The organism is Mycolicibacterium pallens (assembly GCF_019456675.1).
Taxonomy (GTDB): domain Bacteria; phylum Actinomycetota; class Actinomycetes; order Mycobacteriales; family Mycobacteriaceae; genus Mycobacterium; species Mycobacterium crocinum.
This window is the reverse complement of the sequence record NZ_CP080333.1, coordinates 3,703,451-3,760,169: the sequence shown is the minus strand read 5'-3', so window position 1 is coordinate 3,760,169 and position 56,719 is coordinate 3,703,451. Positions and strand designations below refer to the sequence as shown.

Here is a 56,719-nt window from a genome sequence, read left to right as displayed (position 1 = left end):
CTGCTGCGCGCTCATTTCGGAGCGGCGTTGCCGGTCAGCGTCTGCGACCTGCGCACCGACCCGTGGAACATCGAATCAGTGAAAGGCATGTCGTGAAAGCTGAACTGGCACAGCAGCGTTCGCTTCTGGAGCTGGCCGAGCTGGACGCCGAACAGGCCCGCCTCGCTCACCGGGCGGCCAACCTGCCCGAACAGCAGGAGTACGACACGGCCCACGGCGAGCAGCGGGCGTCCGCTGACCGGCTGGCCGCGCTGGCCATCGCGATCGAGGACATCGACGGTCAGGTGAAACGGCTCGAAGCCGAGATCGACGGCGTGCGCCAGCGCGAGGACCGGGACCGCAATCTCCTCGACTCCGGCACCGTCAACCCCAAGCAGCTAGAGGAACTGCAGCACGAACTGGACACACTGCAGCGCAGGCAGGCAAGCCTGGAGGACTCACTGCTCGAGGTGATGGAACGTCGCGAACAGTTGGCCGCCGACCAATCGGAGGAGCAGGCTAAAGCCGAAGGCTTGCAAGCGAATCTGACCACCGCGGGCCACAACCGCGATGAGGCGCTGGCCGAGATCGAGCGGGTACGCGGAGAGCGCGCGGCCCGCCGCGAGGAGATCGTGGCCGGGTTGGATCCCGGTTTGGCCCAACTTTACGAACGGCAGCGGGCCGCGTCGGGTGCCGGCGCTGCGCGACTGTTGGGCCGACGGTGTGGCGCCTGCCGCATCGAACTGGATCGCGGTGAGCTGGCGCGGATTTCGGCGGCGCCGGAGGACGAGGTGGTGCGCTGCCCCGAGTGTCAGGCAATCCTGCTGCGGATTGATGGGGCGTTCCGGTGAAGGTACTCATCGAGGCCGACGGCGGGTCACGGGGCAACCCCGGACCGGCGGGCTACGGTTGCGTGGTCTGGTCCGACGATCATCAGACCGTGCTGGCCGAGCGTGGACAGGCCATCGGCATCACCACCAACAACGTCGCCGAATACCGCGGGCTGATCGCGGGCCTCGAGGAGGCCCGTCGGCTCGGCGCCAATGAGGTTGCGGTGTCGATGGATTCGAAGCTCGTGGTTGAGCAGATGTGCGGGCGCTGGAAGGTCAAGCACGCCGCGATGGCCGAACTGCATCAGCAGGCTCGCGCCCTGGCGTCGACCTTCGATTCGGTGACCTATCAGTGGATTCCACGTGAGCAGAACTCCTATGCTGATCAGCTCGCCAACGAAGCCATGGATCGGCAGGCGCAGGGGACCGTCGCCGACCCGCCGCCCGCGGCGGTCGCCGTGCCGCCCGCGGCGTGGACCGGCAACCAGGGTGCCCCGACCCGCATGCTGCTGCTGCGGCACGGACAGACCGAATTCTCCCGGCAGCGGCGCTATTCCGGCCGCGGAAACCCCGAACTCACCGACGCCGGGCGGCGCCAGGCAGAGTCGGCGGCGCGCTATCTAGCCGAGCGCGGCGGTGTCGATGTGGTGCTCAGCTCGCCGTTGAAACGTGCCTACGACACCGCGTCGGCCGCCGCCACGGCGCTCGGCCTGGACGTGACGGTCGACGCGGATCTGATCGAGACCGACTTCGGGGCGTGGGAGGGTCTGACGTTCGGCGAGGCACGGGAGCGCGACCCCGACCTGCACGGCCGCTGGTTGCGCGACACCGGTCTGCGCCCACCCGACGGGGAGAGCTTCAACGACGTGGAGGAGCGCATCCGGCGGGTTCGCAAGCGGATCATCGCCGAGCATCCGGGCGCCACCGTGCTGGTGGTTTCGCACGTGACGCCGATCAAGACGCTGCTGCGCCTTGCGCTCGACGCCGGGCCCGGCATCATGCACCGGTTGCATCTGGACCTGGCATCGCTGAGCATCGCGGAGTTCTATCCCGACGGCGGTGCCTCGGTGCGGCTGGTGAACCAGACGTCATATCTGGCCTGAATAGCACCGGTCGGCGTGGGTATGCCCCCGTGCCATGACCGTTGAGTACGACTGCATCGTGGTCGGCGGCGGCGCCGCGGGCCTGAGCGCCGCCCTGGTGCTGGGCCGCGCCCGTCGGCGCACGCTGCTGGTCGATGCGGGCCAGCAGAGCAACCTGCCGGCCCACGGCATCGGCGGCCTGCTCGGCTTTGACGGCCGCTCGCCGGCGGAGCTCTATGCGATCGGTCGCCAGGAGCTGACGCAGTACCCGAGCGTCGAGTCGGTTGTCGATGAGGTGGTCGACGGCACCGACCGCGGCGGGAGCTTCCGGCTCGAACTGGCAGGCGGCAGCCACCGGACAACGCGGCGGGTGCTGCTGGCCACCGGAGTCGAGTACCGTCCGCCCTACCTGCCGGGCCTGCGTGAGCTGTGGGGGAGGAGCGTGTTCCACTGCCCGTTCTGCCACGGCTGGGAGGCGCGTGACCAGCCGCTGGGTGTGCTGGCCAACGGCGAAAAAGCGTTGCACGCGACGTTGTTGATCCGGAACTGGACCGAGGACCTGGTGTTGTTGACCGACGGGCCGGCCGATCTCGACGCCGAGGCGAGCGCGCTGTTGGACAAGGCAGGCGTGCGCGTCGACACCCGTCGGGTCCGGCGCCTCGCCACCGACAGCGGGCGCCTGTCGGCGGTCGTCTTCACCGACGGGTCGCGGCTGGAGCGCAGTGCACTGATGGTGGCGACCACCCTGCATCAACGCTCGAACCTGGCCGACCAGCTCGGGGCGGTGTCGCATGAGCACGGCCCGGTGATGACCGATCCCGTCGATGTCGACGGGTTGGGGCGCACCACCGTGCCGGGGCTCTTCGCCGCCGGCGACCTGTGCACGCAGGCACCGCACGTCGCCACGGCAATCGCGACCGGATCAGCGGCGGCCACCGCCGTCGTGCAGAGTCTGCTCACCGAGGACACCGGCCTGCCATTCCCACCGCGCACCGCCTGATCTCACTGGCGCAGATGCACCCGTTCGCCGTGCGGACCGAACAGGACGATGGCCTCCACCGGGCCGTCAACGGCACCGAACCAATGCGGGGTCCAGGTGCTGAATTCCACGGCCTCGCCGGGTTCGATGACGAAATCCTGCTCACCGAGGATGAGTTGCAGACGGCCGGACAGCACGTACAGCCATTCCTGACCCTCGTGGGTCGGCAGTTCGGCCGGCGGGTTCCGCCGCCGCGCACTGATCCGGATCTTGAAGGCCTGCGGCCCGCCCGCCCCGCCGTGACGGGTCAGCGGCCAATAGGTGACCAAGTGGCGGGTGTGCGACGGCGCCCGCACCCGCGGGTCGACTGTCGTTGGCGCACTCAGCAATTCGTCGGCAGTCACCGATAGCGCCGCGGCCAGCCGGGGTAGATGATCGAGCGCCAACCTGCGCTTACCCGATTCCAGCCTGCTCAACGTCGAGACGTCGATACCCGCCCTCGAGGCAACGTCCTCGAGCGTCAGGCCGAGCCGGCCGCGCAGTTCGCGCAGTCGCCTGCGCACCCGCAGATCGACATCGTCGTTTGCCTGCATGGCAAATGACATTGCCACTGTTGGCCGACGCGGGCAAGCTCGATGGCATGACTACCGATCACCACACCCACTGGGAGACGCGCTACGCGGAGAAGCCGCGGATCTGGAGCGGACGCCCGAACGCGCACCTCGCCGACATCGTCGGTCCGCTGACCGGTTCGCGCGCACTGGATCTGGGCTGCGGCGAGGGGGGTGACGCCATGTGGCTGGCCGAACACGGTTGGCACGTCGTGGCCGTCGACGTCTCCACCACCGCGCTGGCCCGCGCGGCCGAAGACGCCGCAGCGCGAGGAGTGGCCGACCGCATCGACTTTCAGCAACACGACCTGACCAAGACGCTGCCCGACGGCCCGTTCGATCTGGTGTCGGCGCACTTCTTCCACACCACACTCGAGATGGACCGGCCCGCGATCCTGCGGCGGGCCGCGGCGACCGTGGCGCCCGGGGGAGCGCTGTTGATCGTCGACCACGGCGGTGCGCCGGCGTGGGCGCCCGAGGAGATCCATCACCACGAGTTCCCGGGTCCTGAGGAAGTGCTGGCCGGCCTGGCGTTGGACGAGTCCCAGTGGGAGACGGTGCGGGTCGGGACGGAAGAGCGTGACGCGGTGGGGCCCGAGGGTCAGCACGCCACCCTGGTCGACAACATCATCCTGGTGCGCCGCAAATGAGCTACCGTGTTCAGGCGAACGAGTTGGCCGGGCGGCCGCGGCTCACCGTGGAAAGTGAGTCGAGGAAAGTCCGGACTTCACAGAGCAGGGTGATTGCTAACGGCAATCCGAGGTGACTCGCGGGACAGTGCCACAGAAAACAAACCGCCGTCCGTCAGGACGGTAAGGGTGAAACGGTGCGGTAAGAGCGCACCAGCATTCCGGGTGACCGGGATGGCTCGGTAAACCCCACCCGAAGCAAGGCCAAGAGGCCGCACCTGGTGCGGCTGCGCAGGCGATCGAGGGCTGCTCGCCCGAGCCTGCGGGTAGGCCGCTCGAGGCACCCGGCGACGGTGTGCCCAGATGGATGGTCGCCGCCGTCCCGCCGCGGTTACCCGCGGCAGGGCGGGACAGAATCCGGCTTATAGGCCAACTCGTTCGCATATAGCCGTTTAACAGGCAATATGCGGCCATTCGGCCCTGCCGCTACGCACCGGCTTCGCAGAGCAACGGTCGATCCCGGCCATGAGCGCTCCGACCTTGAAACGCTCCGTACGGGCAGGCGTTGCGGACCAGTGGCACCGAGCACCCCGTTAGGTGAGCCGGTGTTCTACCCGGCTGACAACGCAGAGGGGCCGACGTTCAAACAGCGTTGACAGCGTGACTGGCCGTTTAGTGTGCCGGGATGGATCGCATCTGGCAGTCGGCGTGGGAACGATACGGAGCGTGGTACTCATGGGTGATCTGGGTAGTGGTGTTCGCTGTGCTCCTGCCGAGTTGCCTCGTTTGGTCGTGGGTGGTGGTCGCTTTCGAGAAGTCCAGCCAATACGTCGAGGCGACCGTCATCACCGGCGTCGCGGTTGCGGTGTTCACGTTCTTCATGGTTCTTCCTGGTAGCCGGCGGCTTCGGGGTGTAGAAGAGTGGGCGGCGGGCCGAGAGGTCGATCGTGTACGGGCGCTAGAAGATACGTACACGTGGACTCGCTCGGCGGTCGTCCGATGGTTAGTGCTTGACGCGGTCGGGACGGCCCTCCTATTGATTCTTGTCGCGGCGGTCACTGGGGCGAGTGAATCGCGGCTGATCCAGTACGGGATTCTGGGCGCGGCGTTCGGTTTTGTCGCGACCGTGTTTGGCATGCACAGCCTCGTGGAACCGGCGTTGCGGCCGCCCAGGGCCGCCTTGGTCGGTGACACCCAGATTGGCGATTCGCTGCCGCGTACCCACCCGACTTTTGCCGCGTGGGTGAACCTGTCAATGCTCGCAGCTGCGTTCAACTTCGCCCTCAGCGCCGCAATGCTGGCGGTAGTTTTCGATCCGGTCCGTGACGTGCCGGTGCTCTGCGTGGTGATCGCCTTCGCGCTCGTGCTTTTCTACGCGGTGCCGTTCACGATATTCACCGGTTTCGCACCGTCTCTGCGTCCCGTTCGCGACCTGACCGAAGGCACCGAACGTGTTGCAGCCGGGATTTACACGCGACGCCTTCCGGTGGTTCAGGATGATGATCTGGGCGCATTGGCGGCGTCGTTCAACCGCATGCAGGCGGGGTTGGTTGAGCGGCAACGGCTTCAAGCCGCGTTCGGGACCTACGTTGACCCGGCCCTGGCTGCACGACTGCTCGAACAGGGTGATGACGTGTTCACCGGCGAGCGTCGCGAAGTGACCGTAATGTTCATCGATGTTCGCGATTTCACCCCCTTCGCCGAGGCGAACACGGCTGAGGACACTGTCGCTCGCCTCAACGCCCTGTTCGAGATAGTGGTCCCAGCAGTCATCGATGCCGGCGGGCATGTCAACAAATTTCTCGGCGACGGCGCATTAGCAGTCTTCGGCGCACCCAACGATCTCGCCGATCATGCCGACGCCGCAGTGAGAGCCGCAGTGTCCATCCAACGCATGGTTACCGAGCGGTTCAGCGGGGAGCTTCGGATCGGCATCGGGATCAACACAGGCGTGGTGATCGCCGGAACCATCGGAGCCGCTGGCCATCTCGAATTCACCCTGATCGGCGACACCACCAATATCGCCGCTCGCATTGAACAACTCACCAAGTCCACTGGCGACACAATCCTGGCCGCCGAACAGTCTGTCGACGCCCTGACTACTCGGCCACCGGGACTTGTCGACCGAGGATCGCACGCGCTGAAAGGCAAGTCCGCCCCCGTGCACGTCTTCGGACTGGACGCCGTCAGCGTCGGCTGATGTGAGCCGGAGGAGATTGTCGCCGACCGATCTATTCGGCCACGTCGGTGACGAATTCATTGCGCAATCTGACGCCGCTTACTTGCTCCTACAGTTGACGTACGAGCTGTCGGACCGCGAACTCGTTCGCCCCGCGCTCAGTGCGCCTTTTTGAACGTCTTCCGCAAGGCGCTCAGCGCGTCGTCGAGCTGCTCGCGGCAGCGATTCGCCAGGTCGTCCTCCTGCTGGTACAGCAGGCCGTAGGTGAACGTGTCCTCGCCGGCGGCGTGCGCGGCCAGCGACTGCTGCGCCAGGTGCGTGCGGCTGACCACGCTGTCCTGATGGTCCCCGAGCAGGGTCTGGATGGTCTTGGCCCGGTCGGACACCTTGGGCTCGCCGGTGGCCGCCGCAACATAGCGAAGTCGCTTGGCGCCCTTGCGAATTCGGTGCAGTGCTTCGTCGCGGTCCTCGGTGGCCTCCGCGGCGTTCTTGGCCGCCTTGCGCACCCGCTTGTAGGCCGAGTCGATGCTGACCGGCTTGGGCTCCTCGCCCGGTGCAGCCGCAGGCGGCTGCGCGGCGACCAATCCCTCCAGCGCGTCGAGCAGCCGGAAGTACCTGCTCGAGCGCATCGCGGCCAGCGAGCGCCGCAGACCGGCCTGATAGCTGCGCTTCGCGCCGGCGACCAGCCGCTCATACACCGGACCGCGGACCAGGTCCCCCGGTAGCGCCTCCAGCGCGGCCTCGTAGCGTTCGGCCAGCACCTCGGCATCGCGCGCAACGCCCAGCACGCCGGCCAGCTGGCGCAGCTCGTCGAGAATCCAGGCGTCGTCGGTGAGCCCGAAGGCGTCTTCGGAGGCCTGCAGCAGGCTGCGGATCTTGCGGGTGGTCACCCGCATCTGATGGACCGAGTCGTACGTGTCGGCCCGCACGGCGCGATCCCACACCAGCAGCTCGCTCACCTGCTCGGCGACCGCCTGGTGCACCGGATCGCTGGAGACCTCGTTGTCCTCGGGTGTTTCCGGCCCCGAGCCCGCGGTCTCCAGGACTTTGGTCAGCTTCGATCCGTGCCCGGCGGGCACGGCGCCTGCGTCGAGCAGCCGGTTGCTCAGTCGCTTGAGCACATCGCGGCCGCCGTCGAGGCTTCCGTCGACGAGTTCGAGCTCCCATTCGTGCCAGCGCTGCTCTTCGCCGTCACCTGACCCGAGCGCCCACGCGCTCACCTCGTCGTCGCAGAACTCGGCCAGCGCGGCGCCGTCGCCGCCGTAGAGCATCACCACATTGCGGGTCGTCGAGATCCGCGCCACCGGGTTCAGCGGACGGTCCCGCACGACCGCGAGCACGATGTCCAGCAGATCCGCGGGTACCGAGTCGCCGCCCTCGGCGGTGCTGTCCAGCGGCGCGTGCACCTCGGTCCGGGCGTCCGGGCCGGCGGGCAGCTTCAGGTGCCAGCCGGCATCGGAACCGCCGGTGCGGCGGCGCAGAGTGATCCGGTGGGCGTTGAGGTCGCGTGCGGGTGTGTCGAAGTACACCGCGTCGAGTGATTGCACCGGCTGCCGCTCGACGCGGCCGACTACCGAGAGACCGTCGAACGACGGGAACACCGTTCCCTCCGGGACGTCGAACTTGCGCTCCACCTCGACATGGCGGTTTTTGCCCGCGTTGCCCGAACCCATGCCGCCCAGGATTTCACATCTAGGTGAACAGCAGGTCAGCTGGCCAACTGTCCGGCGAACTCCCCGGCCTGATCCCAGGCCCGGCGCTCGGCGGTGAACGCCTCGGCCTGCTGGGCGCGGAACTCGGCGATGCCGTCGGCGTTCAGCGTGAGGAAGCGCTGGTACTCGGCCATCGCGAAAGTGCCGTCGGTGATGTCGACCGAACCCCGGCCCGCGGCCATGTCGGCGCGCAGGTCCAGCAGTTCCTCGGCGCTGACCGGATAGAAGCCGATCCGGTCGAAGTAGCGCAGCAGCCACGGAGTTCCGGGCTCGAAGGAGCGGGAGTCCTGTGGGTGCCGGTGGTTCCACACCTGGGTTGTGCGGCCGACGAATTGGTAACCCCCGGGCCCTTCCATGCCGTAGATGCACAGATACGCCCCGCCGATACCGACGGCGTTCTCCGGTGTCCACGTGCGTGCCGGGTTGTACTTGGTGGTCACCAGCCGGTGGCGCGGATCCAGGGGAGTGGCCACCGGTGCGCCGAGGTAGACGTCGCCGAGGCCGAGCACCAGGTACTGGGCGTCGAAGACGGTGTCGTGCACCTGCTGCAGGTCGGCCAAACCGTTGATGCGCCTGATGAATTCGATGTTCCACGGGCACCATGGCGCGTCGGCGCGCACGCCGTGGATGTAGCGCTGGATGGCCTCGTGGGTGGCCGGATCGTCCCACGACAGCGGCAGTCGCACGGTCCGGCTGGGCACGACCAGCTGGTCGGTCGCGGGCAGTGACTCCTCGGTGCGAGCCAGCAGGTCGACCAACTCGGAGGTGCTCAGCGCGGCCGGGTCGAACTGCACCTGCAGCGAACGCACGCCCGGGGTGAGCTCGGTGACCCCGGGAACCGCTGCGGCGGTGAGGGATTCGTAGAGCACGTGGACGCGGGCGCGCATCGCGAGGTCGAGCACCATCGGGCCGTACTCGACGAGCACACCGCCGTCGCCGTCGCGGCGCACGGTGACGGCGGTGCCCTCGGTGCCGACGAACCGGGTCAGCACACCGTCATCGGCGTCGCTGGAGGTCGAGATCACCAGCGGCATCGACGCCCGCCGGTCGGCGGCGATGCTGCCCAGTGAGGGAGCGCGGTCGGCGCGCACCGGTACGAACCGCACGGTGTCGCCGGGGGCCATCTGCCCGAGTTTCCAGCGGTCGCCGCGCACGACCGTAACCGGGCAGACGAACCCACCCAGGCTGGGTCCGTCCGGACCGAGCAGGATCGGTGTGTCGCCGGTGAAGTCCAAAGTGCCGACGCAGTAAGCATTGTCGTGGATGTTCGACGGGTGCAGGCCCGCCTCGCCACCGTCGGTGCGGGCCCACTGTGGCTTCGGGCCGATCAGACGCACCCCGGTGCGGTCGGAGTTGAAGTGCACGGTGTAATCCGTGCCGGTGATCGTCGCCATATCGGCGCGGGTGAAGAACTCGGGTGCGCCGTGCGGGCCCTCGGTGACGGCAACCTGCCAGCGGTGGCCGATCGCGGGTTGCTCGTCGATGGCGGTGCGGGCCGGTCGGGCCGAGGCGGGCCCGGGATCCTCACCGATGGTCAGCACATCCTCGACACGCAATGGGCGACCGTCGTGTCCGCCGAAGCACCCCAGCGTGAATGTCGCTGTGCTGCCCAGGTATTCGGGTTCAGAGAGACCGCCGGCGACCAGTACGTAGCAGCGCATGCCGGGGCCGTCGACCACCCCGATGTCCAGGACGCCGCCTGCCGGTACGGTGACCGACTGCCACTGGGGCGCCGGCTCACCGTTGACGGTGACCGGAGCGGCAGCCCCGGTGACACAGACGCGCGCACCATCGGGAAAGCGCAGCGCCGGACCGGCTTTGGTGCATTCCAGACCCGCGGCACCCTCGGGGTTGCCGAGCACCCGGTTGCCGAGCCGGAAGGATAGATCGTCCATCGGGCCGGACGGCGGCACTCCGACATGCCAGAAGCCGACGCGGCCAGGCCAGTCCTGGACGGTGGTCAGCAGGCCCGGCCGCTCCACCTCGAGTTTTCTCATGAGTCGGTGATCACCATCCGCACCGGCGTCGGGTCGAAGCCGTTGCAGGGGTTGTTGATCTGCGGGCAATTCGACACCAGCACCAGGGTGTCGGTGTCGGCGCGGACCGTGAGCGACTTGCCCGGCGCCGACAAGCCGTCGACGATGCCCAGCGTGCCGTCGGCCTCGACGGGCACGTTCATGAAGAAGTTGACGTTGGAGACGATGTCGCGCTTGCCCATTCCCCATTTGGCGGCCTCGGCGAGGAAGTTCTCCGCGCAGGCATGCTGATGCACGGTGTGGTGGCCGTACCGCAAGGTGTTGGACTCCTTGGAGCAGGCGCCCGCGATCGTGTCGTGATTGCCCACCTCGTCGGCGACGATCGTCACCAGCGGTCTGCCGTCGGCGGCCCGCAGCACCGAGCCGGTGGTCAGGAAGATGTTGCGCTGCGCGGCGATCGTGGCCTGCGCGCTGTAGCGCCCGGCCGGATCCACGGTGTCACCGGTGACGGCATAGAACAGAGTGTCCACCGCCTGATTGCCGTGCAGGTCGATGATCTGCAGGCTTTGACCCGCGCGCAGGATCTTCGACCACGGTGCGCGTGCCTCGACGATCTCGTCGGAAATCATTGTGCTGCCGCCCAAGTGGATTCGGTGTTGAACAGGGCTCGGAGGTATTCGGGATCGGTGTTGACCGGGGTGGTCAGCTCCTCGTCGGCGCGCCAGGCCACGATGTCGAGCCCGGTCACCGCGGGCTGCGGGTCCAGCGGGTGCGCGGTGTTCACCACCGCGACGACGACCGGCAGCTGGATCAGCAGCTCGACCGCCGCGGCGGGGCCGGCCGATCCGGTGTAAGTGAGCGCACCGGTGTCCTCGACGCGCACGCCTTTGAACAGCGTCGCCGACGGTGCGACGTCGCGGATGTCCATCCCGTGCTTGATCGCAGCCAGCAGCATCATGGATTGGCCCGAGGCGGGCAACCCGCATAACAGGTCGTGGTGTCCGGAGGTGTCGGCCACCACCGTCGCCAACAGACGGCCCTGGTCCGAGAGCAGCGGATGACCCACGCCGAGGTAGGCCTGCCACGGGACCTTCATGGTGTCGGCGACGTTCAGCCGCTCCCAGGAGGCATCGGCCCGGAACAGCAGCAGGTGAGCGCAGGCGCCGCCGTCGGGATCGGCCAGCCGCAGCCGGGTTCCGCGGCCCAGCACCCGGGTGGCGTAGGACTCGGCCGGCACGGACTCGGCCCACACCAGACGGGTGCCATCCACCCCGTCAGGCAGGGCGGGCACCCGCATGCTGGCTTCGCCCGCCTGGGAACGGGCGTGTGCGCGGGCCCCGTCGGTCGACGCGGTTGTCATCTGGGCGCTCCTGTGTCGGGCCGATTACCTGTCAACTGAAAGTTTTCTCAAGGGCCGTTCCCGGGGAATGTCGCCGATGTAACGAGTGGGTTGACTGGATTTCGATCAAGTGACAGGTATTGCGGACCGGGGCCGGGTGCCAGAATGACGTATGCGCAGCCAGGGCCATGACGGCCGCGGTCGGCCCCGGCTCGAACAATCTCGCCGGCCCGGCAACACCGCGCGCGAGGAGATCCTGGACGCGGCCGCCGAGCTGTTCACCAAGATCGGTTACGCCGGGACGTCAACCCGCCGAATCGCCGACGCTGTCGGCATCCGCCAGGCCTCGCTGTACCACCACTTTCCGACTAAAGACGACATCCTCGACGCGCTGCTGGCCGGGACCGTCGACGAGGCTTTACAGCTGGCTGGTGACCTGTTGGCCCAGCCGGGTCCGGCCAGTGAACGGCTGCGTGTCCTGGTGATCGCGGACTGCACGCAGCTGTGCGCCAGCCGCTGGAATCTCGGCGCGCTCTATCTGCTGCCGGAACTGCGAATCGAACGGTTCTCGCAGTTCCGCGCCAACCGCGAAGAACTGCGCCGCCGCTATCGCGCGCTCGCGGCTCAGGTGGTCGCCGAGTGCGACGGCATCCCGGAAGCCGACGACCTTCCGTTCCGTCTGGTGGAGTCGGTGATCAACCGGCGCTCCGACGACGAGGAATGCACGCCTGAGACGCCCGCGGTGATCGCCGCTGCCGCCCTGCGAATCCTGGGTTGCTAACGTTCGCCCCGTGAGCGACTACCAGACGTTGTCCTTCGAGCAGTCCGGCCCCATCGCGCGGATCGTGCTGAACCGGCCCGACGCCGCCAACGGCATGAACGATGTGATGACCGCCGAACTCGCCCAGGTCGCCGCCCGTTGTGACGTGGCGGAGACCAAGGCCGTCATCCTCACCGGAGCGGGCCGCTTCTTCTGCGCCGGGGGCGACCTCAAGGCGATGGCGGCGTCCCCGCTGGGGCCAGGCCGCTTCGTCAAGGGCATCGCCGACGACCTGCATCGCGCGATCTCCACGCTGGCGCGGATGGATGCCGTGGTGATCACCGCGGTCAACGGCGTCGCCGCGGGCGCCGGCTTCAGCCTGGCGGTGGCCGGGGATCTGGTGCTGGCCGCCGACAGCGCGTCGTTCACGATGGCCTACACCAAAGCTGGGCTCAGCCCGGACGGCAGCTCCTCCTACTTCCTGCCGAGGATTATCGGTGTGCGCCGGACTCAGGAACTCATGCTGACCAACCGCACGCTCAAAGCCGCCGAGGCCGCCGAGTGGGGTCTGGTCAACGAGGTCGTACCCGCGGCTGAACTAGAAGCGCGCGCTCAGGCGCTGGCGGAGCAGATCGCTTCTGCGGCAAAGGGTTCCAGCGGCGCTGTGAAGAAGCTCATGCTCACCACGTTCGGCAGTGGACTCGAGGAGCAGATGGAACTCGAAGGCCGGCTGATCGCGGCGTGTGCCGACAGTGCCGACGGCCGTGAAGGTATCGACGCGTTCCTGAACAAGCGGGCGCCGAAGTTCAGCTAGAAGCTGTGCTCCTCGGCCGGGAACGCACCGGTCGCCACCTCTTCGGCGTATTGCATTGCCGCGCGGCGTAATTCACCGCCGACATCACCGAATCGCTTGACGAACTTGGCGGTCTTGCCGCTGGTGAGTCCGGCCATGTCCTGCCAGACCAGCACCTGCGCATCGCAGTTCGGTCCGGCGCCGATGCCGATGGTCGGGATCGTCAGCTTGCCGGTGATCTGGGTGGCCAGCTCGGCGGGCACCATCTCCATCACCACGGCGATGGCACCGGCTTCCTGAACCGCGATCGCATCGTGGATGGTCTGCTCGGCGGCGTCACCGCGGCCCTGCACGCGGAAGCCACCCAGGCCGTTGACGCTCTGCGGGGTGAACCCGATGTGGGCGACCACCGGAATGCCTGCGGCGCTCAGCGTCGCGATCTGCTCGGCGACCCGCTCGCCGCCCTCGAGCTTGACCGCGTGGGCGCCGGTCTCCTTCATGAAGCGCGTGGCGGTTGCGAGTGCCTGGCGGGGGCTCTCTTCATAACTGCCGAACGGGAGGTCGGCGACGACGAGTGCATGCTCGGCGCCGCGGACAACACCGCGGACCAGGGGGATCAGCTCGTCGACCGAGATCGGAACGGTGGTGTCGTAGCCGTAGACGACGTTGGCGGCGGAATCGCCGACCAGCAGCACCGGGATGCCGGCCTCGTCGAAGGCGCGAGCGGTGGAGTAGTCGTAGACGGTGAGCATCGCCCACTTGTGTCCTTCGGACTTCCACTTCAGCAAGTGATGGGTGCGGACCTTGGAGCGCGAAACGGAAGGCGCAGACGAGCCGCCATAGACAGTCTGTTCAGACATCGGTGTCCCTAAAGATCGTCTTTGTCGATCCTCGAGGCCCATCCGGGTCCCCGGGTTCGTTTGACCCCTCAAGTGTGCCATCGGACACCGCAAAGCTGAACGGAGGAGTGAAGTGGACTTTCTCACACCCGTGCTCGGTCCACCGGCATACCATCGGCGGCATGGTGCAACACCTGCAGCGGCTCAGCGGTCTCGATGCCAGCTTCCTCTACCTCGAAACGCCCTCCCAGCCACTGCATGTGTGTTCGATCCTGGAGCTCGACGCCTCCACGATCCCCGGTGGCTACAGCTTCGAACGTCTCCGCGACGAATTGGCCTTGCGCGTCAAGGCAATTCCGAGTTTCCGCGAGCGGCTGGCCAACAGCTTCCTCAATCTCGACCATCCGGTGTGGGTGGAAGACGAGCACTTCGAGATCGACCGCCACCTGCACCGCATCGGGTTGCCCGCACCCGGTGGCCGGGTGGAGTTGGGGGAGATCTGCGGCCATCTGGCGTCGCTTCCGCTGGATCGTCGTCATCCGCTGTGGGAGACCTGGGTAATCGAGGGCGTCGGCGGTACCGATGCGCGCAACGGTGGACGGTTGGCCGTGCTGACCAAGGTCCACCACGCGGCGGTCGACGGGGTGACCGGCGCGAATCTGATGTCGCAGCTGTGCAGCACCGAACCCGACGCGCCGCCACCCGATCCCGTCGAGGGGCAGGGTGACACGAACCAGCTGCGCATTGCGTTGGGCGGCCTGGGCCGGTTCGCCACCCGGCCGCTGAACCTGGCCACCAAGGTGCTGCCGGCGACGCTCACCACCGTCGTCGACACCGTCCAGCGCGCGGTCGGAGGCCGGGCGATGGCCGCGCCGTTCGCAGCGCCGCAGACCAAGTTCAACGCCAGCGTGACCGCCCACCGCAACGTCGCGTTCGCCGAGCTGGACCTCGAGGACATCAAGACCGTCAAGAACCACTTCAACGTCAAGGTCAACGATGTGGTGATGGCCCTGGTCGCCGGGGTTCTGCGGCAGTTCCTGCTGGACCGCGGTGAGCTTCCCGAGTCGTCACTGGTGGCCATGGTCCCGGTGTCGGTGCACGACCGTTCGGACCGGCCGGGCCGCAATCAGGTGTCCGGCGTGTTCACCAAGCTGGAGACCCACATCGAGGACCCCGCCGAACGGCTGAAGGCCATCGCCGCGGCGAACACCACCGCCAAGGAACACAGCTCGGCGATCGGCGCCACCCTGCTGCAGGACTGGAGTCAGTTCGCCGGCCCGGCCGTGTTCGGTGTCGCCATGCGGGTGTACGCCCGCAGCCGGCTGACCGAGGCGCGCCCGGTGCACAACCTGGTCGTATCGAACGTGCCAGGTCCGCAGATTCCGCTGTACTTCCTGGGCGCCGAGGTGAGCGCGATGTACCCGTTGGGGCCGATCTTCCACGGGTCGGGTCTCAACATCACGGTCATGTCGCTGAACGGCAAACTCGACGTCGGACTGATCAGCTGCCCCGAACTGTTGCCAGACCTGTGGGATCTGGCCGATGACTTCGCCGTCGGCATGAAGGAACTGCTCGACGCCACCAGATGAGCCGCCCGGGGCGGGTCGGTGTGCGAGGCACCCCGGCTGAGCATGGCAGCATGTTTGCCATGAGTTTCGTCCGCCGACCGCGCGCCGTCCGCACCGCCCTGGTGCTTCCCGCCGTGGCCGCTCTCGTCGTGAGTTCCGGCTGCAGCTCGACCGTGACGGGGACGGCCGTGCTGGCGGGACCGCAAGTCGGCCAGCCGGTGCAGTGGGGCCCGTGCCGGACGGCCGGCGGCGGGGGTGGCAACTCGCTGCCGATCCCGGCCGGCGCAGAATGCGGCAAGATCGCGGTTCCCGTCGACTACAGCAAGCCGGACGGTCCTGCCGCGACGCTGGCACTGATCCGCTTCCCGGCGACCGGTCAGAAGGTCGGCTCGCTGATCATCAACCCCGGCGGCCCCGGCGAGTCCGGCATCGAGGCCGCCTCCAGCATCGTGGAGAACCTGCCGAGCAACGTGCGGCAGAGCTTCGATTTCGTCGGCTTCGACCCGCGCGGTGTCGGCGCCTCCACTCCGGCGCTGTGGTGCAACTCCGACGCCGACAACGACCGCATCCGGGCCGACCCGCAGGTCGACTACAGCCCCAAGGGCATCGAGCACATCGAGGGCGAGACGAAGGCGTTCGTCCAGCGCTGTGTCGACAAGATGGGCAAGGACTTCCTGGAGAACGTCGGCACCGCCAACGTCGCCAAGGATCTCGATGCGCTGCGCGTCGCGGTCGGCGACGACAAGCTCACCTACCTCGGCTACTCCTACGGCACCCGGATCGGCTCGGCCTACGCCGAGGCCTTCCCGGACAAGGTGCGCGCGATGATCCTCGACGGCGCCGTTGACCCGAACGCCGATCCGATCCAGGCCGACATCGATCAGGCCGCAGCGTTCCAGCAGGCGTTCAACGACTACGCCGCCGACTGCGTGAAAGACCCGGGCTGCCCGTTGGGCAATGACGCCGACAAGGCTGTCGACGTCTACCGCAGTCTGGTCGACCCGCTCGTCGACAAGCCGCTGCCGACCTCCGATCCGCGCGGGCTGGGTTACAGCGACGCGATCATCGGCACGATCATGGCGCTCTATTCGCCGAATCTGTGGCGGCACCTCACGCAGGGGCTGACCGAGATGACCAACGGCCGCGGCGACACCATGCTGGCGTTGGCCGACATGTACATGCGCCGTGACGCAAAAGGCCACTACACCAACGCGACCGACGCCCGGATCGCGGTCAACTGCGTGGACCAGCCGCCGATCACCGACCGCGACAAGGTGATCGCCGAAGACAAGAAGATGCGCGAGGTCGCGCCCTTCATGAGCTACGGCGACTTCACCGGGCATGCGCCGCTGAGCACGTGCGCCTTCTGGCCGGTGCCGCCGACCAGCACCCCGCACGAGGTCAAGGTGTCCGGGCTGCCGCCGGTGCTGGTGGTGTCCACCACCAACGATCCGGCGACGCCGTATCAGGCGGGCGTGGACCTGGCCAAGCAGCTCGGTGGGGCGCTGCTGACGTTCAAGGGAACGCAGCACACGGTCGTGTTCCAAGGGAACACCTGCGTGGACAACTACGCCGCCGCGTACCTGGTCGACCTGAAGCTGCCCCCGCCCGGCGCCACGTGCTGACGCGAAATATCCCCTGGCGACGAGCATCTGAGATCGGAGTGTGACCGGCTCGCCGTCATACCGAGTACGCGGCCATGCGACGATTACTGCCATGGGACGCTCGAGTCGGCCTGGCTCGGCTGTGTTTCTGGGTTCACTCTGCGTTTCGCTGGCGGCCGGTGTCATGGCGCCGTCTGCTGCCGCCGCCCCGAACCCCGGAGCCGGCCAGACGACGGCGCCACAGGTGACGTGGGGCAATTGCCAACGCTTCCTGGGCGATAACGCCCATGACATCCCGGCCGCGCAGTGCACGGCCGTGCCCGTTCCGATCAGCGACGCGGATCCCACTGGGCCGCAAGCACAGTTGGCCGTCATCAAGGTTCCGGCTAGCGGTCAGCGGATCGGCGCGCTGTTCGTCAACCCCGGTGGCCCCGGCGCCTCGGCGGTGGACTCGGCCGCCGGAATGGCGTTCGCGTTGGCCGGCAGCCCGATCGCCGAACACTTCGACATCGTCGGGTTCGACCCGCGCGGGGTCGGCTACTCGACGCCGTCGGTGCGCTGCCGAACCGATGCCGAGTTCGACGCGTGGCGGCGTAACCCGATGGTGGACTACAGCCCGGCCGGGGTGGCCGCGATCGAGAAGATCAATCGCGACTACGTCAAAGAATGCACGGACAAGATGGGTGCCGCATTCCTGGCCGGAGTCGGAACCGATTCGGCCGCAAAGGATATGGACGTCGTCCGCCGGGTGCTCGGCGACGACAAGATCAACTACCTCGGTTTCAGTTACGGCACCGAACTGGGCACCGCGTATCTGGAGAAGTTTCCGGACCGCGTTCGCACGATGGTGCTCGACGGAGCGATCGACCCTGCGGAGAACACCGTCGACTCGATCATCCAGCAGATGACCGGCTTTCAGGTGGCGTTCAACGACTACGCCGCCGACTGCGCGAAGTCAGCGGGCTGCCCGCTGGGCACCGACCCGGCGCATTGGGTCGACCGGTACCACCAGCTGGTCGATCCGCTGGTGACCAAGCCGGGCCCGACATCCGACCCGCGCGGCCTGGGTTATCAGGACGCGATCACCGGCACATTCAATGCGCTGTACACACCGCAGTATTGGAAGTTCCTGACCAGCGGCCTGCTCGGCTTGCAACGCAAGACCGACGCCGGTGACCTGTTGATGCTGGCCGACGAGTACGAGGGCCGCGACCCCTACGGCCACTACAGCAATGGGCAGGACGCCTTCAACGCGGTCCGCTGCGTCGACGGCCCCACTCCCACCGACCCGGCGACGTGGGCCGACATCGACCGGCGCACCCGAGAGCTGGCGCCGTTCCAGTCCTACGGTCAGTTCACCGGGCTGGCGCCGCGCGACATGTGTGCGTTCTGGCCCGTGCCGCCGACCTCGCAACCCCACCAGGCGGTGCCCGCTCCGCTCGGTAGCGTCGTCGTCGTCTCCACGACGCACGACCCGGCCACCCCGTATGAGGCGGGGGTCAACCTGGCCCGTCAACTCAACGCGCCACTGATCACGTTCGACGGCACTCAGCACACGGCGGTGTTCAACGGCGACGAGTGCGTGGACTCGGCGATCGTGAAGTACTTCGTCGACCAGATCGTGCCGGGCAACCTGCAGTGCTGATGACGAGCCGCAGCAGCGCCGTAACACGGAATTAACACCCGCTGCATACGCTCGCATTCATGGACCGCCAGAAGGAATTTGTGCTGCGCACGCTGGAGGAACGGGATATTCGGTTCGTCCGGCTGTGGTTCACCGACGTGCTCGGGTTCCTGAAGTCGGTCGCGATCGCACCCGCCGAGCTGGAAGGCGCCTTCGAAGAGGGCATCGGGTTCGACGGGTCGTCGATCGAGGGCTTCGCGCGGGTCTTCGAATCCGACACCGTCGCACGCCCTGACCCGTCCACGTTCCAGGTGCTGCCGTGGACGACGAGTTCGGGCCAGCACCACTCGGCCCGGATGTTCTGCGACATCACGATGCCCGACGGCTCGCCGTCGTGGGCCGACAGCCGGCACGTGCTGCGCCGTCAGCTCGCGAAAGCCAGCGATCTCGGGTTCTCCTGCTACGTGCACCCGGAGATCGAGTTCTTCCTACTCGAACCCGGTCCCTACGACGGCTCGGTCCCGGTGCCCGCTGACAACGGCGGCTACTTCGACCAGGCCGTGCACGATTCGGCACCGAACTTCCGCCGTCATGCCATCGACGCTCTGGAGCAGATGGGCATCTCGGTCGAATTCAGCCATCACGAGGGCGCACCCGGTCAGCAGGAGATCGATCTCCGTTACGCGGACGCGCTTTCCATGGCCGACAACGTGATGACGTTCCGCTACCTCATCAAAGAGGTGGCCCTCGGCGAGGGAGTGCGGGCGTCGTTCATGCCCAAGCCGTTCGCCGAATATCCCGGTTCGGCGATGCACACCCACATGAGCCTGTTCGAGGGTGAGACCAACGCCTTCCACAGCCCGGACGATCCGCTGCAGCTCTCTGATGTCGCGAAGTCGTTCATCGCAGGCATTCTCGAGCACGCCAGTGAGATCAGCGCGGTCACCAACCAGTGGGTGAATTCCTACAAGCGGCTGGTGCACGGCGGCGAGGCCCCGACGGCGGCATCGTGGGGTGCGGCCAACCGCTCGGCGTTGGTGCGGGTGCCGATGTACACCCCGAGCAAGGCGTCCTCGCGCCGCATCGAGGTGCGCAGCCCCGACTCTGCCTGCAACCCGTACCTCACGTTCGCCGTGCTGTTGGCGGCCGGGCTGCGCGGTATCGAGAAGAACTACGTGCTCGGCCCGCAGGCCGAGGACAACGTGTGGACGCTGACCTCCGAGGAGCGCCGCGCGATGGGCTATCGCGAGCTGCCGTCCAGCCTGGGCATCGCGCTGTCGGAGATGGAGAACTCCGAACTGGTCGCCGAGGCGCTGGGCGAGCACGTCTTCGACTACTTCCTGCGCAACAAGCGCGCGGAGTGGGAGGAGTACCGCAGCAACGTCACGCCGTACGAGTTGAAGGCTTATCTGTCTCTTTAGTTGGTCTATCCGTGCGATAACGTCGTGCAGGTGGCCAAACCAGCGACGCAGCGCCCGCGCGTACCCGGCGTGGGTCGGCTCGGTTTGGTCGAGCCGACGGCACCTGCCGACCTGAAAACGCTGGGCTGGGACACCGACGAGCACGTCGAATTGCTGTGGTCGCTCTCGCGTGCGCCCGATGCCGACTCGGCCCTGCAGACGATGGTGCGGCTGGCTGATGCGCTGGGCGGCGACTGGCCGCAGCTGAATTCCGCGCTGCTCAAGGATCGCGGACTGCGCGGGCGCCTGTTCGCGGTGATCGGCTCGTCGCTCGCGCTGGGCGATCATCTGGTGGCCAACCCGGGTTCGTGGCATCTCCTCGAAGGGGATGTCACGCTGCCCGACGCTGCCGAACTGGGCCGGTTGTTCGATGCCTGCATCGCTGAATTCGGCACTGACCCAATGATCGTCATGCCCCAGTTGCGCATCCTGTATCGCGACCGATTGCTGGTCCTGGCCGCCCTCGACACCGCCTCGACGGTGGAGAACGAGCCGGTGCCCGCGTTCTCCACGATCGGTGAACATCTCTCCGATATCGCCGACGCCGCGCTGGGCGCGGCGCTGCGAGTCGCGAGCGCGACGGTCTGCAAAGACGACGCGCAGCCGCCCCGGCTGGCGGTCATCGCGATGGGCAAATGCGGTGCACGCGAACTGAACTACGTCAGCGACGTCGACGTCATCTTTGTCGGCGAGGATGCCGACTCGGTGACCACCCGCGTGGCCGGGGAGATGATCCGGCTGGCGTCGGACACCTTCTTCGAGGTCGACGCCGGGCTGCGCCCGGAGGGCAAGCAGGGCGCCCTGGTGCGGACCCTCGACTCGCACGTCGCCTACTACCAGCGGTGGGCCAAGACCTGGGAGTTCCAGGCGCTGCTCAAAGCCAGGCCCGCCGTCGGCGACCCGGAGCTGGGGCGGCAGTACATGGCGGCGCTCATGCCGATGGTGTGGAGTGCCTGCGAGCGTGAGGATTTCGTGCCCGAGGTGCAGGCCATGCGCCGACGGGTGGAGGCACTGGTACCCGCCGACCTCCGCGACCGTGAGATCAAGCTGGGTACCGGCGGCCTGCGCGACGTCGAATTCGCGGTCCAGCTCTTGCAATTGGTGCACGGCCGCACCGACGATTCGCTCCACGTCGCGTCGACAGTTCCCGCTCTCGCGGCGTTGGCCGACGGCGGTTACGTCGGACGCGACGATGCCGCCAACCTGACCGCGTCGTATGAATTCCTGCGGCTGCTCGAGCACCGCCTGCAGTTGCAGCGGCTCAAGCGAACTCACACTCTGCCTCCGCCGGAGGACGAGGAGGCGCTGCGCTGGCTGGCCCGCGCGGCGCACATGCGCCCCGACGGCACCCACGACGCGCTGGGTGTGTTGCGCGAAGAGCTCAAGCGTCAGAACGTGCGAGTGTCGCGGTTGCACGCCAAGCTGTTCTACCAACCGCTGCTGGAGTCGGTCGGCCCGTCGGTCGAAGGTCTCGCGGCAGGACTGCCGCCGGCGGCGGCCGAGCGGCAATTGGCCGCATTGGGTTACGAAGGCCCGCAGACCGCGTTGACGCACCTGAGCGCCCTGGTCAACCAGAGCGGCCGGCGCGGCCGGGTACAGTCGGTGCTGCTGCCACGCCTGCTCGACTGGCTCTCGGATACGCCCGACCCGGACCGCGGGCTGCTGGCCTATCGACGGATCAGCGAGGCGTTGGCCGAACATCGTTGGTATCTGTCCACTTTGCGCGACGAGAGTGCGGTCGCCAAACGTCTGATGCGGGTGCTGGGGACGTCGGCGTACGTGCCGGAACTGTTGATGCGCGCGCCAGAGGTGATTCAGCAGTACGCCGACGGTCCGTCCGGTCCCAAACTGTGCGACGTCGAACCCGAAGCCGTCGGCCGGGCGCTGATCGCGTCGAGCGCCCGGCACACCGATCCGATGCGCGCGATCGCTGCCGCCCGTACTCTGCGCCGCCGGGAACTGGCGCGGGTGGCGTCGGCGGATCTGCTCGGCATGCTCGAAGTCCGGGACGTCTGCGCAGCTTTGACGTCGGTCTGGGTGGCGGTGCTGCAGTCCGCACTCGATGCGGTCATCCGGGCGAACACCCCTGCCGACGGTGTGGTGTCTGCCAAGATTGCGGTCATCGGGATGGGCCGGCTCGGCGGCAAGGAGCTGGGCTACGGTTCGGACGCCGACGTCATGTTCGTCTGCGAGCCGAATCCCGGCGTGGAGGAGTCGCGCGCCGTGAAGTGGTCGGTGCTGATCGCCGAACAGGTGCGCACGCTGCTCGGAACACCCAGTGCCGACCCGCCTTTGGAGGTCGACGCCAACCTGCGGCCGGAGGGCCGACAAGGCCCGTTGGTGCGCACCCTGTCCTCGTATGAGGCCTACTACGCGCAGTGGGCGCAGCCGTGGGAGATCCAGGCGCTGCTGCGCGCACACCCGGTGGCCGGTGATTTGGATCTGGGGCTTCGCTTCGTGCTGATGGCGGACAAGACGCGCTACCCGGCGGGTGGTGTGTCGGCCGAAGCGGTGCAGGAGATCCGGCGGGTCAAGGCGCGGGTGGACGCCGAACGGCTGCCGCGCGGCGCCGACCCCAACACCCACACCAAGCTCGGGCGTGGCGGCCTGGCCGACGTCGAGTGGACTGTGCAGCTGCTGCAATTGCGGCACGCTCATGAGGTTCCCGCGCTGCACAACACCTCGACCCTGGAGACGCTGGATGCGATCGGCGCCGCCGAACTGCTCGCCGAAGACGATGTCGACCTGCTCCGGCAGGCGTGGCTGACCGCGACCAGCGCCCGTAATGCGCTGGTGCTGGTGCGGGGCAAGCCGACCGACCAGCTGCCCGGCCCCGGGCGGCAGCTCAACGCGGTGGCGGTGGCCGCGGGCTGGCACAACGACGACGGCGGAGAGTTTCTGGACAACTACCTGCGGGTGACGCGGCGGGCAAAAGCCGTAGTGCTCAAGGTTTTCGGAAGTTAAGGGTCAGGGGATGGATTTTGAGTTTGGCGTGATCAGCGCCGACGAGCATGACCGGGTCAGGGCGTTGCACGAACCGCTGGCGGAGGCGGTGCGCAGGCTGATCGACGCCAGCCTGCACAGCGGGGCTGACGCCGAAACCATCCAGCGGGCGCGCCAGACCATCGACGAGGTCAGCGAAATCCTCGAGCGCACGCCCACCGATCGGCCGCGGGTGTTGCGGCATGAGGAGTCCGGCCTGCCGGTGGTGTGGCGCAATCCCGCTGTGGGACGGCACAATCCGCTCGCACCGCCGATGATCACCCATCACGAAGACGGCCGGTGCTGGACGGAGTTCACTCTTGGGCCGGTGTACGAGGGGCCGCCCGGGTTGGTGCATGGCGGCATCTGCGCGTTGCTGCTCGACCAGCTCCTCGGCGAAGCCGCCACCAGTCAGCTCAGCAAGCCGAAGTTCACCGGCACGATCACGCTGAAGTATCTGCGCGGCACCCCGCTGGGCCCGCTGCGAGGCGAGGCGTGGCATGAACGCACCGAAGGCTACAAGACCTACGCGCGCGGGTTTCTCGCCGACGCACAGGGACCGACCGTGGAAGCAGAAGGGGTTTTCATCATGCCGGCATGGGCGCGGGACGCAGGATGAAATTCTATGTGAGCGTTGCGTTTCTGGAGACCCGCGAGATCGTCGAGATCGCGAAGGCCGCCGACGACCTGGGATACGAAGGGCTCGGCATCCCCGACCACGTGGTGAACCTGGAAACCCTGGCCACGCCATACCCCTACACCAAGAACGGCGAACGACGGTGGCAGCCGTTCACCGACTGGCCCGACCCGTGGGTTCTGGTCGGATCGCTCGCGCAGGCCACCGAACAGATCAAGTTCGTCACGACGGTGTACATCCCGGGCATGCGGGATCCGTATTCGGCCGCCAAATCCATTGGCACCGCGGCATACCTGGCCGACGGTCGCGTCGAACTCGGTATCGGCGTCGGCTGGTGCGAAGAAGAGTTCACGTTGATGGGCCAACAGTTCGCCAAGCGGGGCAAGCGCACCGACGAGATGATCGAACTCATGCGGGCGCTGTGGCAGCCCGGGTGGACGGAGTTCGACGGCGAGTTCTACAAGACTCCGCGGCTGGAGATGATGCCCACGCCGCCGCACATCCCGATCTACAGCGGGGGACTGTCGGATATCGCGCTGCGCCGAGCCGCTCGCCTCGACGGTTGGATCGGTGACCTCATCAGTCTCGACCAGGCCATCCTCCGAGTGGACAAGCTGCGTGAGTTGCGCGCCGAAAACGGGTTGAGCATGGACGGTTACGAGATCCTGACACCGTTGACCGACGCATTCACGATCCCGCACTATGAGCGCGCTGCGGCGGCGGGCATCACCGGCATCGTGACGATGCCGTGGATGTTCTACTCCGGACCCGACGCCTCGCTGGCGGACAAGATCGACGGGATGCGGCGCTTCCGCAAGGATTTGGCGCTGGACGCCTAGCGGCGGCCGCGGATGGCATCCACCGCATAGGCGCCGCCGCCGGTGAAGACCAGCAGCAGGAATCCGAAGCACAGCGCGACGGCCAGTTCGCCGCCGTTCACGACGGGCCAGAAGCCGCCGCCGGGTGCGCCTTTCGGGTTCTGCCCGAAGTGCTGGGTGAAGTACGCGACGGCCATCTCGCCGGAGGCGATGAATGCGGCGATCCGGGTGAACAGGCCGACGGTGATCAACGTGCCGAGGATCAACTCCAAAATTCCGGCATACCAGACCGGCCACGAACCGGTCGGCACCGAATAGCTTGCGGGCCAATTGAAGAACTTCGACAGGCCTTCGAACAGGAACAGCAGTCCGAAGAAAATCCGGAACACGCTGAGGACGGCGGGCTGGTAACGGTCGATGCGAGCGTCAAGTCTCTGCGTCATGGCTAAACGATACGTTGGCGGTCGCTCAGTAGCGCGGGCGGCGGAATCTGCTCAACAGGCCGCGCCGCCGGACGGGTTGTCCGGTCGAGTAGCCGGTCACTCCACCGGCTCCGACGCGGCCGCGGCGTCGCGCGTCGACGGAGAGGCTGCCTGCGCCGAGCCCCGCGATGGCCAGGAAGCCGAAGCAGTACAGCAGTGCCGGCTCGCCGTTGTTGGCCAACGGCCAGAAGCTACCTTTGGGTCCCTCGAGCGGCGGCCAGTGCATCCAGAAATACGCCACGGCCATCTCGCCTGACGCGATGAACGCCGCTATCCGGGTGAACAGCCCGACCGTGATCAGAAGTCCCGCAACGAATTCGATCAGGCCGGCCCACCACATCGGCCAGTCGCCCACGGAGAGGGGGCCGGGCGCCGGGACCGGCCAATTGAACAGCTTCTGGGAACCGTGGATCGTGTACGCCAGTCCGAACACGATTCGGAAAATGCTCAAGAGGGTCGAAGAGTGGTTTGCCAGCCGCGCGTCCAGATTGGTCGTCATGTGCCCCAACCCTACGCGCAGACGGACAGGAATTTCACAGCTGAACGCCAAAGAGCCGGCAGCGCGAACGCTACCGGCCCTTTGCCAACGTCGACCTACACGTCGTAGTACAGCGCGAACTCGTAGGGGTGAGGACGGATCTGGACAGGCATGATCTCGTTCTCACGCTTGTAGGAGATCCACGTCTCGATCAGGTCGGTCGTGAAAACGCCACCCTCGGTGAGGTATTCGTGATCGGCCTCGAGACGGTCGATCACGGCCGACAGGGACGTCGGCGCCTGCGGGATGTTGGCGGCCTCCTCCGGCGGGAGCTCGTAGAGATCCTTGTCCACCGGCGTCTGCGGCTCGATCTTCTTCTTGATGCCGTCCAGGCCGGCCATCATCATGGCCGCGAATGCCAGGTACGGGTTGCCCGAGCTGTCCGGCGCGCGGAACTCGAGGCGCTTGGCCTTCGGGTTGTTGCCGGTGATCGGGATACGCACGGCGGCCGAGCGGTTGCGCTGGCTGTAGACCAGGTTGATCGGAGCCTCGTAGCCCGGCACCAGACGCTTGTAGGAGTTCACCGTGGGGTTGGTGAACGCCAGCAGCGACGGCGCGTGGTGCAGGATGCCGCCGATGTAGTGGCGCGCGATGTCCGACAGGCCGGCGTAGCCCGACTCGTCGTGGAACAGCGGCTTGCCGTCCTTCCACAGCGACTGGTGCACGTGCATGCCCGAGCCGTTGTCACCGAAGAGCGGCTTCGGCATGAACGTGACGGTCTTGCCGGCCGCCCACGCGGTGTTCTTGACGATGTACTTGAACAGCAGCACGTCGTCGGCCGCGTGCAGCAGCGTGTTGAACTTGTAGTTGATCTCGGCCTGGCCGGCGGTGCCCACCTCGTGGTGGCCGCGCTCGATCGTGAAGCCGGCGTTCTGCAGGTTGGTGGTGATGTCGTCGCGCAGGTCGACGTAGTGGTCGTACGGCGCCACCGGGAAGTAGCCGCCCTTGGGGCGCACCTTGTAACCACGGTTGGCCGAGCCGTCGGCCTCAAACGGCTCACCGGAGTTCCACCAGCCCGACTCGGAGTCGACCTCGTAGAAGGTGCCGTTGATCTTCGAGTCGAAGCTCACCGAGTCGAAGATGTAGAACTCGGCCTCGGCACCGAAGTAGGCGGTGTCGGCGATGCCGGTGCTGATGAGGTAGTTCTCCGCCTTGCGGGCCACGTTGCGGGGATCGCGGGAGTAGGCCTCGCGGGTGAACGGGTCGTGCACGAAGAAGTTGAGGTTCAGCGTCTTGGCGGCGCGGAACGGGTCGATGCGGGCCGTGACGGGGTCCGGCAGCAGCAGCATGTCGGACTCGTGGATCGACTGGAAACCGCGGACGGACGAGCCGTCGAACGCCAGACCGTCCTCGAACACGCTCTCGTCGAACGCCGAGGCGGGAATGGAGAAGTGCTGGACCACGCCGGGCAGATCGCAGAACCGGATGTCGACGTACTCGACGTTCTCGTCCTTGATCAGCTTGAAAAGGTCGTCAGCGTTCTTTTCTGCCACTTACTACTCCTTCGGTGGATTCTTAACCCGCGGCTGACGGTATGGATCTTGTGTTGCACGGTCGTCAAGCGCATGTTGCGCCGACGTTACGCATGAGGACCTTCGGTGCTGCACGGGGGGTTGCCGACCGCCCGCATATCCTGGGTTCATGGCGCGTGAAATCGGATCCTGGCTGTCCGGACCGGAACCGGTGAAGCCGGGTGACGATGCCGACTGGCCTGGCCGGACGCTCGGCCTGCCCGAATCCGGGCCGCGTTCGCTGGCGCGGATGGGCCGGCGGTTCCTGGCTCTGCTGATCGACTGGCTGATCGCGTACGGCCTCGCGGCGCTGGGGATGACGCTGGGTTTCATCAGTGTTTCTGTGCTGTCGACCGCGGTATTGGGGACCTGGTTCGTGCTCGGCGTGCTGTCGGTACGGCTGTTCGGGTTCACCCCGGGGCAGTACGCGCTCGGGTTGATGGTGATTCCGGTGGACAACCGCCAGCACGTAGGAAGCGGTCGGGCGATCGGACGGGGGCTGTTGCTGGCCCTGGTGATCCCCGGTCTGTTCACCGACGCCGACGGGCGCGGCTTCCAGGACCGGCTCACGGCGACGGCCGTCGTTCGACGCTGACATCCTGTCGGAGGCTTCTGGCATAATCGAACACATGTTCGAAGAACTGTTGGACGTCGACCCGGCTGACCAGTCGGCCATGGTCGAGCGGATCGCGGAGTTGGAGCGGATCAAAGCCGCGGCGGCGGCAGGGCAGGCGCGGCTGACGGCCACGCTGGATGCTGCGCGGCGATCGGCAGAGGCGGCGGCGGGGATTCCCGTCGCGAAGCGGGCTCGGGGCCTCGCTTCGGAGGTGGCGCTGGCTCGCCGTGATTCGCCAGCCCGCGGTGGACAGCATCTCGGTTTCGCCAAGGCCCTCGTGCACGAGATGCCGCACACGCTGGCCGCGCTGGAAAACGGGGTGCTGTCGGAATGGCGGGCGACGATCGTGGTGCGGGAGTCGGCGTGCCTGGATGTCGAGGATCGGCGGCGGCTCGATTCCGAATTGTGTTCGGATCCTGACGAACTGCTCGGTGTGGGGGACGCGGCTCTGGGGGCGAAAGCGAAGGCGATCGCCTACCGCTTGGATCCGCGCGCCGTGGTTGAGCGGGCGGCGAAGGCGGTGGCCGAGCGCACGGTCACGACTCGTCCGGCGCCGGATGCGATGACGTATGTGACGGCCCTGCTGCCGGTGGCTCAAGGTGTTTCGGTGTATGCCGCGCTCAAGAGAGAGGCCGATGTCTGCCCCGATGCGCGCTCACGAGGACAAGTCATGGCCGACACCCTGGTCGAGCGGGTGACCGGGCGGCCGGCTGACGTGCCTGTGCCTCTCATGGTGAACCTGGTGGTCTCCGATCAAATGCTGCTCGGAGCCGAGCAGGGGGCGGCTGTGATCGCCGGTTACGGCTCGGTGCCCTCGGCGGTGGCCCAGAAGATGGTCATGGACACGGTGACCGATGAGCGGTCGCGCGCCACGCTGCGTCGGCTGTACGCGAGCCCGGACAGCGGCGCGCTGGTCGCCATGGACTCGCGGTCGCGGTTGTTCCCCAAAGGTTTGGCAGACTTCATCGAACTGCGGGATCAGCGTTGCCGAACCCCCTACTGCGACGCGCCGATTCGGCACCACGACCATGCGGTACCCCATTCCCGCGGCGGTGCCACCACGGCGGAGAACGGGCAGGGCTTGTGTGAGGCGTGCAATTACGCCAAAGAGTCTCCGGGCTGGCGGGTGACCGCCGGTACCGACGAGAACGGCACGCACACAGCGGAATTCATAACGCCGACCGGCGCGCACAATCATTCCGCCGCGCCACCGATGCCCGGCACGCCGAAAATTCCGAGGAGCTCCGCGGAGCTGTACCTCAACGGCGAGCTGCTCCGGGTGATCGCCGCCTGAGCTAGAGCTGGTGGCGGACTTGTCCGTTCATCATCGTCATCGTCACCTGTGTGCGGTGGATGTCGTGTGGGTCGACCTCGAAGATGTTGGAGTCCAACACGATCAGATCGGCACGCTTGCCGACCTCGACCGAGCCGACCAAGTCATCGAGCCGAACCTGGTAGGCGGCGCCCATGGTGTTGGCGTGCACTGCCTCGGCGACGCTGAGCTTCTGATCGGCAGGCGCCAGCACGGGTGCATCGGGCTGGCCGATCAGCTGGCGGGTCACCCCGATCTGGATGGAATCGAGCGGCTTGTAGGTGGAGAAGTAACCGGCCGCCGGCCAGTCGGTGCCCAGTGAGATCCGACCACCTGCACGCAGGATGTCCTGCGCGCGATAGAACAGGTCCTGCCGCGGCCGGCCATACCGCACCGCGAGGTTCTGCACCGTATCCGGATCGGCCGACATCCAATTAGCCGAAAACTGCGCCGTCACACCGAGTTCGGCGAACCGCCGGTTGTCCGAATCCTCGACGTACACCAGATGCGCGATCGTGTGCCTGCGATCGCGCGGGGGGTTGGCCGCGATTGCCGCCTCGATCGAGTCCAGCGCCACGCGCGCGGTGCGCTCGCCGCACGCGTGCACGTGCACATCGACGCCGGCTGCGTCGACATCGCGGACCAACTGGCGCCACTGTTCGTCGGTGAACGGCGAAGCACCGATCGACTCCGGCTTGTCGGCGTACGGCTCGATCAACCACGCGGTGTATCCGCCCTGCGTGCCGTCACCGATGACCTTCACCGCGCCGACGGTCACCAGCTCGGTCGAGATCCGGTCGCGGATATCGGTGAAGGCCGCCACCGCATCGTCGATCGGCGGAGCTTTCACGCTGTAGGACGCGACGACCCGAAACGGCAACGCCCCGCGCTCCTCCAGGTCGGCGTACAACGCGATCAACGCGCCCTGGTCCTCACCGATCGGCGGCACGCCCGCATCGAATACCGAGGTGATCCCGGCGGCCGACGCCTTGGGCAGCCACGACTCCAGCAGTGTCTGCATCGACAGCGGCGAAATCGGATCGACGGCATTGACCAAACTGAGCACCGCATCGACCTCGAGGAGGTACCCGGTCGGATCGCCGTGCTCGTCGCGGACGTAGTAGCTGAACCCGGGAATCGGATCTGGGGTGTCGCGGCCGACACCGGCGATCTCCAGCGCCGCACTGTTCGCCCACATGCTGTGGCCGTCGATCGCGAAGAAGAACCCCGGTCGATCGGGCAGCACCCGATCCAGCTCGTGGCGGGTGGGGCCATCGGGGCCGAACATGTCCACGCGCCAACCGAATCCGCGCACCGGACCGTGCGTGTGCTCCGTCGCGTATGCGGCGATCGCGGCCAGCGCGTCCTCTCCGGTGGGCACCTGCAAATCGACGCCACTGGTCAGAAACGCGCCGAGGAACGGATGGATGTGCCCCTCGACGAACCCCGGCAACATCAGATTGCCCTCGAGGTCGACGACGCGGGTGTCCGGACCTTCGAGCGCAGTCGCACCGGCGTCGTCTCCGACGTAGGAGATCGAATTGCCGGTGACGGCCACTGCTTGCGCCCACGGCTGCGCGGGCGACACGGTGTAGATCCGTCCGTTCCGGAAGACGACGTCGGCGTACGTCGTCGCCGGCGTCGCCACCGCCGCACGCTGCACTGTCCGCCGGGTCAGAACACCGGTATCCAGCGCGCTGAAGTGCGGCGCCCACTCACATGCCGTACAGATGACGTCCCCCCGAGACGGCGCTCAGCGCCTGCGCACCGTGCGTTGCACGCCCTTCATCTTGGCCTGTGCGGGCATCGGACCCTTGGGCATCGCGGCCGGACCCACCCGAGAGCCCAGCGCGCCCAGCTTCGACTCCAGCGAGTCCATCTGCTTGACCGTGATGTTGGCGGGCAGCTTCGTCAGGTGCCGCTCCAGCTTCGACAGCGGCACCTCGCCCTCGCCGTTGCCGACGATCACGTCATAGATCGGGATGTCACCGACCAGCCGGGCGGTGCGCTTCTTCTCCTGCGCCAGCAGCGGCTTGACCCGCGCCGGCGAACCCTCGGCGACGAAGATCACACCGGGCCGTCCGATCACCCGGTGCACGGCGTCGAAGTGACCGGTGGCGGCAACCCCCGGCGTCACCCGCCACTTGCCCCGTAGGTTGTCCAGCGCCCAGGCGGCCGCACCGGTCTGGCCCTCGGCTTTGCGGAAGACCGACTTCTGGGCGCGCCGGCCGAAGATGATGAAGGCCACCAGCGCGCCGAGCGCGACGCCCAGCACGATCAGCAGGTACATCGTGATGCCGCCGGCGAACACCCCGGCCACCACCGCAGCTGCCACGATCAGCACGAACGCGCCGATCATGTAGGGGAGCAGCCGCTTGTCTTCCTTGCGCTGCATCTGGAACGCCTGCCACAGCTGGGCGCGGCGCTGCTTGGCCGCGACCTTGGCTGCCGCCTTCGCCTCGGCCTTGGCCGCCTTGTTCTCGGCGGCACTACGGGATTTCGCCATAACTACCAAGAATACGGAAGGGCGATCACCGCGATGCCGCGACGGCCTGTTGATACAGCCGGCCGGCGCGGTAGGAGGACCGGACCAACGGCCCGGACAGCACTCCGGCGAAGCCCAGCCCCTCGGCGTACTCGGCCAGCGCGACGAACTCCTCCGGCTTGACCCAGCGCTCGACCGGGTGATGACGCACCGACGGCCGCAGGTACTGGGTGATCGTGACGATGTCGCAGCCGGCCTCGTGCAGATCGGCCAGGGCGGTGTGCACCTCGTCGATGGTCTCGCCCATGCCGAGGATCAGGTTGCTCTTGGTGACCAGCCCGGCCGCGCGGGCCGCGGTCAGCACGTCGAGGCTGCGCTGGTACCGGAACGCTGGACGGATCCGCTTGAAGATCCGCGGCACCGTTTCGACGTTGTGCGCGAACACTTCTGGGCGCGCCGCGAAGACCTCCTCGAGCAGCGCCTGCTCGCCGTTGAAGTCCGGGGCCAACAGCTCCACGCCGGTGTTCGGGTTCAGCTTCTTGATCGCGCGCACCGTCTCGGCGTACAGCCACGCTCCGCCGTCGGGCAGGTCGTCGCGCGCCACCCCGGTGACGGTCGCGTAGCGCAGCCCCATCGCGGCCACACTCTCGGCGACCCGGCGCGGTTCGTCGCGGTCCAGCTCGGCGGGCTTGCCGGTGTCGATCTGGCAGAAATCACAGCGCCGCGTGCACTGCTCGCCGCCGATGAGGAACGTCGCCTCCCGGTCTTCCCAACACTCGAAGATGTTGGGGCAGCCCGCTTCCTCGCAGACCGTGTGCAAACCCTCGCGGCGCACCAAACTTTTCAGCGCGGTGTACTCCGGACCCATCCGCGCGCGGGTCTTGATCCACGGCGGCTTGCGCTCGATCGGGGTCTCGGCATTGCGGACCTCCAGACGCAAGAGCTTGCGGCCCTCTGGAGTCACTGTCACGTCTTCAAGCTTACGGGCAGGCGGCCGTCGAGGGCGTCACACACCGCTTCGGCGACCCGGGCGCGGACGTCCTCGACACCGACGTGGCGGCCCAGTTCAGCCGTCAGCGAAGTCACTCCGGCATCGGAGATCCCGCACGGCACGATCGTCGAATACGCACCCAGATCGCAGTCGCAGTTCAGAGCGAACCCGTGCAGCGTGGTGCCGCGCGCCACCCGGATGCCGATCGCGGCGATCTTGCGGGTTCCGGTCACCCACACCCCGGAGCGGCCCTCGACGCGGCCGGTCTCCAAACCGAGGTCCGCGCACACCGAGATCAGCGACTCCTCAAGGCGCCGAACGTAATTCACCACATCCAGCGGCTCAGCCAGCCCGATCACCGGATAGCCGACCAGCTGCCCGGGGCCGTGCCAGGTGATCTTGCCGCCGCGGTCGGTGTCGACGACCGGGGTGCCGTCCATCGGCCGTTCGTGGGCCTCGGTGCGCTTACCCGCGGTGTAGACGGCGGGGTGCTCGAGCAGGAGCAGGGTGTCGGGGCCGCCGGCCACCCGGGCGTCGGCCAGCTCGCGCTGCATCTGCCAGGCATCCAGGTAGTCGACGACGCCCAGCTGGCGCACTTGCATGCCCGCTGAGCTCGATCGGATGGATTCCCGCACGTAATCGACGGTACTAGTTCTGCGCGGACGTGGTGGCGTAGGCCAGCGCCTCGCCGATGGTGTTGTGGTGAAAGACGAACCCAGCCCGCTCCAGGGCGGCGGGAATCGCCCGCTGACCGCCGAGCAGTCCCTCGTCGGCGAACTCGCCGAGCAGGGTGCGCAATGCGAACCCGGGCACCATCAGTGGGGTGGGCCGGTTCAACGCCCGGCCCAGCGCGGCGGTGAACTCAGAATTGGTCACCGGAGCCGGCCCGGTGAAGTTCACCGGACCCGACAGGTCGGGATTGTTGATCGCGAACAGCAGCCCGCGGATCTCGTCCTCCAGACTGATCCACGGCATGTACTGCCTGCCGTTGCCGAGCCGGGCCCCCAGGCCCAGACTGAACAGCGGCCGGAGCCGGGAGAGCACACCGCCGCCGGGGGAGAGCACCAGGCCGGAGCGGGCCAGCACCACCCGGGCCCCGGCGTCCTCGGCGGCCAGCGCCGCGGCCTCCCAGTCCACACAAAGCCGCGACAGGAATCCGCCTCCGGCAGGGGCGGTTCCGTCGACGACGCGGTTTCCGGTGTCGCCGTAGTAGCCCACCGCGCTGGCGTTGATCAGCGTCGGCACACCGGCATCGGCGACGGCGGCCGCGATCACCTCGGTCGGTCCGATGCGGCTGTCGCGCAGGCTTTGTTTGAAGGACCCCGACCATCGCTTGTCGCCGACGTTGACGCCGCACAGGTTGATGACCGCGTCGACGCCTTCCAAACCGGACGGGTCGAACTCACCACTGTCGGGATTCCAGTGCAACTCGTCGCCGTTGGCCGGCGCGCGGCGCACGATCCGCAGCACCCGATGATCCGCGGCGCGCAGCGCCGACACCAGCGCGGAACCGATGAGACCGGACGAACCGGCGATCGCGACGACGAGCCCGCCTACAGGTTGGCCCATGGCGTCACAAGCCCAGGTCGGCCTCGAATGCCCCTTCTTCGAGACGCCGCTTGACGGTGGTCAGGAATCGGCCGGCATCCGCGCCGTCGATCAGCCGGTGATCGTAGGTCAGCGGTAGATAGCAGATGGATCGCACGCCGATCGACTCATTGCCGAGCTCGTCGACGATGACGCGGGGGCGTTTGACGATCGCGCCGGTGCCCAGCATCGCCGCCTGCGGCGGCACCAGGATCGGGGTGTCGAACAGGGCGCCCTGGCTGCCGATGTTGGTGATCGTGAACGTGCCGCCGGACAGCTCGTCGGGCTTGAGGTCACCCGAGCGGGCCCGGGCGGCGATGTCGTTGATCGCGCGGGCCAGTCCGGCCAGCGACAGATCACCGGCGTTGTGGATCACCGGCGAGAGCAGACCCTGCTCGGTGTCGACGGCGAACCCGAGGTGCTCGGCGTCGTAGTAGGTGATCTCCTTGGTGTCCTCGTTGTAGCTGGCGTTGACGTTCGGGTGCACCTTGAGCGCATCGATCACCGCGCGGGCGATGAACGGCAGATACGTCAAGTTCACGCCCTCGCGCTCGGCGAAGTCGTTCTTGGCCCGGGCCCGCAGCGCCACGATCTTGGTCATGTCGACCTCGTGGGTCTGGGTCAGCTGCGCGGTGGCCTGCAGCGACTCGCGGGTCTTCTTCGCGGTCAGCTGGCGAATCCGATTGGCCTTCTGCGTCGTGCCGCGCAAGTGTGACAACGGCGACGAGCTGGTGTTGGCGTCCGCCGGTGCGACGGCCGCCGCCGGCGCCTTGGCGGGAGCCTCGGCGGCCTGCTCGGTCTTGGACTTCTTGGCTTCCGCGGCGGCGAGCACATCCTGCTTGCGGATGCGTCCGCCGACACCGGTGCCCTTGACGCCGGCGAGGTCAATCCCGTTCTCGGCGGCCAACTTTCGCACCAGCGGCGTGACGTAGGGGCTGCCGTCTGCGGCCTCACCGTCCTCAGAGGCCGCCGGGGCGGGAGCCTGCTTGGGCTCGGGCTTGGGTTCCGGCTTGGGTTCCGGTTTCGGCTCGGGCTTCGGTTCCGCCTTGGGCTCGGGCTTCGGTTCGGGCTTGGGTTCCGGTTTCGGCTCCGGCTTCGGTTCGGGCTTCGACTCGGCCTGCGGCGCGGCGCCGGCATCGCCGATCTTGGCCAGCTCGCCGCCGACGGCGACGGTGTCGTCCTCTTCGGCCGTGATCGACAGCAGGGTCCCCGCCACCGGCGAGGGGATCTCGGTGTCGACCTTGTCGGTCGACACCTCCACCAGCGGCTCGTCGACCTCGACGGAGTCGCCGACCTTCTTCAACCACCGGGTCACCGTGCCCTCGGTGACCGACTCACCGAGTTCGGGCATCGTGACCGACGTCGCCTCACCGGACGACTCGGAGGATCCGGACGACTGCGCGGGTTCCGGCTCAGGCTCAGGCTCGGGTTCCGGCTCGGGCTCCGCCTCGGTCTCTTCGCTGGCGGTCTCGGTCTGGGCCGCGGGCTCCTCGGCCGGCTTTTCTTCTTCCTCGCCGGCCTCGCCGATCACCGCGAGTTCGCCGCCGACCTCGACGGTGTCGTCCTCCTGGGCAACGATCTTCGTCAGCACACCGGATGCGGGAGCGGGAATCTCCGTGTCGACCTTGTCGGTCGACACCTCGAGCAGAGGCTCGTCGACCTCGACGGTGTCGCCCTCTTGCTTCAGCCACCGGGTGACGGTTCCCTCGGTGACGCTCTCACCGAGTGCCGGCATCTGGACGGACACGGCCATTGTGTTGACTCCCTCGAACGGTCAGTCGTGCGGGTCGGACTTCTGGCATACCACAGCGTCGCATACCCATCCTGTCATTGCCGGGCCACTCGCATGCACTCAGGGCGACGTGTGATTTCTCTGGCACCATCGAGGGAAAGGACCATTGAGAGGAGCGCATAGGAGTTGGGACTGTTCGACAGGTTCCGGGCTTCCCGCCGCGGTGAATCTTCGTTGGCCGCCGACCGCAGGCACCTCCACGAATGGGCCGCGCAGCGCACCGGGGTGGAAGCCTTCGTCGAACCCAAGACCAGCGTCACTCCGATGACCGTCGTACTCGTGGCCGCCGACGGCGAGTGGACCCGCCGCCCGGCCGACGGCGCGGCCGGTGCCCGCAGGCTCGGCGAAGAGCTCGGCATCCCCGTCTATGACGTGCAGAAAGTCGGGTATCCGCAGCGAATGCGCGACTATGACGCCCGACGGCGGATCGAACGACGCCGCCAACGAGAGAAAGACCTGGAGACCTGATGACGATGCGCTATGTCGACAGCACCGACGGCACCCGGCTTGCGGTGTACGAGGAAGGCAGGCCCGACGGCCCCACCGTCGTCCTGGTCCATGGCTGGCCCGACTCGCACGTGCTGTGGGACGCCGTGGTGCCGCTGCTGGCCGACAAGTTCCGCGTCATCCGCTACGACAGCCGCGCCGCCGGCGCGTCCAAAGGTCCCAGGTCGTTCTTGAAGTACCGGATGGCCGATTTCGCCGACGACTTCGCCGCGGTCGTCGCCGAACTGAGCCCGGGCCAACCGGTGCACGTGCTCGGCCACGACTGGGGCTCGATCGGCTTCTGGGAGTACCTGAGTCGGCCGGGCGCCAGTGACCGGGTCGCATCGTTCACGTCGGTGTCCGGACCGAGCCTGCACCACCTTTTTCGCTACATCCGGGACGGGCTTAAACGGCCCTATCGGCCGAAGCTGTTCGTTCAGGCGCTCGCTCAGCTGCTGCACCTCACCTACACGCTGCCGCTCTCGATTCCGGTGCTCGCGCCCGCGACACTGCGGCTGACCGCCGGAGTCTTGAAGGCCGGGATCACCCTCGGCATCCCGAAGGATCAGCTCCACCACGGGGGGACATTCGCCGACGACGCGGCGCGGGGCGCAAAGATCTACCGCGCCAACGCGTTACCGGCGCTGATCCGCAGGCCGCAGGAATTGCACGTCGACGTTCCGGTGCAGCTGATCGTCAACCTCGACGACCCCTACGTGCGGCCCTACCTCTACGACGACACCCCGCGCTGGGTGCCCCGCTTGTGGCGCCGCGAGCTGCGCTCCGGCCACTGGTCGCCGTTTTCGCATCCGCAGGTGCTGGCCGCGGCGGTCACCGAACTGGCCGAGCACCTGGACGGCAAACCCGCCAGCCGCGCACTGCTGCGGGCGCAGGTCGGCCGCCCGCGAAAGCCCTTCGGCGACACGCTCGTATCGGTGACCGGCGCCGGTAGCGGTATCGGCCGCGAGACCGCGCTGGCGTTCGCCGCCGAGGGCGCCGAATTGGTGATCAGCGATATCGACGAGGCCGGCCTCAAAGAGACCGCGGCCAAGATCGGCGCGCACGGCGGCGTCGCGCACACCTACCTGCTGGACGTCTCCGACGCCGACGCCGTCGAGCGGTTCGCCGACGAGGTGTGCGCCGCCCACGGCGTGCCCGACGTCGTCGTCAACAACGCCGGTATCGGGGTGGCCGGAGCGTTCTTGGATACCCCCGCAGAACAATTCGACCGTGTGTTGGACGTCAATCTCGGCGGCGTGGTCAACGGTTGCCGGGCTTTCGCCCGCCGGCTGGTAGAGCGCGGCACCGGCGGCCACATCGTCAACGTGGCCTCGATGGCCGCCTATTCACCGCTGAAGGGGCTCAACGCCTACTGCACGTCCAAGGCGGCGGTGTACATGTTCTCCGACTGTCTGCGGGCCGAATTGTCTTCCGCCGGAATCGGATTGACGACGATCTGCCCCGGCATCATCAACACCAACATCGTGTCCACCACCCCGCTGATCGCGCCGTCGGGCAAGCGGGCCGCCGTCGCGACGCGGCGCGCGCAGCTGGAGACGATGTTCCAACGCCGCGGCTACGGCCCGGACAAGGTCGCCAAGGCGATCGTCTCGTCGGTCAAGAAGGACAAGCCGATTCGGCCCGTCACGCCCGAGGCCTACCTGCTGTACGGCACGTCCAAGGTCCTGCCGCAGGGTATGCGCAGCATCGCCCGCACCGGCGTGGTCTAGCCGTTGGCGGCGATGTCCTCCAACACGGCGAACATCGTCCGCGTGGGTACCCCGGTGCCGCCCTTCGGCGTGTAGCCCCACGGTCCGGAGGTGTTGTACGCCGGGCCTGCGATGTCGATGTGCGCCCACTGCACGCCGTCGGCCACGAACTCGCGAAGGTAGACCCCGGCGACCAGCATGCCGGCGAAGCGCTGCGAGCTGACGTTCGCCAGATCCGCGACGCTGGACTTGAGGTCGTCCTTGAGCTCGTCCGGCAGCGGCATCGCCCAGGCGTTCTCGCCCTCGGCCTGAGAGATCCGCGCCACCCGGTCGCGGAAGTCCTCGCTGCCCATGACACCCGGAGTCCGGCCGCCCAGCGCGACGGTCTGCGCGCCGGTCAGTGTCGACGTCTCGATCAAGTAGTCGGGGTTGTCCTCGCAGGCGCGCACGATCGCGTCGGCCAGGATCAGCCGGCCCTCGGCGTCGGTATTGAGCACCTCGACGGTGATCCCGCCGTACTGGGTCAGCACGTCACCGGGACGCTGTGCGGTCGACGACGGCATGTTCTCGGCCATCGGCACGGTCGCGATCACGTCGATCGGCAGGCCCTGCTTGGCGGCCAGCACGACCGTGGCGATCACCGCGGCGGCGCCACCCATGTCGGAGGTCATGTGGTGCATCGACGCGGCGGGCTTGATCGAGATGCCGCCGGTGTCGAAGGTGATGCCCTTGCCGACCAGCGCGACAGTCTTGCCGCCCTTGCCCTTGGCGCCGCGGTAGGTCAGTCGCACCAGCCGCGGCGGGCGCGACGAACCCTTGCCCACCCCGATGATGCCGCCGAATCCGGCCTTGGTGAGCGCCTTCTCGTCGAGTACCTCGACCTTGAGGCCGGCCGCTTCACCCAAAGCCTTGGCCCGATCCGCGAATTCGCCCGGAAAGAGGTGGCTGGGCGGGGTGTTCACGAAATCGCGCGCAGTGGCCACGGCCGTCGCGATCGCGGTTGCCCGGGCGGCGTCCTTCTTCGCCCCGGACGCAGTGCTCAGCGCGATGATCTTGCTTAAGCCCGGTTCCTTCGGCGCGGTCTTGGCGCTGCGGAACTCGGTGAACCGATAGCCGCCGAGGATGAGCCCCTCGATCGCGGCCTCCAGGTGCAGCTCGGTCAGCGTGGTGATGACGGTCTCCACCCCGGACAGCGCGCGGACTGCGACACCGGCGGCGCGCCGGATCACGTCGGCCGGCCACTCGTCCCGCGCAGCGCCGAGCCCGACGGCCAGCACACTGCCGACCGCCAGCGACGGCACGTGCAGCCGGGTCACCTGCTCGGCGCCGCCCTTGGCGCCCAGCGCGCGCAGACCCACCTGGATTTCGCCGATGGCCTCGGCGTCGAGGAACGGGCCGCCGACCACCGCGGGGGAGCCGTCTCCATCGGACCCGGTGACGACCGGAACGATCAGCACGGCCGACTGCGCCCGCTTGGGCAGCGAGGTCGCGACGGTGACGGCGGGGGCGGCGTATCCAGGTTCGGTGCTCACGAGGATTCACAGTAGACGCGGGGCACTAGTGTTGTTGGCCGTGACCGACACATCGGATCTGTTGCTTGGACCGCTCGACAGCCAGCACCGCGAGCTGGGTGCCACCTTCGCCTCGTTCGGCGGCTGGCTGATGCCGGTGTCATACGCCGGGACCGTCGGCGAACACACCGCCACCCGCGAGGCCGTCGGCCTCTTCGACGTCAGCCATCTAGGCAAGGCGCTGGTCGTCGGCCCGGGTGCGGCGGAGTTCATCAACTCCACGCTGACCAACGACCTGCGCCGGATCGGTCCGGGCAAGGCGCAGTACACCCTGTGCTGCACGCCCGAGGGCGGGGTGATCGACGACCTGATCGCCTACTACGTCAGCGACGACGAGATCTTCCTGGTGCCCAACGCCGCGAACACCGCGGCGGTGGTGGCGGCGCTGCAAGCTGCTGCACCACAAGGCATCTCGATCACCGATCTGCACCGCTCGTATGCCGTGCTGGCGGTGCAGGGGCCGAAGTCGGCCGAGGTGCTCGCCACGCTCGGTCTGCCCACCGACATGGACTACATGGGCTACGCCGACGCCACGTACTCCGGTGTGCCGGTGCGGGTCTGCCGCACCGGATACACCGGTGAGCACGGCTACGAGCTGCTGCCGCCGTGGGACTCCGCGTCCGTCGTCTTCGAGGCGCTGGTGACCGAGGTGCAAGCCGCGGGTGGACAACTCGCCGGTCTGGGCGCGCGTGACACCCTGCGCACCGAAATGGGCTACCCGCTGCACGGTCACGAGCTGTCACTGGACATTTCGCCGCTGCAGGCCCGCACCGGGTGGGCGATCGGGTGGAAAAAGGACGCCTTCTTCGGCCGTGATGCCCTGCTGGCCGAGAAGGAGGCCGGCCCGCGCCGGCTCCTTCGTGGCCTGCGCGCCACCGGGCGCGGCGTGCTGCGGCCCGACCTGACCGTGCTGAACGGCGCAGTGCCGGTGGGCGTCACGACGTCGGGCACCTTCTCGCCGACGCTGAAAGTCGGTATCGCGCTTGCCCTCATCGACACCGACGCCGGTATCGACGACGGGGCGCTGGTCACTGTCGACGTGCGTGGCCGCCCGCTGGAGTGCGAGGTGGTCAAGCCGCCGTTTGTCGAGGTCAAAACTCGCTAGCAGGCCGGTCTACAATTTCAGCTATGACCACCCGCCTCGAGTTCACGGTTGAGCGCAACGCGAATCCGGCGACCGACGAGGTACGGGCTCAGATTCTGGCCGACCCGGGATTCGGGCGCTTCCACACCGACCACATGGTGTCGGTGCAGTACACCGACGAACTGGGTTGGCACGACGCCCGCGTCGTCCCGTACGGCCCGATCGAACTGGACCCGTCGGCCATCGTCCTGCACTACGCGCAGGAGATCTTCGAAGGCCTCAAGGCCTACCGGTGGGCGGACGGCTCGATCGTGTCGTTCCGCCCGGAGGCCAACGCGGGACGGCTGCGCGCCTCGGCGCGCAGGCTGGCGATCCCCGAGTTGCCCGAGGACCTCTTCGTCGAATCGCTGCGCCAGCTGATCGCCGTCGACAACCAGTGGGTGCCGCCCGCCGGTGGCGAGGCGTCGCTGTACCTGCGGCCCTTCGTGATCGCCACCGAGCCGGGCCTGGGTGTTCGCCCGGCCACCGAATACCGCTACCTGGTGATCGCCTCACCGGCCGGCGCGTACTTCAAGGGCGGTATCAAGCCGGTCAGCGTGTGGCTGTCCACCGAATATGTGCGGGCCAGCCCGGGCGGCACCGGCGCGGCCAAGTTCGGCGGCAACTACGCCGCCTCACTGCTAGCGCAGGCCGAGGCCGCCGAGCACGGCTGCGACCAGGTGGTGTGGCTCGATGCTCTCGAACGCCGCTACATCGAGGAGATGGGCGGGATGAACCTGTTCTTCGTCTTCGGCAGTGGCGGCTCGGCGCGGCTGGTCACCCCGGAACTGTCCGGCTCGCTGCTGCCCGGCATCACCCGCGACTCGCTGCTACAACTGGCCAGTGACGCCGGATTCGCGGTCGAGGAACGCAAGATCGACGTCGAGGAATGGCGCAAGGGTGCGGCCGCGGGGGAGATCACCGAGGTGTTCGCCTGCGGCACCGCCGCGGTGATCACGCCGGTCTCCCACGTGAAGTACGGCGACGGCGAGTTCACCATCGCCGACGGTCAGCCCGGCGAGGTCACGATGGCGCTGCGCGACACGCTCACCGGCATCCAGCGCGGCACCTTCGCCGACACCCACGGCTGGATGGCGCGGCTCAGCTAAGCGGGCGGGGCTTCGACTCGCTCGAATCGACCGGTCTTGGCGCCCAACCTGATCCGATAGACCGAGCCTCGGCGCAGACTCGAGTGGTCAGGCGGAGGCTGCCCCTCGGGCAAGGTCAGCAGTGGCATGATCCGCGCGACGAGCAGGGCCAACCCGGCGTCCCAGTCCGGCCCCCGGCACTCCTCGAAGATTCCCCACGCGATCACGCTGCGCCAGTTCGACAAGTCGTCCACCTGCTCTACCTCTACGCAGACCTGCGGATGGGCCCGCATCGCGCGCAGCTTCGCGCCGTCCATGGCGTGGCCGTAGACGTAGGTGCCGTCATAGACGTAGGTGACGGGAACGACGTACACCTGCCCGTCACTGATGCAGCCGAGCCGCGCGATCACCTCGGCGTGCAATATCTCCTCGATCTGCCGGTTGTCGAGCTCACCCAGCATGGATCACCGATCCGAGGATTGTCAGCGTCGTCGTCAGCTCGATCACCGCACCCAGCACATCTCCGGTGATACCACCGAACCGGCGCACGCAGTGGTGCACCAGCAGCACGGCCAGGGCCAACGCGGTGAGAACGACGAGCGGGCCCTGCCAGACGCGAGCCGTTGCCACCGTGGCGAGCCCGGCGACGAGGAGGGTCCATAAGAGCGGGATCCACAGGGGCTGAGTGCCGGCCACCTGTCCGCCGAGTGAGCTGCCCGGCGCCGCTGGGACACCTCTTCGGCAGGCCAGCACCGCGGCCACCCGGCCGGTGGTCACCGCCGTGACGACCGCGACCGCACCCGTCCAGCCGGACGGGGCCGCGGCGAACGCCAGCGCCTGAGCGGCCAGCACCACCACGACGGTCGCTACCCCGAACGGGCCTGCCGTCCCGTCGCGCATTACCTGCAGTGCTCGCTCGGGCGGTCCGTAGCAGCCCAGCGCGTCCACCGTGTCGGACAGCCCGTCGATGTGCAGGCCACGCGTCACCAGCAGCAGCACGGCGACCGTGAGTAGGCCCGGCAGGGCGTGATGCGTCCCGAAAGCCCAGTCACCGACCCACAACACGGCGGCGGCCAGCGCGCCCAAGGCCACGCCGACCACCGGCAGCGCCGTCATCGTCGACCGGCCGAACGTGCTTCCTCGCAGCGGAACGGGCAATACTGTCCCGAACGCGAAAGCCGTTGCCAGCGAACGGAACACGGTCAGTCCGCAGCGCGATCGGAGACGCCCGCACCCTCGAAGGTGGCCATCGATCCCAGCGTCGCGACCGCCGCCCGCAACACCGGCAGCGCGACCGCGGCGCCGGTGCCCTCGCCCAGACGCAGGCCGAGGTCGATAATCGGCTCCAGCTCCAAGTGCGCCAGTGCCAGCGTGTGCGCCGGCTCGGTGGACCGGTGCCCGGCCTGCCACCAGGCCCGCGCGCCCGGCGCCATCCGGTCGGCGACCAGTGCGGCCGCCGTCACCACCACGCCGTCGAGCAGCACCGGCGTACGCCGCACCGCGGCCTGCGCGCAGAACCCCGCCATCGCGGCCAGATCGGCACCGCCGCAGGTCCGCAACAGGCCGACCGGATCGGGCCGGAATTGGCGGGCCCGGAACATCGCGTCGCGCACCGCCGCGGCCTTGCGTGCCCAGCCGGCGTCGTCGATACCGGTGCCGCGCCCGACCACGACGACCGGCTCGGTGTCGGTCAGCGTGGCGATCAATGCCGTTGCGGCCGTGGTATTTCCGATGCCCATGTCGCCTGCGATCAGCAGGTCGGCGCCCGCGTCCACCTCGTCGTCGGCGAGTCGCCGGCCCGCCTCCACTGCGGCGATCACCTCGTCGGCGCTCAACGCGTCTTCGACCGCGATATTGCCGCTGGAGCGGCGCACCTTGTGCGCCCCGATCTCCGCGGTCAGCGGCTCCTCGCAATCGACCGCGATGTCGACCACCCGCACCGATGCGCCCGCCACCTCGGACAGCACGTTGATCGCCGCGCCGCCGGCCTCGATATTGGCCACCATCTGTGCGGTGACCTCCGGCGGATACGCCGACACCCCGGTGCGCGCGATCCCGTGATCGCCGGCGAAAACCACCACCCGCGCTCGTTCGAATTGCCGTGGCGGGCAAGCCCCTTGGCAACCCGACACCCAGATCGACAAATCCTCGAGCCGCCCCAGTGCGCCGGTCGGCTTGGTCAGGATGTCCTGGCGACGCTTGGCCGCGGCGGCGGCACGGGAATCTGGCGGGGAGACCGCGGGAAAGTCCATCAGCTCAACGCTTTCGTCGGTTTGACCCAGACCGGCAATCCCGCAACCACCAGGACCACCTGCTCACAGCACTGGGCGAGTCGTTGGTTGAGTGTGCCGAGCTCGTCTGTGAAGCGCCTGCCAGCCGCGGTCGCCGACACCACGGTCAGCCCCACCTCCGGACTGACCAGCGCCAGCGGTCCGGTGAAACCCTCGACGGCGCTCACCAGCCCGTCGACGTCGCCTGTCACCGAACCGCCGTCCCAGCCCCGGCGATCCAGCGCCGCGGTCAGCCAGCCGCCCAGGTCGTCGACCAGCGTCGCGATCGCGGGATCATCACGCAAAGTGCTTGCCACATCGGTGGTTTCGACGGTGCTCCAGGAGTTCGGCCGTCGTCCCTGGTGCGCTGCCACCCGCTGCGTCCACGCGGGGTCGGCGTCGGCGGGCGCGCCGGTCGCGACGTAGCGCACGGCGGAATCACCGGCCATGATCTCTTCAGCCCAACGTGATTTGCCCGACCTGATTCCGCCGAGCACCAGGGTGCGCACCGGGTCTGCAGACTCAGACAACCTTGGCGCCGCGCTCGACCTGCGGTCGCGGCGCGCGCATGCGGCGGATCTGCGAGGCTCGCCCCGCGGCATACATCCCGAGCTTGAAGGCGCCCTCGGTGTTGTCCGGGAACTTGGCGTCGACAGCCTTGTTGACCTTGCGGCCCAACAGGATTCCGTCAATAGCCATGATCGCCATCAACAGCAGCATCGCCGGTGAGATGAACAACTGCACCTGCGGCACGGCCAGCATCACGAAGATCAGCGCCAGCGCGGCGGGCATGAACAGCCCCAGCACGTTGTGCCGGGAGTCGACGATGTCGCGCGCATACCGGCGAACCGGGCCCTGGTCGCGGGGCAGCAGGTAGGCCTCTTCACCGGCCATCATCCGCTCACGCCGGTCGTTCATCGCGGTGCGGCGCTGCGCCTTTTCCGCCTGGCGCTCCTCCTTGGTGAGCGTCTTGCGCATCTCCTTGCGGCGCTTCCGAGCCTCGGCCGTGGTCATCGGCGCCGGGGCGACCGGGCCGCGGCGCTTGGCCGAGGCACTGCGCTTCGGCGTCGGCTTGCCCTTGGGTGCGGTGGTGCCTGCCGCGACGGCAGGCTCGTCGACCTCGACTGGTTCGGCCTTGGCGGCGCCCTCGTCGTTCTTGCGGCCCAGCAGCTTCACGCCTGCCAGGTTACCCTGCACGAATGCGGGTGCTGATCGCGCCGGACTGCTACGGCGACAGCCTGACCGCCGTCGAAGCCGCCCAGTCCATCGCCGCCGGTTGGCGCCAGGCCCGGCCTGACGACGATCTCGTCCTGGCGCCGCAGTCTGACGGGGGTCCCGGCTTCGTCGGCGTGCTGGCCGGCCGGCTCGGCGAGGTGCGCCACACCCGGGTGTCCGGCCCCCTGGACGACGAGGTCGACGCCGACTGGGTCGACGACCGCGCCACATCGACCGCCTACATCGAGTGCGCGCAGGCCTGCGGCCTGGCGCTGCTACCCGGCCCGCCTACCCCGGACACCGCGGTCGCCGCGCATAGCCGCGGAGTGGGCCAGCTGATCGCAGCCGCGCTGGAGGCCGGCGCGGAAACGATCGTCGTCGGCCTGGGCGGCAGCTCCTGCACCGACGGCGGACGCGGCATGATCGAGGCGCTCGGCGGACTGGCCGAGGCCAAGGCCGCGCTGGCCGGCGTCGACCTGATCGCCGCCACCGACGTCGAGCATCCGCTGCTGGGCCCGATGGGTGCGGCGCGGGTCTTCGGCCCCCAGAAAGGTGCCGACGCCCACGTCGTCGACATTCTCGAGCAGCGGATGACGGCCTGGGCGGCCGAACTCGACGCGCTCGCCGGACACACGGTCAGCCCGCTGCCCGGCGCCGGTGCGGCCGGGGGACTGGGCGCCGCGCTGCTGGCTCTGGGCGCCCGCAGGGAATCCGGTGCTGCCGTGATCGCCGAGCACACCGGCCTGGCCGCGGACATCGTGGCGGCCGATGCGATCGTCACCGGGGAGGGCCGGTTCGACGACCAGTCACTGCACGGCAAGGTGGTCAGCGCGCTGGCCGGCGGTGCCCGGGCCCGGGGTATTCCGGTGATCGTGCTGGCCGGCCAGGTCACCCTCGGGCCCGCTGAGCTGGCTGAGGCAGGAATCACCGCGGCGCACGCCATTGCCGACTACGCCGGGTCGGTGCAGGTCGCGATCGACGACGCCGCTGCTCAGCTCACCGGGCTGGCCCGCCAGACCGCGGCATCAACTCGGGAATAGCGCCCGGACAAGGTACCGTTGATGAAGTGGGCATGAACCCCCCGGGGGCCCCGCCGAGACATTCTGCTTTAGGGAGACGCAATGACTGTTTCCGACCAGTCGACCACGACCGAGACCCACGGCGTGACCCTGACCGAGGCCGCGGCCGCCAAGGCCAAGTCGCTGTTGGACCAGGAGGGCCGCGACGATCTGGCGCTGCGGATCGCCGTGCAGCCCGGCGGCTGCGCCGGCCTGCGCTACAACCTGTTCTTCGACGACCGCGCCCTCGACGGTGACCTGGTCGCCGAGTTCGGTGGCGTGAACCTGACCGTCGACCGGATGAGCGCTCCCTACGTGCAGGGCGCCACCATCGACTTCGTCGACACCATCGAGAAGCAGGGCTTCACGATCGACAACCCGAACGCCACCGGCTCCTGCGCCTGCGGCGACTCGTTCAACTGATCAAACTCCGCGACGGCCGTCCAGTTTCAGTACTGGGCGGCCGTTCGCAGTAGATACGAGCACACGAGCAGCTGATTGCCCTGGCGCAGCAGCTGCGCCACACCCTGCTCCTCGCCGCGATTGCCGCGGCTGCCGGACGACGCCACCTTCATCGTGAACAGCACCTGAGCCTGGTAGTTGGACCACGGCACGACCGAATCGATCGAGGTCACCTCGGCCCCGGCGAACTGCCTGCGGAAGGCGTCGCTGGCCAGCTTGGCCAGCGCCAGGTCGGACTTGCGGTCCTTCACCCCGTCGTACATGCCGCACAGGTTGTTGCGCGCGATCGTTTCGGTGTCGCCCTTGGACAACGCGTTCAGGTAGTTGGTGATCGACGTCTTGGCCGCCTCCTGGCTGAACCCGCCCGCCGTCGTCGTGCTGGGCTGGCCGGCGCGGACCACCAGCACCGCCGCTACGGCGCCCACCACGAGCACCAGCGCCAACAGACTCAGCCACAGGGCCGTACGGCGCTTGCGTGGCTTCGGCGGGTAGGGCACCGGCGGCGGAAGAGCGCCGGGGTAGATACCGGGATAGGGGACCGGCGGGATCGCACCGGGCGGCCCGTAGGGCCCCTCCGGGTACGGCTCGCCCTCGGCCCCGACCTGCTGGTGCGGCGGAATCGGGCCAGGCATCGATAAGTCTCCTGGTGTCGGGGAAGGCCAAAACTTCAAGCACCCGTCGCAGCGGGGCCGATGCCGGGCCATATAGTCGGCTCTTGTACGCAGGCTAGCGCACGAAGCGAGCTAGTCCCACTAGCGAATGAAGGGCGGCTCAACGTGGCGATCGCGGTGACCGGATCCATTGCCACCGACCACCTGATGCGGTTTCCCGGGCGGTTCTCCGAACAGTTGCTCGCCGAGCACCTGCAGAAGGTTTCGCTGAGCTTCCTGGTCGATGATCTGGTGGTCCACCGCGGCGGCGTTGCCGGAAACATGGCCTACGCGATGGGCCTGCTCGGCGGCAGCCCCGTGCTGGTCGGCGCCGTCGGGTCGGACTTCGACCCCTACCGGGAGTGGCTGGAAGCCCACGGTGTGGATACGTCCAATGTCTTGGTCTCGAAGACGGCCTACACCGCCCGGTTCGTCTGCACCACCGACGAGGACATGGCCCAGATCGCGTCGTTCTACCCGGGCGCGATGTCGGAAGCCCGCGACATCAAGCTCGCCGACCTCGTAGAGCGAAGTGGCGCACCGGAATTGGTGATCATCGGCGCCAACGACCCGGAGGCGATGTTCCTGCACACCGAGGAGTGCCGCAAGCTCGGCCTGGCGTTCGCCGCCGACCCCAGCCAGCAGCTGGCCCGGCTCAACGGCGAGGAGATCCGCCGGCTCATCGACGGTGCGACCTACCTGTTCACCAACGACTACGAGTGGGATCTGCTGCTGCAGAAATCCGGCTGGTCCGAAGCCGAGGTGATGAGCCAGATCCAGCTGCGCGTCACCACGCTGGGCCCCAACGGCGTCGACCTGGTCGGCCGCGACGGCACGTTCATCCACGTCGACGTGGTGCCCGAAACCCAGAAGGACGACCCGACCGGCATCGGCGACGCCTTCCGCGCCGGCTTCCTGACCGGCCGTGGCGCCGGCCTGAGCCTGGAGCGCGCTGCGCAGCTCGCCTCGATGGTCGCCACGCTGGTGCTGGAGGCGCCGGGACCGCAGGAGTGGACGTGGGATCGCGACGCCGCGATCGCGCGCATCAAGGACGCCTACGGCCCGGAGGCCGCCGACGAGATCGCCGCCGCGATCGCCTAGAGCTGCACGGGGTAGTGCGGCTCGTTGATCACCGGCACCACGGCATGCTCGACGAAGATCGCGTGCCACAGCATAAAGATCAGCACCGTCCACAACCGGCGGCTGTGATCGCCCTCGCCGGCGCGGTGCGCGTCGAGCATGGCGCGCACGGCGGGAATGTCCACGAGATGACCGGCCTGCGAGGTGTCGATCATTCCGTAGGCCCAGTCCATCAGTTCCCCCGAGCGCAACCAGTGCCGGATCGGTACGGGGAAGCCGAGTTTCGCGCGGTTGAGCACATGCGCGGGCACGATCGGCTCGAGCGCGCGGCGCAGCGCGTACTTGGTGGTGGTGCGGGTGATCTTCTGGTCGTAGGGCAATCGGGACGCGACCGCGAACACCTCGGGGTCCAGGAACGGCACCCGCAGCTCCAATGAGTTGGCCATCGTCATCTTGTCGGCCTTGACCAGGATGTCGCCGCGCAGCCAGGTGAACAGATCGATGTGCTGCATCCGGGCCACCGGGTCCCAGGCGTCTGACTCGGCGTAGATCGGGCGGGTGACGTCGGTGTGCGTCCAGTCTTCGCGGAACCCGGGCAGCACCGCGCGCAGCTGTTCGTCGGAGAAGCTGCGGGCGTTGCCGTAGTAACGCTCCTCGAGCGTCAGCGAACCGCGGTGCAGCAGGCTCTTGCCGCGCATACCTTCCGGCAGCGGCTTGGACGCCCGGCCCAGCGACTTGCGGACCGGCCGGGGGAGATAGTCAAAAGGCTTGAGCGACAACGGCTCCCGGTAAATCGTGTAGCCGCCGAACAGTTCGTCCGCGCCCTCGCCGGAGAGCACCACCTTGACGTGCTTGCGCGCCTCGCGGGCGATGAAGAACAACGGCACCAGCGCGGGGTCGGCGACGGGTTCGTCAAGATACCAAACGATTTCGGGCAGCGCGGCCACGAACTCGGCCTGGCTGACCACCTTGGCCACATGCCGCGCGCCGATCGCCTCGGCCGATGCGACGGCCACGTCGACCTCGGAGAAGCCCTCGCGTTCGAAGCCGGTGGTGAACGTGATCAGCCGCGGGTTGTGCCGAATGGCCAGCGCGGCGATCGCCGTCGAGTCGATACCGCCGGACAGAAATGCCCCGACGGTCACGTCGGCACGCATGTGCTTGGCCACCGAGTCCTCGAGGACCGCGGTGATCTCGTCGTAGCGGGCCTGCTCCTGATTGGCGACGAACGGGGTGGCGCTGAATCGCGGCACAAAGTAGCGCTTCACCCGTGGCTGCTCGCCGGGCCGGATGATCGCGTAGCTGCCCGACTCGAGCCGGCGCACACCGCGGTGCAGCGTCTCCGGCTCGGGGACGTACTGCAGCACCGTGTAGTGCTGGACGGCCCGGACGTCGAGGTCGAGATCGAATCCGATCTCGTCGGCCAGGCCGAGCAGACACTTCTTCTCACTGGCGACCGCGGTCCCCGCCGAACCGGTCGCCATGAACAGCGGCTTGATGCCGAACGGATCGCGGGCGCAGAACAGCTCGGAGTTGGTGGTGTCCCACAGCGCAAACGCGAACATGCCGCGAAGCCGGTTCAGCGCCTCGGTGCCCCAGTGGTGATAGGCGGCGACGATCGCCTCGCCGTCACCGTCGGTGGCGAAGGTGGCGCCGAATTCCGCGCTCAGCGCCTGGCGCAATTCCAGGTAGTTGTAGATCTCGCCGTTGAAGACCAGCACGTAGCGGTCGGGTTCCTCCGGCGGACCCCAGCGCAGCGGCTGATGGGAATGGGCGATGTCGATGATCGACAGCCGGTTGAACCCCAGCACCACGGACGCGTCCGACCACGTTCCCGGCTCGTCAGGGCCCCGGTGGCGCATCAGATGCGACGCGCCCGCCACCGCCTCGACGCTTGCTTCGGTGACAGGGCTTGCAGGGGCTGTAACCAGGGCAAGCAGTCCGCACACCGGGCCCAGTATGCCGTAACTGGCGGATGTGCCGGGCTGGGTGTTCGGGCGTGGTCTACGCTGCGTAGTATTCGATGCGCGGAAAGTTCCCGCGACGACGAAAATACGGTGTGGGCCCCAAGTCCCCGATACAGGAGGCGCCAACGTGAAGACCCGCGGTTCCCGGTTCCGGGTGCTGGCGCTAGCCGTCACCTTTGGTGCGCTGGCGCTGACCCTCAGCGGGTGCAGCTGGCAAGAGGTGATGGGCCTCGGCTGGCCCAAGGGCATCACGCCGGAGGCGCACACCAACCGCGACTTGTGGGTCTGGTCGGTGATCGCCGCGTTCGCCGTCGGCATCATCGTGTGGGGCCTGACCTTCTGGGCGATGGCGTTCCACCGCAAGAAGAAGGGCACCCCGGTCGACGCGCCGCTGCCCCGCCAGTTCGGCTACAACATGCCGCTGGAGCTCGTGCTCACGGTGATCCCGTTCCTGATCATCTCCGTGCTCTTCTACTTCACCGTCGTGGTGCAGGAGAAGATGATGCACCGCGACCCCAACCCTGAGGTCGTCATCGACGTCACGGCCTTCCAGTGGAACTGGAAGTTCGGCTATCAGAAGGTCAACTTCTCCGACGGCACCCTCAACTACGACGGCGCGGACCCGGCTCGCAAGGCCGCGATGGTCTCAAAGCCCGAAGGTAAGGACGAGCACGGCGAGGAGAAGGTCGGCGCGGTGCGCGGCCTCAACCCCGAGGACCGCACCTACCTGAACTTCGACAAGGTCGAGACCGAGGGCACCAGCAACGAAATCCCGGTGCTCGTGCTGCCGGTCGGCAAGCGGATCGAGTTCCAGGTCGCCTCGGCCGACGTCATCCACTCGTTCTGGGTGCCGGAGTTCCTGTTCAAGCGTGACGTCTTCCCGAACCCGGAAGCCAACCACACCGAGAACAAGTTCCAGGTCTCCGAGATCAGCGAGACCGGCGCGTTCGTCGGGCGCTGCGCGGAGATGTGCGGCACGTACCACTCGATGATGAACTTCGAGGTCCGGGTGGTCTCGGCCAACGACTTCAAGGCCTACCTGCAGCAACGCCAGGCGGGCAAGACCAACGCCGAGGCGCTGCAGTCGATCAACCAGCCACCGTTGGCGACCACCACGCACCCATTCGACACCCGTCGGGGCGAGCAAGTGATCCCGCAGGCGAGCAAGTAGGGGACCGTAGATGCATATTGAAGCCAGGCTCTTCGAAATCCTGACCGCTTTCTTCGTCCTCGCCGCGATCGTCTACGGCGCGCTGACCGCGATCTTCCAGTACGGCGGCATCGAGTGGGCCGGTACCACCGCGCTGGTGCTCACCGCCGGCCTGTCGCTGATCACCGGCACGTTCTTCCGGTTCGTCGCCCGTCGCCTCGACACCCGGCCCGAGGACTACGAGGACGCTGAAATCAGCGATGGCGCAGGTGAATTGGGCTTCTACGCGCCGCACAGCTGGTGGCCGATTCTGATCGCGCTGTCCTTCTCGACCGCCGCCGTCGGCGCCGCGCTGTGGCTGCCGTGGCTGATCGCGGCCGGTGTGGTCTTCGTGATCGCCGCGGTCTGCGGTCTGGTGTTCGAGTACTATATCGGCCCTGAGAAGCACTGAGACCCCCGCGCGAAGGTCACAATCGAGACATCACTTGGCACTTCAGGCGTGCTGCGTCGTATCCGGTGCGCCTGGTTGGGTAGGGTCTTGCCAGGGCAACGGGAGCCGTCGGCACGCTGCGTGCCAGTCCTTGGCCCGCGTGCCGCGGTGATGTAGTCGAAAGAGGACAGGCGAGCATGAGCGGGCCGAATCCGCCGGATGAGGAGTCGGGCGAGGTGGGTGAGACACCCACCGGTACAGGCTTTCAGGCCTACTCTGCGCCCGAATCCGAGCAGTACACCGCTGGTCCCTTCGTCGCGCCCGATCCCGCGTTGTACGACTACGACAGCTACGACGCGGGTACCGAGTACATCGAGGAATCACAGCCGCCGAGGTGGCCATGGGTCGTCGGGGTCACCGCGATCGTCGCCGCCATAGCCCTGGTGGTGTCGGTGTCGCTGTTGGTGACCAGCACCGACACCAACCAGCTGGCGACGCCGGCGACCAGCACGACAGTCAAACCGCCGCCGGTCCAGGACGAGATCACCACGACTCAGCCGCCGCCACCGCCGCCGCCGCCGCCCACCACGACGGAGCCGCCGCCCCCGCCGCCTCCGGAGACCGTGACGGTGACGACCGAACCGCCGGCACCCCCGCCACCTCCACCCCCGCCAGCGACGACGGAGGCACCACCACCCGTGACCACGACGACCGCCCCGCCGGCCCCGGCCACCACCTCGACGACCCCGGCCGGTCCGCGCCAGGTCACCTATACCGTGACCGGCACCAAGGCGCCCGGGGACATCATCTCGGTGACCTACGTCGACGCCTCGGGTAGGCAGCGCACCCAGCGCAACGTCTACATCCCGTGGTCGCTGACGGTGACACCGATCTCACAGTCCGACGTCGGCTCGGTGCAGGCGTCCAGCCTGTTCCTGGTGAGTCGGCTGAACTGCTCGATCACGACCAGCGACGGCCAAGTCTTGTCGTCGAACCAGAACAACGCTGCGCAAACGAGCTGCTGATGACTACAGATGTAGAAGAAGACCGACGGTCACCGGAGACGGTGGACCGGCTGCTGGTCGGCGTGTGCGGCGCGATCTGGCTGGTGCTGCTGGCCGTCACGGTGATCGCGATCGTCGCGCTGGTGGACATGAGCCGCGGCCACACCGCGAGCTCCGGCGGCTCGCACACCCCGTGGCTGCTGTACAGCATCATCATCGTGTCGGGGCTGATCATCCTCGGCGCGATCCCGCTGCTGATCCGCGCGCGCCGCACGGCGCTGTCCGATTCGCGGCTGACGTCGGAGCCGGCCAAGACTGTGCCGCCGCGGTCCACGAGTGCTCCTGCGGCCCCTGTGCGCGGCACAGAGGCGCCCACCGAGAAGATGAAGGTCTTCGGCTCGACGGTGGACCCCTACGAGCGGTATCAGCCCGATTTCGCCCAATCGTCGGCGTCGCGGCGGGCTGATCCGCTGATCCCGGCGACCGAGCTCGACCGGCTGTGGCTGCGCTGCACGGTGATGCTGGCCGGGGCGATCGGTCTGGCGCTGGTCGGGGTGTCGACCGCGACCTATCTGATGGCCGTGAACAACGACACCGCGGCATGGGTGGCGTTGGGCCTGGCCGCGGTCATCACGATCGCGATGCCGGCGATCCCGGTCACCTATCTGCGTCAGCTGCATGGCGCGGTGGAAGAGGCTGTGCCCGCCTAGTTTTGGGCGTCCTACATTGAGTGAGCGGTGAGGCTGCAAGTCTGGCGCTGAGATGGGGCGTGAGCGCTCACTCGATGAAGAAGCTGATCGAGTGTGCGGTGAGATCGCAGATGAAGGTCGCATCTAGATCTGTACGCACACTCGATGCAGAGGGCGCGGTGTCGGGTGCTTCCTTCATTGAGTGAGCGGTGAGGCTGCAAGTCTGGCGCTGAGATGGGGCGTGAGCGCTCACTCGATGAAGAAGCTGATCGAGTGTGCGGTGAGGACGCAGATGCAGCGCTGAGATGAGACGTCAGTGCTCACTCGATGAAGACAAACGAAAGAGCCCCGGACCCTGTGGGCCCGGGGCTCTTTCGTTACTGCCTAGTGGTGGTGGCCGTTGCCACCTCCGTTGCCGTTGCCATTGCCGTTGTGCTCGCCTTCCTGCCATTCGCGCAGGGCGGTGAGCGTCCGGAGCTCGGAGGCGTGTGCTGCCTCGTTGAGCGCGGCATCCTCGGACGCCGGGTCGGCGGTGAGGAAGCTGCCGTGGCCGGTTCGGCCGCCGGAGCCGAGCTTGTTCATCCGCTTCGGCAGAGCCGCACCGGCGTACTCCAGCGGAATCGGGTGACCGTGCTCGTCGACCGGGCCCAGCGGCTGGTGGATCTCGATGTAGGCACCGTGCGGCAGCCGCTTGATGATGCCCGTCTCGATACCGTGCTCCAGCACCTCACGGTCGCTGCGCTGCAGGCCGACCGCCCACCGGTACGCGATGAAGAAGATCAGCGGCGGCAGCACCAGCGAACCGATACGGCCGATCCACGTCGTCGCGTTCAGCGAGATGTGGAACTTCAGCGCGATGACGTCGTTCATCGCGGCCAGCGTCCACACCATGTACAGCGAGATCGCCATCGCACCGATCGCGGTACGCGTCGGAGCGTCACGCGGGCGCTGCAACAGGTTGTGGTGCGCGGTGTCCCCGGTGAACTTCTTCTCCAGGAACGGGTAGGCGATCAGCAGCCCGAACACCAGACCCATGACCAGAGCGACCCAGAACGCCGCCGGGATGGTGTGGTGGCCGAGGTAGAGCTCCCACGGCGGGAAGATACGGGCCAGGCCTTCCGTCCACATCATGTAGAAGTCGGGCTGGCTACCGGCCGACACCTGCGACGGCTTGTAGGGACCCAGCTGCCAGATCGGGTTGATCTGCAGCAGACCACCCATCAAGCCGAGGATGCCGACGGTGACCGCGAAGAACGCACCGGACTTGACCGCGAACACCGGCATGACGCGCACGCCGACGACGTTCTTCTCGGTGCGGCCGGGGCCGGGGAACTGGGTGTGCTTCTGGAACCAGACCAGCGCGAGGTGAACACCGATGAGCGCCAAGATGATTCCGGGGATCAGCAGGATGTGCAGTGCGTACATCCGGGGGAGCAGGGTGCCCACCGCGCTGCACTGGTAGCCCAGCCCGCCGCACGGGAAGTCACCGCCGAACAGCGCCCAGTGCAACCAGGTTCCGACGATCGGCACGCTCATGGTGATCGAGGACAGGGCCGCGCGGAGGCCGATGCCGGACAGCAGATCGTCGGGCAGCGAGTAACCGAAGTAGCCCTCGAACATCGCCAGGATCAGCAGCAGCGAACCGATGACCCAGTTGGCCTCGCGGGGCCGGCGGAACGCGCCGGTGAAGAAGATGCGGGCCAGGTGCACCATGATCGCCGCGGCGAACAGCAGCGCGGCCCAGTGGTGGATCTGGCGGACGAACAGGCCACCGCGCACCTCGAAGCTGATGTCCAGAGTCGAGGCGAACGCCTTCGACATCTCGACACCCCGAAGCGGTTGGTAGACACCCTGATACGTCACTTCGGCCATCGACGGATCAAAGAACAGCGTCAGGTAAACGCCGGTGAGCAGCAGCACGATGAAGCTGTACATCGCGATCTCACCCAGCAGGAACGACCAGTGCGTGGGGAAGACCTTGTTCAGCTGCCGTCGAACCGCGGCTGACGGGTGGTAACGGGAGTCAATGGCGTCGCCCTGCTTGGCCAGGGCATCGTTGAGTTTCGGACTCATGATGTGCGCTCCCAGAATGCGGGTCCGACGGGCTCGGCGAAGTCACCGTTGGCGACCAGATACCCGTCCTTGTCAATGGTGATCGGCAACTGCGCCAACGCGCGCGCAGCCGGACCGAAGATCGGCCGTGCGAAATGCAGTGCGTCGAACTGCGATTGGTGGCACGGGCACAGGATGCGGTAGGTCTGCTGCTCGTACAGCGAGGCCGGGCAACCCAGGTGCGAGCAGACCTTGGTGTAGGCGAACAGCTCACCGAAGTTGAAGCTCTCCTGGCCTTGGCGCTTGACCACCTTGGAGATGTCGGCCGGCTTGATGCGGATCAGCATCACCGGATTGCGAACGCCCATCGCGATTTCGCTCAATCGCTCGTGGCTCTCGACGGTGGTGCCGTCGCCGTCGCTTTCACGCCACGGGAAGACTGTTTCCATGCCCCCGGCGTCGATGTCCTCGGGCCGCATCTTGACGAAGGGCGACTCGCCCGGCAGGCCGGTGGCCCGCGCCAGGTAGATCGTCTCGCCGGTGAACCGCGGGGTCCACCCCGAGGTCCACAGCACCGCCTTCTTGCCCTCGGCGGTGGGCACCACGGGCTTCCACGGGTTCTTGATCAGACCGCCGATGAACGCGACCAGCGTGCCCGCGCCGAACGCGCCGAGCCCGATCCCGAGTGACAGCCCAACCAGCTTGCGCCGCTTGATCGTCGAGCCCTCGAGTGCGTCGGTCAGGTTGGCGACGACGGTCTTGCGCGCGATCTCCGGGGAGGCACCGTCGTGGCGCTCCTGTACCGAGATCTCCTCGGGGATGAACTTCTTCTGGTAGAGCACCGCGCCGATACCGATCGCCAGGATCGACATACCGAAAGTCAGGCCGTAGAGCGGGGTGGCCAGCTCGGACAGCGAGCGCTCGTTGGAGCCGTCCCACTGCCACGGCCAGAACAAGAACACCAGCAGCAGCGCCAGGCCGAACAGGCCGCCGAGCAGCA

General features: G+C 67.7%; 53 protein-coding genes and 1 other RNA gene (2 of these 54 cut by a window edge). 29 read left to right on the top strand and 25 right to left on the bottom strand.

Annotation, left to right across the window (positions count from 1 at the left end):
* The 4 genes in view from K0O64_RS18445 to K0O64_RS18430 are tightly spaced (at most 34 nt apart) and all read left to right on the top strand, a layout consistent with a single transcriptional unit that may run on beyond the window.
* Positions 1-96, top strand: the 3' end of a protein-coding gene (locus tag K0O64_RS18445; protein ID WP_071949731.1) for a Nif3-like dinuclear metal center hexameric protein. 1,038 nt of this gene lie to the left of the window's left edge; only the last 96 of its 1,134 coding nucleotides appear in the window; the start codon falls outside the window, past its left edge; its stop codon occupies positions 94-96.
* Complete coding sequence (locus K0O64_RS18440) at positions 93-830, top strand: zinc ribbon domain-containing protein (RefSeq protein WP_071943463.1); 738 nt, start codon at positions 93-95, stop codon at positions 828-830. The genes K0O64_RS18445 and K0O64_RS18440 overlap by 4 nt, the downstream gene beginning before the upstream one ends.
* Entirely contained in the window at positions 827-1,912 is a 1,086-nt protein-coding gene (locus tag K0O64_RS18435) for a bifunctional RNase H/acid phosphatase (protein ID WP_071943465.1), read from the top strand. Before K0O64_RS18440 ends, K0O64_RS18435 begins: the two co-directional genes overlap by 4 nt.
* A 34-nt stretch (positions 1,913-1,946) precedes the next feature.
* Positions 1,947-2,891, top strand: a complete 945-nt coding sequence (locus K0O64_RS18430) for an NAD(P)/FAD-dependent oxidoreductase (RefSeq protein ID WP_071943467.1) — start codon at positions 1,947-1,949, stop codon at positions 2,889-2,891.
* Between the two features lie 2 nt (positions 2,892-2,893).
* Here K0O64_RS18430 and K0O64_RS18425 read toward each other — a convergent pair whose 3' ends face one another.
* Positions 2,894-3,463: a type II toxin-antitoxin system RelB family anti-toxin gene (locus tag K0O64_RS18425; RefSeq protein WP_071943469.1), complete on the bottom strand. Its 570-nt coding sequence runs from the start codon at positions 3,461-3,463 to the stop codon at positions 2,894-2,896.
* Between the two features lie 47 nt (positions 3,464-3,510).
* Between K0O64_RS18425 and K0O64_RS18420 the strand changes: the two genes are divergently transcribed.
* The 3 genes from K0O64_RS18420 (at position 3,511) to K0O64_RS18410 (ending at position 6,310) form a co-directional block, all read left to right on the top strand.
* Positions 3,511-4,131, top strand: coding sequence for an SAM-dependent methyltransferase (locus K0O64_RS18420; RefSeq protein WP_071949732.1), 621 nt, complete (start codon positions 3,511-3,513; stop codon positions 4,129-4,131).
* A gap of 19 nt (positions 4,132-4,150) precedes the next feature.
* Positions 4,151-4,551: RNase P RNA component class A (gene rnpB / locus K0O64_RS18415), an RNA gene on the top strand.
* Positions 4,552-4,795: 244 nt separating this feature from the next.
* Positions 4,796-6,310 carry an adenylate/guanylate cyclase domain-containing protein gene (locus K0O64_RS18410; RefSeq protein ID WP_071943471.1) on the top strand — a complete coding sequence of 505 codons (1,515 nt, stop codon included), beginning with the start codon at positions 4,796-4,798 and terminating at the stop codon, positions 6,308-6,310.
* A 137-nt stretch (positions 6,311-6,447) separates the two neighbouring features.
* Here K0O64_RS18410 and K0O64_RS18405 read toward each other — a convergent pair whose 3' ends face one another.
* Genes K0O64_RS18405 through K0O64_RS18390 form a run of 4 tightly spaced genes read right to left on the bottom strand, consistent with a single transcriptional unit; the run spans position 6,448 to position 11,337 of the window.
* Positions 6,448-7,962 carry a CYTH and CHAD domain-containing protein gene (locus tag K0O64_RS18405; protein WP_071943473.1) on the bottom strand — a complete coding sequence of 505 codons (1,515 nt, stop codon included), beginning with the start codon at positions 7,960-7,962 and terminating at the stop codon, positions 6,448-6,450.
* A gap of 35 nt (positions 7,963-7,997) precedes the next feature.
* The gene (locus tag K0O64_RS18400; RefSeq protein WP_071943475.1) at positions 7,998-9,998 is read right to left on the bottom strand and encodes a 5-oxoprolinase/urea amidolyase family protein; all 2,001 of its coding nucleotides are present in this window, start codon (positions 9,996-9,998) and stop codon (positions 7,998-8,000) included.
* On the bottom strand, positions 9,995-10,606 hold the full coding sequence (locus K0O64_RS18395; RefSeq protein ID WP_071943476.1) for an urea amidolyase associated protein UAAP2: 612 nt from the start codon (positions 10,604-10,606) through the stop codon (positions 9,995-9,997). Before K0O64_RS18395 ends, K0O64_RS18400 begins: the two co-directional genes overlap by 4 nt.
* Positions 10,603-11,337: a DUF1989 domain-containing protein gene (locus K0O64_RS18390; protein ID WP_071943478.1), complete on the bottom strand. Its 735-nt coding sequence runs from the start codon at positions 11,335-11,337 to the stop codon at positions 10,603-10,605. The genes K0O64_RS18395 and K0O64_RS18390 overlap by 4 nt, the downstream gene beginning before the upstream one ends.
* Positions 11,338-11,488: 151 nt before the next feature.
* On the opposite strand from K0O64_RS18390, the gene K0O64_RS18385 reads away from it, so the two are divergent.
* Positions 11,489-12,097 (top strand): TetR/AcrR family transcriptional regulator, encoded by a 609-nt coding sequence (locus K0O64_RS18385; RefSeq protein ID WP_071943480.1) that lies wholly within the window; start codon positions 11,489-11,491, stop codon positions 12,095-12,097.
* A 10-nt stretch (positions 12,098-12,107) separates the two neighbouring features.
* Entirely contained in the window at positions 12,108-12,890 is a 783-nt protein-coding gene (locus tag K0O64_RS18380) for an enoyl-CoA hydratase/isomerase family protein (RefSeq protein WP_071943482.1), read from the top strand.
* Here the strand turns inward: K0O64_RS18380 and panB are convergent.
* On the bottom strand, positions 12,887-13,729 hold the full coding sequence (gene panB / locus K0O64_RS18375) for a 3-methyl-2-oxobutanoate hydroxymethyltransferase (protein ID WP_071943484.1): 843 nt from the start codon (positions 13,727-13,729) through the stop codon (positions 12,887-12,889). The two genes, K0O64_RS18380 and panB, sit on opposite strands and share 4 nt — an antisense overlap.
* A 173-nt stretch (positions 13,730-13,902) precedes the next feature.
* On the opposite strand from panB, the gene K0O64_RS18370 reads away from it, so the two are divergent.
* From K0O64_RS18370 to K0O64_RS18340, 7 genes are all read left to right on the top strand, one after another.
* Entirely contained in the window at positions 13,903-15,297 is a 1,395-nt protein-coding gene (locus K0O64_RS18370; RefSeq protein ID WP_071949733.1) for a WS/DGAT/MGAT family O-acyltransferase, read from the top strand.
* 59 nt (positions 15,298-15,356) lie between these two features.
* Positions 15,357-16,901: an alpha/beta hydrolase gene (locus K0O64_RS18365; RefSeq protein ID WP_071943486.1), complete on the top strand. Its 1,545-nt coding sequence runs from the start codon at positions 15,357-15,359 to the stop codon at positions 16,899-16,901.
* A 91-nt stretch (positions 16,902-16,992) separates the two neighbouring features.
* A complete protein-coding gene (locus K0O64_RS18360; RefSeq protein WP_071943488.1) occupies positions 16,993-18,525 on the top strand; it encodes an alpha/beta hydrolase in 1,533 nt (510 codons plus the stop codon).
* 59 nt (positions 18,526-18,584) lie between these two features.
* The gene (glnA, locus tag K0O64_RS18355) at positions 18,585-19,925 is read left to right on the top strand and encodes a type I glutamate--ammonia ligase (protein ID WP_071943490.1); all 1,341 of its coding nucleotides are present in this window, start codon (positions 18,585-18,587) and stop codon (positions 19,923-19,925) included.
* A gap of 30 nt (positions 19,926-19,955) precedes the next feature.
* Positions 19,956-22,928, top strand: a complete 2,973-nt coding sequence (locus tag K0O64_RS18350; protein WP_071949734.1) for a bifunctional [glutamine synthetase] adenylyltransferase/[glutamine synthetase]-adenylyl-L-tyrosine phosphorylase — start codon at positions 19,956-19,958, stop codon at positions 22,926-22,928.
* Between the two features lie 10 nt (positions 22,929-22,938).
* Entirely contained in the window at positions 22,939-23,565 is a 627-nt protein-coding gene (locus tag K0O64_RS18345) for a PaaI family thioesterase (protein ID WP_071943492.1), read from the top strand.
* The gene (locus K0O64_RS18340) at positions 23,562-24,422 is read left to right on the top strand and encodes a TIGR03619 family F420-dependent LLM class oxidoreductase (RefSeq protein ID WP_071949735.1); all 861 of its coding nucleotides are present in this window, start codon (positions 23,562-23,564) and stop codon (positions 24,420-24,422) included. The genes K0O64_RS18345 and K0O64_RS18340 overlap by 4 nt, the downstream gene beginning before the upstream one ends.
* Here the strand turns inward: K0O64_RS18340 and K0O64_RS18335 are convergent.
* The 3 genes from K0O64_RS18335 to glnA (K0O64_RS18325) form a co-directional block, all read right to left on the bottom strand.
* Positions 24,419-24,844: a DoxX family protein gene (locus tag K0O64_RS18335; RefSeq protein WP_071943494.1), complete on the bottom strand. Its 426-nt coding sequence runs from the start codon at positions 24,842-24,844 to the stop codon at positions 24,419-24,421. The genes K0O64_RS18340 and K0O64_RS18335 overlap by 4 nt on opposite strands.
* Before the next feature lie 25 nt (positions 24,845-24,869).
* Positions 24,870-25,382 (bottom strand): DoxX family protein, encoded by a 513-nt coding sequence (locus K0O64_RS18330; RefSeq protein WP_071943496.1) that lies wholly within the window; start codon positions 25,380-25,382, stop codon positions 24,870-24,872.
* 95 nt (positions 25,383-25,477) lie between these two features.
* Positions 25,478-26,914: a type I glutamate--ammonia ligase gene (gene glnA / locus K0O64_RS18325; protein ID WP_071943498.1), complete on the bottom strand. Its 1,437-nt coding sequence runs from the start codon at positions 26,912-26,914 to the stop codon at positions 25,478-25,480.
* A 148-nt stretch (positions 26,915-27,062) separates the two neighbouring features.
* Here glnA (K0O64_RS18325) and K0O64_RS18320 point away from each other — a divergent pair, with 148 nt between their 5' ends.
* Together K0O64_RS18320 and K0O64_RS18315 are read left to right on the top strand one after the other, a co-directional pair.
* Complete coding sequence (locus tag K0O64_RS18320) at positions 27,063-27,527, top strand: RDD family protein (protein WP_071943500.1); 465 nt, start codon at positions 27,063-27,065, stop codon at positions 27,525-27,527.
* Between the two features lie 34 nt (positions 27,528-27,561).
* The gene (locus K0O64_RS18315) at positions 27,562-28,842 is read left to right on the top strand and encodes an HNH endonuclease (RefSeq protein WP_071943502.1); all 1,281 of its coding nucleotides are present in this window, start codon (positions 27,562-27,564) and stop codon (positions 28,840-28,842) included.
* 1 nt (position 28,843) lies between these two features.
* Here K0O64_RS18315 and K0O64_RS18310 read toward each other — a convergent pair whose 3' ends face one another.
* Genes K0O64_RS18310 through sucB form a run of 6 tightly spaced genes read right to left on the bottom strand, consistent with a single transcriptional unit; the run spans position 28,844 to position 35,676 of the window.
* The gene (locus K0O64_RS18310) at positions 28,844-30,592 is read right to left on the bottom strand and encodes an amidohydrolase (RefSeq protein WP_071943504.1); all 1,749 of its coding nucleotides are present in this window, start codon (positions 30,590-30,592) and stop codon (positions 28,844-28,846) included.
* A gap of 21 nt (positions 30,593-30,613) precedes the next feature.
* Positions 30,614-31,366 carry a DUF4191 domain-containing protein gene (locus tag K0O64_RS18305; protein WP_071943506.1) on the bottom strand — a complete coding sequence of 251 codons (753 nt, stop codon included), beginning with the start codon at positions 31,364-31,366 and terminating at the stop codon, positions 30,614-30,616.
* A 25-nt stretch (positions 31,367-31,391) separates the two neighbouring features.
* Positions 31,392-32,315, bottom strand: coding sequence for a lipoyl synthase (gene lipA / locus K0O64_RS18300; protein WP_096311722.1), 924 nt, complete (start codon positions 32,313-32,315; stop codon positions 31,392-31,394).
* Entirely contained in the window at positions 32,312-32,971 is a 660-nt protein-coding gene (lipB, locus tag K0O64_RS18295; protein ID WP_071943510.1) for a lipoyl(octanoyl) transferase LipB, read from the bottom strand. The genes lipA and lipB overlap by 4 nt, the downstream gene beginning before the upstream one ends.
* Positions 32,972-32,984: 13 nt before the next feature.
* The gene (locus K0O64_RS18290) at positions 32,985-33,905 is read right to left on the bottom strand and encodes a TIGR01777 family oxidoreductase (RefSeq protein ID WP_096311721.1); all 921 of its coding nucleotides are present in this window, start codon (positions 33,903-33,905) and stop codon (positions 32,985-32,987) included.
* A gap of 4 nt (positions 33,906-33,909) precedes the next feature.
* Positions 33,910-35,676, bottom strand: a complete 1,767-nt coding sequence (gene sucB, locus K0O64_RS18285) for a 2-oxoglutarate dehydrogenase, E2 component, dihydrolipoamide succinyltransferase (protein ID WP_071943513.1) — start codon at positions 35,674-35,676, stop codon at positions 33,910-33,912.
* 165 nt (positions 35,677-35,841) lie between these two features.
* Between sucB and K0O64_RS18280 the strand changes: the two genes are divergently transcribed.
* Together K0O64_RS18280 and K0O64_RS18275 are read left to right on the top strand one after the other, a co-directional pair.
* On the top strand, positions 35,842-36,183 hold the full coding sequence (locus K0O64_RS18280; RefSeq protein WP_071943515.1) for an oxidoreductase: 342 nt from the start codon (positions 35,842-35,844) through the stop codon (positions 36,181-36,183).
* Positions 36,183-37,931, top strand: a complete 1,749-nt coding sequence (locus tag K0O64_RS18275) for an SDR family oxidoreductase (protein ID WP_096311720.1) — start codon at positions 36,183-36,185, stop codon at positions 37,929-37,931. The genes K0O64_RS18280 and K0O64_RS18275 overlap by 1 nt, the downstream gene beginning before the upstream one ends.
* Here K0O64_RS18275 and K0O64_RS18270 read toward each other — a convergent pair.
* Positions 37,928-39,442 carry a leucyl aminopeptidase gene (locus tag K0O64_RS18270; protein WP_071943519.1) on the bottom strand — a complete coding sequence of 505 codons (1,515 nt, stop codon included), beginning with the start codon at positions 39,440-39,442 and terminating at the stop codon, positions 37,928-37,930. The two genes, K0O64_RS18275 and K0O64_RS18270, sit on opposite strands and share 4 nt — an antisense overlap.
* A 40-nt stretch (positions 39,443-39,482) precedes the next feature.
* Between K0O64_RS18270 and gcvT the strand changes: the two genes are divergently transcribed.
* Positions 39,483-40,586: a glycine cleavage system aminomethyltransferase GcvT gene (gene gcvT, locus K0O64_RS18265; protein ID WP_174714133.1), complete on the top strand. Its 1,104-nt coding sequence runs from the start codon at positions 39,483-39,485 to the stop codon at positions 40,584-40,586.
* A 23-nt stretch (positions 40,587-40,609) separates the two neighbouring features.
* Positions 40,610-41,713, top strand: a complete 1,104-nt coding sequence (locus K0O64_RS18260) for a branched-chain amino acid aminotransferase (RefSeq protein WP_071943521.1) — start codon at positions 40,610-40,612, stop codon at positions 41,711-41,713.
* Here K0O64_RS18260 and K0O64_RS18255 read toward each other — a convergent pair.
* From K0O64_RS18255 to K0O64_RS18235, 5 genes are read right to left on the bottom strand one after another with little or no spacing between them, the layout of a single operon-like run.
* The gene (locus K0O64_RS18255) at positions 41,710-42,153 is read right to left on the bottom strand and encodes a pyridoxamine 5'-phosphate oxidase family protein (protein ID WP_071943523.1); all 444 of its coding nucleotides are present in this window, start codon (positions 42,151-42,153) and stop codon (positions 41,710-41,712) included. The two genes, K0O64_RS18260 and K0O64_RS18255, sit on opposite strands and share 4 nt — an antisense overlap.
* Complete coding sequence (locus tag K0O64_RS18250) at positions 42,143-42,892, bottom strand: adenosylcobinamide-GDP ribazoletransferase (RefSeq protein ID WP_096311718.1); 750 nt, start codon at positions 42,890-42,892, stop codon at positions 42,143-42,145. Before K0O64_RS18250 ends, K0O64_RS18255 begins: the two co-directional genes overlap by 11 nt.
* 2 nt (positions 42,893-42,894) lie before the next feature.
* The gene (cobT, locus tag K0O64_RS18245; RefSeq protein ID WP_096311717.1) at positions 42,895-43,944 is read right to left on the bottom strand and encodes a nicotinate-nucleotide--dimethylbenzimidazole phosphoribosyltransferase; all 1,050 of its coding nucleotides are present in this window, start codon (positions 43,942-43,944) and stop codon (positions 42,895-42,897) included.
* Complete coding sequence (locus tag K0O64_RS18240; RefSeq protein WP_096311716.1) at positions 43,944-44,471, bottom strand: bifunctional adenosylcobinamide kinase/adenosylcobinamide-phosphate guanylyltransferase; 528 nt, start codon at positions 44,469-44,471, stop codon at positions 43,944-43,946. The genes cobT and K0O64_RS18240 overlap by 1 nt, the downstream gene beginning before the upstream one ends.
* Positions 44,472-44,484: 13 nt before the next feature.
* Positions 44,485-45,138, bottom strand: a complete 654-nt coding sequence (locus K0O64_RS18235) for a DUF3043 domain-containing protein (RefSeq protein ID WP_071949737.1) — start codon at positions 45,136-45,138, stop codon at positions 44,485-44,487.
* A gap of 23 nt (positions 45,139-45,161) precedes the next feature.
* Here K0O64_RS18235 and K0O64_RS18230 point away from each other — a divergent pair, with 23 nt between their 5' ends.
* Both K0O64_RS18230 and K0O64_RS18225 read left to right on the top strand, forming a co-directional pair.
* Positions 45,162-46,217 carry a glycerate kinase family protein gene (locus K0O64_RS18230; protein WP_096311714.1) on the top strand — a complete coding sequence of 352 codons (1,056 nt, stop codon included), beginning with the start codon at positions 45,162-45,164 and terminating at the stop codon, positions 46,215-46,217.
* Positions 46,218-46,298: 81 nt separating this feature from the next.
* Positions 46,299-46,658 (top strand): HesB/IscA family protein, encoded by a 360-nt coding sequence (locus K0O64_RS18225; protein WP_071943533.1) that lies wholly within the window; start codon positions 46,299-46,301, stop codon positions 46,656-46,658.
* A 26-nt stretch (positions 46,659-46,684) separates the two neighbouring features.
* Here the strand turns inward: K0O64_RS18225 and K0O64_RS18220 are convergent, their stop codons facing one another.
* Complete coding sequence (locus tag K0O64_RS18220) at positions 46,685-47,329, bottom strand: Rv0361 family membrane protein (RefSeq protein WP_096311713.1); 645 nt, start codon at positions 47,327-47,329, stop codon at positions 46,685-46,687.
* Positions 47,330-47,473: 144 nt separating this feature from the next.
* On the opposite strand from K0O64_RS18220, the gene K0O64_RS18215 reads away from it, so the two are divergent.
* Positions 47,474-48,448 (top strand): carbohydrate kinase family protein, encoded by a 975-nt coding sequence (locus tag K0O64_RS18215; protein ID WP_096311712.1) that lies wholly within the window; start codon positions 47,474-47,476, stop codon positions 48,446-48,448.
* Here the strand turns inward: K0O64_RS18215 and asnB are convergent.
* The gene (asnB, locus tag K0O64_RS18210) at positions 48,445-50,376 is read right to left on the bottom strand and encodes an asparagine synthase (glutamine-hydrolyzing) (protein WP_096311711.1); all 1,932 of its coding nucleotides are present in this window, start codon (positions 50,374-50,376) and stop codon (positions 48,445-48,447) included. The two genes, K0O64_RS18215 and asnB, sit on opposite strands and share 4 nt — an antisense overlap.
* 145 nt (positions 50,377-50,521) lie before the next feature.
* On the opposite strand from asnB, the gene ctaC reads away from it, so the two are divergent.
* From ctaC to K0O64_RS18190, 4 genes are all read left to right on the top strand, one after another.
* The gene (ctaC, locus tag K0O64_RS18205) at positions 50,522-51,565 is read left to right on the top strand and encodes an aa3-type cytochrome oxidase subunit II (RefSeq protein WP_096311710.1); all 1,044 of its coding nucleotides are present in this window, start codon (positions 50,522-50,524) and stop codon (positions 51,563-51,565) included.
* A 10-nt stretch (positions 51,566-51,575) separates the two neighbouring features.
* Positions 51,576-51,995, top strand: coding sequence for a cytochrome c oxidase subunit 4 (locus tag K0O64_RS18200; RefSeq protein ID WP_047331212.1), 420 nt, complete (start codon positions 51,576-51,578; stop codon positions 51,993-51,995).
* A 176-nt stretch (positions 51,996-52,171) separates the two neighbouring features.
* A complete protein-coding gene (locus tag K0O64_RS18195) occupies positions 52,172-52,999 on the top strand; it encodes an MmpS family transport accessory protein (RefSeq protein WP_096311709.1) in 828 nt (275 codons plus the stop codon).
* Complete coding sequence (locus K0O64_RS18190) at positions 52,999-53,688, top strand: DUF2561 family protein (RefSeq protein ID WP_096311708.1); 690 nt, start codon at positions 52,999-53,001, stop codon at positions 53,686-53,688. Before K0O64_RS18195 ends, K0O64_RS18190 begins: the two co-directional genes overlap by 1 nt.
* A 363-nt stretch (positions 53,689-54,051) precedes the next feature.
* Here the strand turns inward: K0O64_RS18190 and qcrB are convergent, their stop codons facing one another.
* On the bottom strand, positions 54,052-55,740 hold the full coding sequence (qcrB, locus tag K0O64_RS18185) for a cytochrome bc1 complex cytochrome b subunit (RefSeq protein ID WP_071943547.1): 1,689 nt from the start codon (positions 55,738-55,740) through the stop codon (positions 54,052-54,054).
* A protein-coding gene (gene qcrA / locus K0O64_RS18180) for a cytochrome bc1 complex Rieske iron-sulfur subunit (protein WP_071949738.1) crosses the window boundary here: on the bottom strand, positions 55,737-56,719 show its 3' portion. Its footprint extends 214 nt past the window's final position; only the last 983 of its 1,197 coding nucleotides appear in the window; its start codon lies beyond the right edge, outside the window; its stop codon occupies positions 55,737-55,739. The genes qcrB and qcrA overlap by 4 nt, the downstream gene beginning before the upstream one ends.

What these genes read in the sequence shown, in the direction of transcription:
- K0O64_RS18315 (WP_071943502.1), top strand. Translation starts at nt 27,562, where the DNA reads ATGTTCGAAGAACTGTTGGACGTCGACCCGGCTGACCAGTCGGCCATG.
- K0O64_RS18260 (WP_071943521.1), top strand. Translation starts at nt 40,610, where the DNA reads ATGACCACCCGCCTCGAGTTCACGGTTGAGCGCAACGCGAATCCGGCG.
- K0O64_RS18340 (WP_071949735.1), top strand. Translation starts at nt 23,562, where the DNA reads ATGAAATTCTATGTGAGCGTTGCGTTTCTGGAGACCCGCGAGATCGTC.
- K0O64_RS18275 (WP_096311720.1), top strand. Translation starts at nt 36,183, where the DNA reads ATGACGATGCGCTATGTCGACAGCACCGACGGCACCCGGCTTGCGGTG.
- K0O64_RS18230 (WP_096311714.1), top strand. Translation starts at nt 45,162, where the DNA reads ATGCGGGTGCTGATCGCGCCGGACTGCTACGGCGACAGCCTGACCGCC.
- K0O64_RS18385 (WP_071943480.1), top strand. Translation starts at nt 11,489, where the DNA reads ATGCGCAGCCAGGGCCATGACGGCCGCGGTCGGCCCCGGCTCGAACAA.
- K0O64_RS18195 (WP_096311709.1), top strand. Translation starts at nt 52,172, where the DNA reads ATGAGCGGGCCGAATCCGCCGGATGAGGAGTCGGGCGAGGTGGGTGAG.
- K0O64_RS18365 (WP_071943486.1), top strand. Translation starts at nt 15,357, where the DNA reads ATGAGTTTCGTCCGCCGACCGCGCGCCGTCCGCACCGCCCTGGTGCTT.
- K0O64_RS18430 (WP_071943467.1), top strand. Translation starts at nt 1,947, where the DNA reads ATGACCGTTGAGTACGACTGCATCGTGGTCGGCGGCGGCGCCGCGGGC.
- glnA (WP_071943490.1), top strand. Translation starts at nt 18,585, where the DNA reads ATGGACCGCCAGAAGGAATTTGTGCTGCGCACGCTGGAGGAACGGGAT.
- K0O64_RS18390 (WP_071943478.1), bottom strand. Translation starts at nt 11,337, where the DNA reads ATGACAACCGCGTCGACCGACGGGGCCCGCGCACACGCCCGTTCCCAG.
- K0O64_RS18290 (WP_096311721.1), bottom strand. Translation starts at nt 33,905, where the DNA reads ATGGGCCAACCTGTAGGCGGGCTCGTCGTCGCGATCGCCGGTTCGTCC.
- K0O64_RS18425 (WP_071943469.1), bottom strand. Translation starts at nt 3,463, where the DNA reads ATGCAGGCAAACGACGATGTCGATCTGCGGGTGCGCAGGCGACTGCGC.
- panB (WP_071943484.1), bottom strand. Translation starts at nt 13,729, where the DNA reads ATGTCTGAACAGACTGTCTATGGCGGCTCGTCTGCGCCTTCCGTTTCG.
- K0O64_RS18335 (WP_071943494.1), bottom strand. Translation starts at nt 24,844, where the DNA reads ATGACGCAGAGACTTGACGCTCGCATCGACCGTTACCAGCCCGCCGTC.
- K0O64_RS18320 (WP_071943500.1), top strand. Translation starts at nt 27,063, where the DNA reads ATGGCGCGTGAAATCGGATCCTGGCTGTCCGGACCGGAACCGGTGAAG.
- K0O64_RS18305 (WP_071943506.1), bottom strand. Translation starts at nt 31,366, where the DNA reads ATGGCGAAATCCCGTAGTGCCGCCGAGAACAAGGCGGCCAAGGCCGAG.
- K0O64_RS18190 (WP_096311708.1), top strand. Translation starts at nt 52,999, where the DNA reads ATGACTACAGATGTAGAAGAAGACCGACGGTCACCGGAGACGGTGGAC.
- K0O64_RS18405 (WP_071943473.1), bottom strand. Translation starts at nt 7,962, where the DNA reads ATGGGTTCGGGCAACGCGGGCAAAAACCGCCATGTCGAGGTGGAGCGC.
- K0O64_RS18360 (WP_071943488.1), top strand. Translation starts at nt 16,993, where the DNA reads ATGGGACGCTCGAGTCGGCCTGGCTCGGCTGTGTTTCTGGGTTCACTC.
- qcrB (WP_071943547.1), bottom strand. Translation starts at nt 55,740, where the DNA reads ATGAGTCCGAAACTCAACGATGCCCTGGCCAAGCAGGGCGACGCCATT.
- K0O64_RS18225 (WP_071943533.1), top strand. Translation starts at nt 46,299, where the DNA reads ATGACTGTTTCCGACCAGTCGACCACGACCGAGACCCACGGCGTGACC.
- K0O64_RS18395 (WP_071943476.1), bottom strand. Translation starts at nt 10,606, where the DNA reads ATGATTTCCGACGAGATCGTCGAGGCACGCGCACCGTGGTCGAAGATC.
- K0O64_RS18400 (WP_071943475.1), bottom strand. Translation starts at nt 9,998, where the DNA reads ATGAGAAAACTCGAGGTGGAGCGGCCGGGCCTGCTGACCACCGTCCAG.
- K0O64_RS18220 (WP_096311713.1), bottom strand. Translation starts at nt 47,329, where the DNA reads ATGCCTGGCCCGATTCCGCCGCACCAGCAGGTCGGGGCCGAGGGCGAG.
- K0O64_RS18420 (WP_071949732.1), top strand. Translation starts at nt 3,511, where the DNA reads ATGACTACCGATCACCACACCCACTGGGAGACGCGCTACGCGGAGAAG.
- sucB (WP_071943513.1), bottom strand. Translation starts at nt 35,676, where the DNA reads ATGGCCGTGTCCGTCCAGATGCCGGCACTCGGTGAGAGCGTCACCGAG.
- K0O64_RS18345 (WP_071943492.1), top strand. Translation starts at nt 22,939, where the DNA reads ATGGATTTTGAGTTTGGCGTGATCAGCGCCGACGAGCATGACCGGGTC.
- K0O64_RS18255 (WP_071943523.1), bottom strand. Translation starts at nt 42,153, where the DNA reads ATGCTGGGTGAGCTCGACAACCGGCAGATCGAGGAGATATTGCACGCC.
- K0O64_RS18410 (WP_071943471.1), top strand. Translation starts at nt 4,796, where the DNA reads ATGGATCGCATCTGGCAGTCGGCGTGGGAACGATACGGAGCGTGGTAC.
- K0O64_RS18330 (WP_071943496.1), bottom strand. Translation starts at nt 25,382, where the DNA reads ATGACGACCAATCTGGACGCGCGGCTGGCAAACCACTCTTCGACCCTC.
- cobT (WP_096311717.1), bottom strand. Translation starts at nt 43,944, where the DNA reads ATGGACTTTCCCGCGGTCTCCCCGCCAGATTCCCGTGCCGCCGCCGCG.
- K0O64_RS18200 (WP_047331212.1), top strand. Translation starts at nt 51,576, where the DNA reads ATGCATATTGAAGCCAGGCTCTTCGAAATCCTGACCGCTTTCTTCGTC.